This is a genomic window from Herbaspirillum sp. VT-16-41, assembly GCF_001994935.1.
GTDB classification, from domain to species: domain Bacteria; phylum Pseudomonadota; class Gammaproteobacteria; order Burkholderiales; family Burkholderiaceae_D; genus Herbaspirillum; species Herbaspirillum frisingense.
The window spans coordinates 114,450-170,515 of sequence record NZ_MUXB01000101.1; the positions used below are offsets into that span (position 1 = coordinate 114,450).

Here is a 56,066-nt window from a genome sequence, read left to right on the forward strand (position 1 = left end):
GATCTGCGAAGGCGCGGCGTGGGGCAGGGAGAGATAGTCCTCGATGGTCATCGCATCGCGGGCGGTGCGCTTGGCATAGGCGCAATCGGCGCGCATCAGGCAGACGATGGGGTCGTCGAACAGCTTGGAGAGATGCAGGTGCGGCGGCGGCTCGTCCCAGTTGGCGATGACCAGGTCCAGTTCGCCGTCCGAGAGCAGGCGCACGTAGTCGGTATCCGGGCCCAGCGCGTGGATCACGATGTGGCTGCGCGGCGATTCGCGACGCAGGCGCGCGATCACCTCGGTGAAGAAGGGCGTGTTCATGTAGTCCGGCGCAGCGATGTGGAAAGTACGCTCTTCCTCCTGCGGCACGAAGGCGGTCTTGGGCACGAACAGGCGCTCGGTCTCGTCGAGGATGCGCTTGGCCGGTTTCAGCAGGCTTTCGCCGTGCTGGGTCGGCACCATGCCACGGCCGCCGCGCACCAGCAGCGGATCACCGGTGAGCTCACGCAGCTTGCGCAGCGAAGCGGAGATCGAGGGTTGCGGCTGGTTCAGTTTCAGGGCCACGCGCGAGACATTCTTTTCGCACAGCAACAGATAGAGGATGCGGATGAGGTGGATATCGAGGTGGTCAGGCAGCCTGGACATGGGGATGTCTCCGGGGTCTTTGTTCTAGCGTGGGGCAGGTGACGGTTTTTCGTTCACTCTGATGGCACCGCATCGGGTGGGCGCCTTGTCGTTGTTATTCGTCAGGACCGGCTCGCGGCGGCGGCCTGGCGTGATGCGAGCGCAAGCGTCCCACATCCAGGGGGCATTTTTGTATATGGACTTTCGTATGTCAAATATATGTTGCCGGCCATGTTTTGCGCGGTCCCCGCGTTTATCGTTCGTGCAACCGGTCCGCGCCAGCCATTGCCAGCCTCACGAGGGCAGCGCCGCAGGACGAGGACCGAGACAACAGATGGCAGCAGCCATCGGGTCGTAGCGGCAGCACGACGGGAGACCAGCAGCGACGCCACTTCCAGGCTTCGTGCGCGTCCCGGCGCGCGGAAAGCCTTCACTCCCACTCATCCAGCAGTTTCCATGCGGCATGCATGGCGGGGGAGGGCTTTCATGGCGGCCCATTCCTGAGGCAATGCCTCGCCTGTCCGGAGTAGGTCGCGGTGGCGGACAGCAATCCTGCGTGGGGAAGACATGGAAGCACTCCTGGTTTCATATGGCATCGACTGGGCCAATCTGCTGGTTCGCTGGCTGCACCTGATCACGGGCATCGCCTGGATCGGCGCCTCTTTTTATTTCGTCTGGCTGGACAACTCCATCCGCCCGCCCAAACCGGGCAGCGACCTGGAGAAGAAGGGCGTCTCCGGCGAGCTGTGGGCAGTCCACGGTGGCGGTTTCTACAATCCGCAGAAGTATCTGGTGGCACCGGCCGAGCTGCCCCAGGAACTTCACTGGTTCAAGTGGGAAGCCTACGCCACCTGGATCACCGGCGTGGCCATGCTGTTCATCGTCTATTACTTCAATGCCTCGGCCATGATGGTGGACAAGTCGGTGGCCAATCTCTCCGGTATCGAAGCGGTGGGCGTGGGTATCGGCACGCTGGTGCTGGGCTGGATCGTCTATGACCTGCTGTGCCGCTCGCCGCTGGGCAAGCGCGAGGGCCTGCTGGGGCTGGTGATGTTCGTCTTCATCGTGGCCGTGGCCTATCTGCTCACGCACCTGCTGTCGGGACGGGCCGCCTACATCCATGTGGGTGCCATGATCGGCACCATCATGGTCGGCAATGTGCTGATGGTGATCATCCCCGGACAACGCAAGCTGGTGGAGGCGATGCAGCAGGGCCGCTCGCCCGACCCCATCCACGGTCGTCGCGGCAAGCAGCGCAGCGTGCACAACAACTACTTCACGCTGCCCATTTTGTTCATCATGATCAGCAACCACTATGCGATGACCTATACCCATGCCCATAGCTGGCTGGTGCTGGCGGCGATCATGGCGGCGGGTGTGCTGATCCGTCACTTTTTCAATCTGCGGCACAAGGGCCGGGTGTCGATCGGCTATCCCATCGCCGGGGTGGCCCTGCTGCTGGCCGTGGCGGTGGCGATCGCACCGCGTCCGGTGGCGCCGGTGGCTACCTCGGCACCCGCTGCCGCAGGCAGCGCCCCGGTTGCAGCGGCAGCGCCAGACTTCACCAGGATCCAGGCCATCATCACCCAGCGCTGCGCCAGCTGCCATTCGGACAAACCGACCCAGGCCGGCTTTGCCACGGCACCGGCGGGCATGATGCTGCAGACCCCTGAGCTGATCCACCAGCACGCGGCCAAGATCTTCCAGCGCGCCGTCCAGACCAAGGACATGCCGCTGGCCAACATGACCCAGATGACCGACGAAGAACGCGCCGACGTGGCCGCCTGGTTCCAGGCCGGCGCCAAGTAGGCCCGATCACGTCAGAAAGAAGATACGACACATGCATACCATCACCATCGACGGCTTCAACCTCAGCGCCGCGCAAGTCATCAGCGTTGCCCGCGCACCGCATCTCAAGGTCGCGCTGGCCGATTCCTCGCGCGCGGCCCTCAAGCACAGCCGCGACTACATCGAAAGCACCTGGATGCACGATGAAGCGCCCATGATGTACAGCTTCAATACCGGCGTGGGCTTGCTCAAGGACACGCGCATCAAGGTGGAACATATCGAACTGTTCCAGACCCAGTTGATCCGCGCCCACAGCGCCGGTATCGGCGAACCCTTCTCCGAGGAAGTCAGCCGCGCCACCATGCTGTTGCGTGCCAACGCGTTCGCCTCAAACTATTCCGCGCCCCGGGTGGAGGTGGTGGATCGCCTGCTGGCCTTCCTCAATGCCGGCATCCACCCCGTCATGCCGCAGAAGGGCTCGGTGGGCGCCTCCGGCGACCTGGCACCGCTGGCCTACCTGGCGGCCGCCATCGCTGGCTTCGACGAGGCTGAGGTGATGTTCCAGGGGCAGCGCATGCGGGCTCCGCAGGCCATCGAACAGGCCGGCATCGCACCGGTGAAGTTCGACCTCAAGGCCAAGGATGCCTCGGCGCTGATCAATGGCTGCACCGCCTCGCTGGCGGTAGCCATCCTGGCGGCGCACGATGCGCGCCACCTGCTGACCGATGCCTGCCTATCGCTGGGGTTGACGCTGGAGGCCATGCGCGCCGAGATGTCGGCCTTCGATCCGCGCATCCAGCAGGCGCGGCCGCATGCGGGGCAGATCAAGACGGCGGACGTGATCCGCACCCTCCTGCAGGGTTCCACCCGCACCACCCACGCAGCGCGTGCGGTGCAACTGCCGGATGAGCTGCGGCGCACCGATATCCCCTATACCTCACGCATCCAGGATGTGTATTCGCTGCGTTGCGCGCCGCAGGTGTATGGCCCGGTATTCGATGCGCTGGACTACATCGACACCATCATCGAGAAAGAAACCAATTCGGCCACCGACAACCCGCTGATCTTCAACAAGGAAGAGGGCGAAGGTTTCGAGATCATTTCCGGCGGCAACTTCCACGGCCAGTACCTGGCCCAGGCCATGGACCTGCTGGCCATGGCCATCACCGACCTGGGCAGCATCTGCGAGCGTCGCATTGCGCGGCTGATCGATCCCACGCTGTCATGGGGGCTGCCGCGCAACCTGATGAGTGGCGTGCGCGGCGTCAATACCGGCTATCCGGTGGTGCAGTGTTCGATGAGTGCGCTGGTGATGGAGAACCGCACGCTGTGCATGCCGGGCAGCGTGGACAGCATCCCCTCCAAGGGCAATAGCGAGGATCACATCTCCAACTCCACCTGGTGCGCGCGCAAGGCCCTGACGGTGGTGCAGAACACGCAGTACATCGTGGGTGTGGAAATGCTGCTGGCAGCGCAGGCGCTGACGATGACCGAAGACCTGCTCAAGGACTTCGTCCTGGGCCGTGGAACGCAGGCGGCCTACGACGAGATCCGCCGGCAGATCCCGGCCTGCCTGGAGGGGGACCGCTGGTTCCATGACGACGTGCAGGCCGCGCAGGGCTTCGTGGTCAGCGGGTCGGTGCGCGAGGCGGTGAAGGCAGCTATCGGACGTTTCGTCTGATCCCCCCCCCTGGGGGAAGAAAGCAGAAAGGCCGTCCGGTGTCATGCCGGACGGCCTTTCTGCTTAAACAATATAAAGAATTTACACTTCGGGAATTACACTTCGGCCCACTGCCGCAGCAGGTTGTGATAATGCCCGGTCAGTCCCAGCACTTCATCGGTGTCGCCGATCTGCTGGCGCAGGCTGTAGATGTTGCGGTCCAGTTCGAAGAGCATGCTGCGCTTCCAGTCGTCGCGCACCATGCTCTGGGTCCAGAAGAAGGAACAGACGCGGGCGCCGTGGGTGACCGGTTCCACACGGTGCAGGCTGGTGGAGGGATAGACGATCATGTCGCCGGCCGGCAGCTTGACCTCGTGGGTGCCGTAGGTATCGACCACCACCAGCTCGCCTCCTTCGTACTCGTCCGGGTCCGACAGGAACACCGTGGTGGAGACATCGGTGCGGATGCTGCCGGCGGCATTGGGCAGGTTGCGCACCGAGCCATCGACGTGCAGGCCGTAATGCTCGCCGCCTTCGTAGCTGTTGAACAGCGGCGGCATGGTCTTCTTGGGCAGGGCGGCGGCGAAGAACAGGGGATTCCTGCGCAGCGCCTCCAGGATGATCTCGCCCAGCTGGAAGCCCAGTGGCGAATGCTCCGGCAGTTGCCGGTTGCGCTTCACCCGTGCGCCCTGGTCGCCGACGGTGGCGCGGCCGTCGATCCAGTCGGCGCGGTCCAGTTCGGTGCGGATGTGGCGCACCTGCTCGGCGCTGAGGACTTCGGGAATGTGCAGCATCATGATGAACCTCTCCTGTCGCGAATGAAAAGGCCCCTCCACGCGGGAGGGGCCGTCAAGTCTGGCTGATCCATGAAGGACTCAGCGGGCGCCACCACTTTAGGCAAAGTGCATGGCGCCGGGGCTGAGGCAGATCAAATCATCGCCATGGGCAGGGTCAGAACTTGAAGTTGGCGGTGAGCGCCACGGCGCGTGGCGAACCCGGGGTGTAACGATAGCCGCTCTTGTTGATTGCCGCTACGTAGTCCTTGTTGAAAATATTGTAGAGATTCAACTGCAGGTCCACGTTCTTGTTCACGACATAACCGAGCATGCTGTCCACCACCCAGTAGGAATTGGCGTACTTGGGCGTGCCGACCGCGCCGTCGGTGCCGCGCAGCAGCGAGCTGACGTAGCGCGCACCGCCGCCGATGGTGAAGCCCTGCGGCAGGCGGTAGGTGGCCCAGGAGGTGAAGGCCTGCTTGGGGGTGTAGGCCAGGTTGTTTTCACCCGAAGCGGTGGTGATGGCACCGCTGTCGACCTTGGTGTCCATCCAGGTGTAGCCGGCGGCCACCGAGAGGTTGTTGGTGACGTCACCGGTCACGCCCAGTTCGATCCCCTGCACGGTCTTCTTGCCGGTCTGGAAGTAGCGACCGGAGGTGCCGTCCTGCTCGACTTCATTGCTCACTTCGGTGTGGAACACGGCGGCGGTCACGGCCAGCTTCTTGTTCAGCAGATCCCACTTGGTACCCAGCTCGCTGGTCTTGGTCTTCTGCGGCGCGTAGTTGGAATTGGCGGCGCTGTTGACCGCGCTGGAGAGCGCAAAGTTGGCGCCACCCGGCGGCTGCTGCGAAGTCGCATACAACGCGTAGATGCTGCTGTAGTCGGTCGGCTTGAAGATCGCGGCCAGTTTCCAGTTGAACAGGTTGCCCGAGGTCGACAGGTTGGTGATGGTGCCGGCGGCGTTGGAGTAATACGTGGTGCGATAGTGATCTTCGCGGATGCCGCCGTTGATCGACCACTGCTCGTTGAACTTCACGGTATCGAACAGGTAGGCCGAGATGGTATCGGTCTTGCCGTCGTTGTAGCCGGTCGGGGTGATGGTGTAGCTGCCACTGCCGAAGTTGGCGTTCGGGCTGTACAGGTTGGCCGCCGGCAGTGTGCCGCTGCTGGTGAAGGAGGTGGCATGCTGCTTTTCCTGCGTGAATTCCACGCCGCCCACCAGGGTGTGCTGCAGCGAACCGGTCTTCAGGTTGGCTGTCAGGTTGGTCTGGTTGGTGAGGATCTCATTGGACTGGTCCTTGCGGGTGGGCAGGTTGCGGGCCAGGGTCCAGGTCGACAGATTGGTCGCCGAGGGGGTGAGCAGGCCGGTCGCCCGGGTGCTGGTGGCGGTGCCGGTCGCCATGAAGGAGGTCAGGAAATAATCCTGGGTGGTCTTGGCGTAGCGGGTGGTGTTCTGCAGCTTCAGGTCCTGCGAGAAGTCATGTTCCACGCGGGCGGTGAACATGTCGGAGGTGACCTTGTCGTAGTCGTTCACGTTGCCGTAGAAGTTGCTGGAACCCACGCGCGGGGCGCTGGAGATGTACGGACGGGCCGGGTCCGGCGAGGTATAGCCGGGCAGGCCGATGGTCGGCACACCGCCGTCGGGGACGTTGTCCTGGTCGATGTGCAGGTAGTTCAGGAACACCCGGGTCGGGCCGTTCAGGCCGAAGGCCAGCGAGGGCGCGATGCCGTAGCGGTCATTCTTGACTTCGTGGCGCCCGGGGACGCCGCTGTCCTGCTTCATCAGGTTCAGGCGCAGGGCGATGCCGCGGTCTTCATCCAGGACCTTGTTCCAGTCGGCGGTACCGCGCTTCTGGTTCCAGCTGCCATAGGTGGTGGAGGCGTTGAAGAAGTTGCTCATCTCGGCCTGCTTGGTGACCAGGTTGATGGAACCGGTCGGCGAGCCGCGGCCGTTGTCGGTGCCGGCCGGACCCTTCAATACTTCCACCTGCTGGATGTTGAACATGTCGCGCGAGATCGACCCGAGGTCGCGCACGTTGTCCACGAAGATGGCGCTGGAGCTGTCGAAGCCGCGCATGTAGATGGCGTCGCCGGTGCTGGTGTTGCCGTTCTCACCGAGATAGAAGGTGCCCACGCCGGGGCTGTTGCGCAGCGCCTCGGTCAGGGTGGTGGCGCCTTGCTGGTCGATCAGTTGCTTCTTGATGACGGTCAGGGTCTGCGGGGTATCCACCAGCGGCTGGCTGTATTTGGTGGAGGAGGCCTTGTCGGCCTTGTAATCCGATTCCTGGGCGGCGGTCACTTCCACCTTGGGCAGGGTGCTGGTCTGGGCGTGGACGCCGACGGCGGGCAGCAGCAGGGCGCCGGCAACGGCGGCGGACAGGCGGGTCGAAGCGAACGCGGGCTGCGCGTGCTTGCGGCTCTTGATGTAGCTCATGGCAAGGTTCCGAGAGAAGTTGTTTTGGGTTCTCTTGGCTGGCTATGAGTCGGACGGGCGGCCGGTCGGTCAGCGGGGACCCGGCCTGCACCGCCGCAATGGCTGGCGAGTACGTGTTTTTTTGTTATCTGATATCGCTCGTTGTCTAACAACTGGATACAAGATATTTACAATTATAAAAGACACTCTAAATAAAAGTGATTCTTATTCGTAAAAATTTTATTTCGGGCGCGCCAACTCGGTATCTGTGTTGTACAAAGAACACGGACAGGATTGCTCAGCGATGGGTAGACGTCGGCAATCCGGCTTGAGAAGGCATTTCCGCCGGTCTCGGAGACGAAGAGGGAGAGGAGGGGGAGAAGGGAATGGGAGGGGGAGAGCGGTGACGACAGAACGTCGTCACCGGAAGGCTAGGGCCTTAGTTTGCTTCATTCGAAATCAATTCGAAGTGCACTACCTTGCCCCGATTCAACACGATGCCGCGGCCTAGAACTTGAAGTTGCCCGTCAGCGCGAAGGCGCGTGGGGCGCCCGGCGTGTAACGGTAGCCGCTCTTGTTGATGGAGGCGGCGTAGTCCTTGTTGAACAGGTTGGTGACGTTGAACTGCAGGTCCACCGTCTTGTTGAACACATAGCCGGCCATGGCGTCGGCCACCACATAGGCGTCGGTCCGGGTGGGTGTACCGATGGCGCCGTCACGTCCGCGCCGCAGACCACCCGAATAGCGCAGGCCGCCGCCCACCACGAAGCCCTGCGGCAGGCGCCAGTTGGCCCAGCTGGTGAAGGATTGCTGGGGCGTGTAGTTCAGGACGTTCTCGCCGCTGGCGGTGACGATCCTGCCGCTCTCGACGGTACTGTTCATGCGGCTGTAGCCGGCGGTGAGCGAGAGGTTGGGCGTCAGTTCACCGCTCACGCCCAGTTCCAGGCCCTGGTTGCGCTTCTTGCCGGTCTGAAAATAGACACCGCTGGCTTCATCCTTCTCCACCTCGTTGCTGACTTCGGTGCGGAACAGGGCGGCCGTCAGCAGCAGTTTGCGGTCCAGGATTTCCCATTTGCTGCCGACTTCGGCGGTGCGGGTCTTCTGCGGCGCGTAGTCGGGGTTGGATGCGCTGTCCTTGCTGGCGCTGAGGTTGAAATTGGCACCGCCCGGGGGCTGCTGCGACGTCGCCATCAGGGCGTAGAGGCTGCTGTTGCGGGTCGGCTTGAAGACGCCGGCCAGCTTCCAGTTCAGCAGGTTGCCGGAGGTCTTGAGCTGGGTGGGGCCATTCTGGTTGAGGTTGAAGAAGCGGGTGCGATAGTGGTCTTCGCGCAGGCCGACGGTGACGGAGAAGCGTTCATCGAACTTGACGGTGTCCAGCAGGTACAGCGAGGCGGTGTCGGTCTCGCCCTTGTTGCGGCCGCTGACGTTGATCCTGAGCTTGCTGTCGTCGAAACGCGGATCGGGCGCATACAGGTTGGCATCCGGGCGCGGGCCACCGCTGGCGGTGAAGGAAAGCGCATCCTGGCGTTCGCTGCTCAGTTCCAGTCCGCCCACCAGGGTGTGCTGCAGGGGACCGGTAGCGAGCTCGGTACTCACATGGGTCTGGTTGCTGAGGATGTGGTTGGCCTGATCACGCCGGTTGATCAGCTGGCGGCCCAGCAGCCAGGTGGAGCGGTCGTTGATCGAAGGTGTCTTCAGGCCGGTGTCGAAGCGGCTGCTCTTCGCGCCCGTGGCGAGGAAGGAACTGAGGCGATAGTCCTGGTCGGTGCGGGCATAGCGGGTGCTGTTCTGCAGCTTCAGTTGCGGTGAGAAGTCGTGCTCCACGCGCAGGGTGTACATGTCGGCGTTGACGCGGTCATAGTCGTCGACATGACCGTAGAAGTTGTGCGGATTGACCCTGGGTGCCTGGCTCAGGAAGGGGCGCGCGGGGTCGGGCGAGCTGTAGCCGGGCAGGCCGATGGTGGAGACACCGCCATCCGGGCGGTTGTTCTGTTGCATGTGGAGGTAGTTCAGGAAGATGCGGGTCGGGCCGTTCAGGCCCCAGGCCAGCGAAGGTGCGATGCCGTCGCGGCTGCTGTGGACTTCATGGCGGCCCGGTACGCCGCTGTTCTGCTTCATCACATTCAGGCGCAGCGCCAGGCCGCGGTCGTTGTCCAGCACCCGGTTCCAGTCCACCGTGGCGCGCTTCTGGTTCCAGCTGCCGTAGGTGGCCGAGGCACTTAGCGCATCGGCCAGTTCGGGCTGCTTGGTGACCAGGTTGATGGAGCCGGTCGGCGAGCCGCGCCCGTTGTCGGTGCCGGCCGGGCCTTTCAATACTTCCACCTGCTGCAGGTTGAAGACATCGCGCGAGATCGCGCCCAGGTCGCGCACGTTGTCCACGAAGATGGCGCCGGAGGCGTCGAAGCCGCGCATGTAGACCGTGTCGCCGGTGCTGGTGCTGCCGTTCTCGCCGAGGAAGAAGGTGCCCACGCCGGGCGTGTTGCGCAGGGCCTCGGTGAGCGAGGTCGCGCCCTGCTGCTCCATCAGCGGGCGTTTGATGATCTGCAGGGTTTGCGGAGTATCGACCAGCGGCTGGGTGTATTTGGGGGAGGCCGAGCGCTCGGCCTTGTAGGGCGATTCCCGCGCGGCATCGACCTGCAGGCCCGGCAACTGGCTGCCGCCGGCCTGGGCATGGGCGGCCACGGCGGGCAGCAGCAGGGCACTGGCGAGGGCGGTGCGCAGGCGGGTAGGGGTGGGATGTTTGCGACTCTTGATCAGGCTCATGTCAGGTTCCGAGAGAGGGGTTGCGAAATCTCTTGGCTGGCGATGAGGGGGCGGGCGGGGCAGGCGTCGACGCCGCTCCTGCGCGCTTGCCGACGTGTGGCTGGCGATCAGATATCAGGGATATCCGGCCGCTGGCTGGAAGACCTCACGGGTCATGGCAAGCCGGAACGGGCGAGTATAGGAAGCGGGGAGGGAAAAGGAACTCCTGCAAATTTCGATTTTTTGCAGGAGTTTTTGCGGCGGTTCTTGATCGGCGAGAGCAGATTTCCGGCGTCGAACTTCTTCAATCAGATTCGTCTGAAAGTGCGAAGGACATCCTGACGCGGCAGGGTGATCAGAAGTGGTATTCCACCCGCACCATCGGCGTCTTGGCCAGCGAGCCGGGGACAGTGGAAGGGTTGCCGAACTTGTTGCGCCAGTACTGGTATTCCAGCCCCAGGCGCAGGCTGTTCTTGCCCATGCCCAGGCGGCTGCCGAGGTCATACATCAATTGGGTATCGATGTTGAACTCGGGCGCGGTGGCACCGCCGAATTCATTCTTGCCCTTGGCCGCGATGTAGTTCAGGTAGCCTTCGAAGCCCCAGCCGGAACTACCCAGCGGGATGCCCCAGGCCAGGTTCAGCATGGGGTGCGTGTCATAGCTGTAGCGGCTGCTGATGCCCTTGGGCTGGTTGCTTTCGAACAGGGCCAGCAGGCTCACATTGAGGAAGCCCGGGACATCCATCATCAGGGTCGGGCCGATGACCCACATGCGCTTCTTGGAGGCGTAGCTGTTGTCGTTCTTGGTATTCCAGTCCAGGCCCAGGGTCAGGCCGACGCCGCGTGCCGGGCCGAAAGCCAGATCGCGGCCGCTGATCTTGCCCAGGTCCAGGGTGTGGCGGTAGGTGAGGTAGGCTTCCTGGGCATTGTCGTCCTTGCGGTCCGACATCAGCAGGTCGATATTGAGGAAGTTGGTGCCGTAGCGGTAGCCGCTGCTGTGGGTGAAGTTGAGGATGTTCTTGCTGATGTCCTGGCTGTTGTAGGGTTCGGCAAAGCGGGTGCCGTAGCGATAGCCGATGGCATTGTCGGACCAGTCGGCGGCGTGGGCGGCGCTCGCCGACAGCGCCAGGATGCTGGCCAGTGAGGTGCGCCGGGACAGGAATGGGATGGGCATGAAGTCTCCTCCAGTAAGTGGATAAAATTTTTATAGAGATAGTGTCGTCGTGAGGTACGGCACCGGCATGGATGGGCCGGCAGGCCGGCCTGGCAGGGCGCTCCTGTTGGGAGCGTTGGCATGGCGGCGGGGTGGATCGGCGCTGTGGCCTGCATCGGGTGTCTTCCCCGATTTGGCGGCGGCAGCGCGGTAAGGCATTATGTCCGCTGCATCGATGGCGGGTATAAGCGCACTCGTATAGGCATCGCCGCCCGGCGGTATATCATCGGCCGGCATCGCAATTCAAATCAGACAGGGAAAGGACAGCAACATGGGCAAACTGAGCACGCACGTGCTGGATATCACCAGGGGCAAGCCCGGCGCGGGCGTGAAGCTGGCGCTGTATGCGGTGGCGGAGGGAAGCAAGACCCTGCTCAAGCAGGCCGTCACCAACAGCGATGGCCGCTGCGACGAACCGCTGCTGGCCGGCGACGCACTCAAGGTCGGCAAGTATGAACTGGTGTTTGCGGCCGGCGATTACTTCGCGGCCCAGGGCGTGGAGCTGCCGCAACCGCGCTTTGTCGATGAGGTGGTGATCGCCTTCGGCATCGCCGATGCGACGCAGAACTATCATGTGCCGCTGGTGGTATCGCCGTGGGCGTATTCGACTTATCGCGGGAGTTGATCGGCAGAAGCCGATTCATCCATGCGGTCGATAAAAAATCCGGTCTTCGCAAGAAGCCGGATTTTTTGTTGGGCGCGTGGTTTCGAGGGAGACCAGCGCGCCGAGCGCGGAAATCAGAACTCGTTCTGCAATTTCTTGTAGCCCAGCACCAGTTCATTGTTGGTGCGCGCCACGTCTTCCGAGAATTCCGATGCCGCCACCGTCACACGGGGGATGGTGGAGAGGTCGGTTTTGGGGCCGATGCGTTCGGTGGAGGGGACGTAGAAACCCGGCGGCAGGTCGCAGCCATCGACCACGGCGTTGTGGCGCACCACGCAGCCGGCGCCGATGCTGCAATTGAAGAGCACGCTGTTGAAGCCGATGAAGGCATCGTCACCCACCGTGCAGGGGCCATGCACGATGGCGCGGTGGGCGATGGAGGTGCGCTCGCCGATGGTGACGGCTGCGCCCGACTTGGAGTGGATCACCACGCCATCCTGGATGTTGGAATGGGCGCCGATGATGATAGGCTCCATGTCGCCGTGGGCATCGACCTCGTCGGCGCGGATCACGGCGTAGGGACCGATGAAGACATTCTCATGCACGATCACCTTGCCGCACAGGATGGCGGTGTGGTCGACATAGGCGGATTCGTGGACTTGGGGCCGGTGGCCGGATGGGTTGCGGCGAAGCATGGATCGGTTTCTCCTGGGGATGCGGTGGTGCGGGGCGCCGGCGCGGCCCGGGACAGGCGGGTGCAGCGGCGCGTTCAAGCGGGGAGCGATCATACCCTGTTTGTCCCTGCCCGCCCACCCGACCAGCGGGCAGGGACTTGTCCTGCCGCATCGTAGGTAATATAATTGATAATCATTCTCAAATAATAACCAGTCCTGTCGGACCATCCCTGCGCCAAATGCAAGGGCGAACGGCCGCTGTTTGCAGACTGCGCTGATCCTGATCCTGACGCTCATGTTCATGCTCATGCTCATGCTTATGCGCCGCTTGCCCACCTACACAACATCACTCGAAAGGAATTCCTTCATGAAGCGTTTGGCGATCGTCTCCGGCCTGTTCACCTCCCTGTTGCTGGCCCTGCCGGCGGGGGCGCACCAGGTCTGGCTGCAGCAGGACGGCAAGCAGGCGAAACTGTATTTCGGCGAATTCGGCGACAACCTGCGCGAAGTCTCGCCCGGCCTGCTGGACAAGTTCGTTTCGCCCAGCGCAGTGCTGATCGGCCCGCAGGGCGACCGTACCCTGGAACTGAGCAAGGCGGCCAATGCCTTCAATCTGTCGGCCAGCGCCGGCAAGGGCGAATCCATCGTGGCCGAGGATGCCCACTACCCGGTCTTCGAGAACAAGCACGCCACCCCGCCCACCCGCACCGCCTGGACTCCGGCAGCACGTCTGGTGACTTCGCAGCAGGCCCAGGAGCCGCGCCTGGCGCTGGACATCGTCCCCACCGGCAAGCCCGGCCAGTTCAAGGTCAGCTACAAGAACGCCGCGCTGCCCAAGGCCAAGGTCGGTCTGGTGACGCCCTCGGGCTGGATGAAGGAAGCCCATTCCGATGCCGAGGGCCTGGTGCAGTTCGACCTGCCCTGGCAGGGGGTGTACGTGGCCGAAGTACACCACACCGACAAGACCGCCGGTGAACGCGACGGCAAGGCCTATGACATCGCCAGCTTCGTGACCACCCTGTCGCTGGTCCAGCCCAAGGGCCTGAAGGCCTTGCCGGCGGCACCTGCGGCCACGCCCAACAAGTAAGCCGGGCGTCCTCCTTCCATGGCAAGCATGAAACCGATTTCTTCCAGCGGCCCGACCTTGCACTATCGCCTGGCCGTGTTCTCCCGCGCCCTGGCCGCCGTCGGTGGCGGTTATGTGATCAGCACGCTCAGTACGATGGTGTTGGCGCGCCTGCTGCCGATGGCGCCGGCCGACGCGGTGATGACGGCGACCATGCTGTCCTTCGCCATCTTCACCTGCGCCGTGATCTGGGTCTTTGCAGCGCGTAGCGCCGCGCGGTCCTGGCTTGGGCTGGCGCTGCCGGCGCTGCTGCTGGCCTTGCTGGCCTGGCTGACCGGAACCGGGAGCGTGCTGCCGTGAGGGAGGGATTCCGACAATCGATGGCCTGGCTGCATACCTGGTGCGGCTTGCTGGTGTGCTGGGTGCTGCTGCTGGTGTTTGCCGGCGGTACCGCCAGCTATTACAAGGAAGAGATCAGCCTGTGGATGATGCCGGAGCTGCACGCTACCCGTTCGGCACCGGTGCCGCAGGCCCAGGCCATCGAGCATGCTGTGGCCTATCTGCAGCAGAAGGCACCGCGGGCCGAGCGCTGGTTCATCACCCTGCCGGCCGAGCGCAGCGTGGCCATGCGGGTGGGCTGGGTGGCGCCGGCTGGGGATGGCACGGGCGGTAAGGGCGCCAGCGCGCGCAGCCGCTTCAAGAGCGAGCGCATCGACGCCGCCACCGGCCAGCCGCTGGCACAGGTGCGCGACACACGCGGCGGCGAGTTCCTGTACCGCCTGCATTTCGACCTGCATTACATGCCGGTGCAATGGGCGCGCTGGATCGTCAGTATCTGTGCGCTGTTCATGCTGGTGGCCATCATCAGCGGGGTGATCACGCACAAACGCATCTTCAAGGACTTCTTCACCTTCCGCCCCCACAAGGGGCAGCGTTCCTGGCTCGATGCCCACAACGCCACGGCGGTGCTGGCGCTGCCGTTTCACTTGATGATCACCTATACCGGGTTGGTCACGCTGATGTTCATGATCATGCCCTGGGGCGTGCAAAGCGCCTACCGCGACAAGGGTGGCGAAACCGCCTTCTTCGAGACCGTGTTCCCCGGCACCGCCGGTCGCGTCAAGCCGGCCGGCGTGGCGGCGCCCCTCACCGCGCTGGCGCCGCTGGCGGCCCAGGCACAGCAACACTGGCAGGGCGCGCCACTGGCCGTGCTGGTGGTCAACAACCCGGGCGACGCCAAGGCCACCGTGGTCATCACGCGGCAGAAGATGAGCACGCTGTCCTCCCTGCAACCGGGGCTGATGTACCAGGGCGTGACAGGCGAACGACTGGCCGCCTATGGCGACGATCCCAGTGCGACCGCCGTCACCCGGGGGGCGCTGTATGGCCTGCACCTGGCGCATTTCGCCGATCCCTGGCTGCGGGCGCTGTTCTTCCTGTGCGGCCTGTCAGGCTACCTGATGGTGGCCAGCGGCGCCGTGCTGTGGGCGGTCAAGACGCGCCAGAAGGAGGCCAAGGCCATCGCCGGCGGCGCACGCGCCAGCTTCGGCCTGCGACTGGTGGAGGCGCTCAACATCGGCGCCATCGCCGGCCTGCCGATCGCCTTGGCCAGTTACTTCTGGGCCAACCGCTTGCTGCCGCTGGAATTGCACCAGCGCGCACAGATGGAAATCAACCTCTTCTTCGCTGCCTGGGCGGTGGCGGCGGTGCTGGCGCAAGTGCGTCCGGACCTGCGCATGTGGCGCCTGCAACTGGGGTTGGGCGCGGCGCTGTTCATCGGCCTTCCGCTGCTCAACGTGTTCACGACGCAATCCCACCTGGGTGTGACGCTCCTGCTGGGCCATGGTCCCTGGCCCGTGGCGGCATTTGATCTCACTGTGCTGGCGCTGGGGATTGCTCTGGCGATGGCCGAGCGGGTACTGGCGCGGCGCCAGCGCAAGCGCCAGGATGGCCTGCAGGCCGCGCCGGCCAAGTCCAGGGTCGAGCGCGACCCCGTGGAGGAAACAGCATGACAGCCTTCGGATTCCTGCTCGCGCTGGGCCTGGCCTACTGCGCCTGGAGCGCCCTGGCACTGGCCATGGACCGGCACTATGCCGAGCTGCACGGACGCGGCGCCGAGCCCGCACCGCCGGTGCGTCGTCGCCTGCGGCAACTGGGTGGGCTGGGTCTGGTGGCCAGCCTGGCGGTGACGATGCGCATGCAAGGCTGGAGCGTGGGGATGGTGGCCGGCCTGGGCGTATTGACCCTGTCTGCACTGCTGCAGGTACTGGCCTTGACCTACTGGCCCACCCGCGGGCCGGCGCTGACGCGGTTCGTCCTGTTCGGACTGCCGGTCCTGCTGCTGTTGTGGGCGATGGAAAACCTGTTGTGATGCACTGCCCGGAAAGTCGCTGCCAGTCAGGTCTGGCGCGCATTGCGCGCAGCGGGTTTGATTTGGATTAAGGGTCGGCTTGCCAAATTCAGGTCCAATCTCAACTCCTCTCTGTTGTATTTGCGGGCTGCGGCAATTTTTGCTGCAGCCCTTTTTTCTCCCCCCCTTTATTCCCGCCTTTGTTCCCGCCAGCAAGGCCGAGCAAGCCGCTTATGCAGCCTGCTCCGATGGTGGTGGCAACAAGCCCATCTCGCTGCGGAAAAGCGCCTCCATGTCACGCCGCACGCGGATGGCTTCGCGGCTGTCATCGATGCTCACATCGGCCCAGCTCAGCGTCTGCCCGGCCGCCACGGCGCGCCGCAGGACGATGCCATGCGCCAGGCCGATGGGCAGGGCCTCGTGGTTCAGCGATGCCGCCGCCGGCATCAGCTTGCCGTAGACCATGTAGCCGCCTTCGCCATCGAGTCTTTCTCCGGCCTGCAGGTCGCGCTTGGCCACGGCCACCGTATCGCCGTTGAAGCCCAGCGTGCTGCCGGTGGGCTGGCCGCGCACGGCGATGCTGGCCACCGAATAGCCCAGTTCCAGGCCAATCAGGTGATAGGGCTTGTACATGGAGGCGTAACGGCCGCTGGCATCGGTCTTCAGGCCGTACTGCGCGAAGCAGTCGCGCACGTAGTCGGTGGGGGCTTCGAAGGTGACGTAGACGCCCCAGCGCAGATCGCGCGATACCGGCCGGCCATCGCGCTCCAGCGAGGACACCACCTCCACCGTGCCGGCGTGCGGCAGCAGCCCGCCATCGGCACGCGGACGCAGCAGGGTCGGCAGGTCATCCACGCCGCAGGGCGGGAAGGCCAGGCCGCTGTCGGCCGGATGCAGGCCGCAGGCGTTGGCCACGGCCGCCATCTCCAGCGCCGACTTGGTGCCGTCGAGGAAGGAATTGAACATCTGCGCGTTGAAGTCGCCGCCGGCCACCTGTTCCTCGGAAAAGCCGTAATGGCCCCACACCGTATCGGGCGTGGACTGATGGTACTGCGGCAGGTACTTGGTCCCCTTGCCGGCACAGACCACGTCGAAACCCGAAGTACGCGCCCAATCGACCATCTCGGCGATGAGGGCCGGCTGGTCGCCGTAGGCCATGGAATAGAGGATCCCGGCTTCGGCGGCGCGCCGTGCCAGCAGCGGCCCGGCCAGGGCATCGGCTTCGACGTTGACCATGATGATGTGCTTGCGATGCGCACAGCACAGCAGGGCGTGACGGATGCCGGCGGCCGGGCTGCCGGTGGCGTCGATGATGATGTCGATCTGGGGCTGCGCGATCAAGGCTTCGGCATCGTCCTGGATGAAGGTACTGCCGTGGCGCAGCGCCTCCTCCCAGGAGCGGGCGCCATACTGTCCGGCCACCCAGCCCACCCGCTGCAGCGCTGCCTGTGCCCGCGCCGGCGAGAGATCGGCAATGCCCAGCAGATGCACGCCCGGCGTGCGCGGCACCTGGGACAGGAACATCGAACCGAACTTGCCGGCACCGATCAGGCCGACTCGCACAGGCTTGCCCTGTGCCGCCAGCGCCTTGAGTTGATGGAACATGCTTGCCACGGGTTTCTCCTAGTCACATCGGCCGGTCGGCCAGTGAAAAAAGAGTAGCATTGGGGTTTTGTCGCGTAAATGTCGAGATTTGCACACTGCTCGTGTGAAAATTCACATGCCACGCCCATCAAGAGAACCTATGCACAGCTTCGACTGGGACGATCTGCAAGCCTTTCTCGCCGTGGTACGCGCCGGCCGCCTGACGGTCGCGGCGCGCAAGCTGGGGGTGGATCATTCCACGCTGAGCCGCCGCATCGTGGCGCTGGAGCGTGCCATCGGCCAGACCCTGTTCGACCGTCGCGCCAACGGCTACGCGCTCACTGTCGAAGGCGAGCGACTGGTGCCCGATGCCGAGGCCATGGAAAACCTGGCTGTGCGCATCGGCGCCCGCCAGGATGACCCGGCCCAGGGGCTGACCGGCTCGGTGCGCATCGGCACGCCCGAGGCCTGGGGTACCTACTTCCTGGCTGCGCAACTGCAGGCGCTGGCGCAGCGGCATCCCGAGCTGGAGGTGGAGCTGGTGGCCAATCCCCGCATGTTCAGCCTGTCCCGGCGCGAGGCCGATATCGCCATCAGCATGACGCGACCGGAGCAGGGCCGGCTGATCGCACGCCGGCTCAATGATTATTCGCTGGGGGTCTACGCCAGTGCTGATTACCTGGCGCGCCACGGCCCGCTGACACAGCGGCAGCAGCTGCAGGGGCAGCGTTGGGTCGGCTATATCGAGGATCTGATGTGGTCGCCTGAACTGGACTACCTGGCCGAGATTTCACCGGCCATCCGGCCGCAGGTGCGCATCTCCAATGTCATCAGCCAGGTGCAGGCGGTAAAGGCAGGTGTCGGCATGGGCGTGCTGCCTTGCTTCCTGGCACGCCGCGAGCCGGGATTGATCCGGGTGCTGCCGCAAGAGATTGCGCTGTCCCGCTGCTATTGGCTGGTCACGCATGCGGATGCGCGCGATCTGTTGCGGGTACAGGTGGTGGCGGACTTCATCGTGGACCGGCTGGCAGCCCTGGGGGAGGAGTTCTGGGGAGCGGGGCCGGCCGAAGTGCCACCGGCCACCGCTTGAGTTGGCTTCGCGCTTCAGTTGCCGCGGGCCTTGGCGATGGTTTCGCGGGCAGCTTCCATCAGGGCGGCTGGTTCAGGGGCGTTGGATTCCAGGTAGGAGTTTTCCAGTGTCACCGAAAGATTGCTCATCTTCTCCGATAACTCCGCCAATGCCACGCTGAGCTCACACATCAGGGCCGAGATGTTTTTGGGGGACTGCGTCATGCCGTTTTCCTTTCAGATGTCGCACTGTGACTGCTGTGCGAGACCCGGGGCAGGTTCATCGCGCATGCAGGCTGGTGCGTACCAATCGATTACGTCGTGAGCTTTGGCTATTCTAAGTCAAGCCGAATGCAGGTACGACCACCGGCCTGAATAAAAGTGCGACAAATCTGCCTGCGAAGTGCAGGCTTGTTGTGCTGTGGACATGAAGCCGCGCTCAGCGTTGCTGCAACGGCATGTGAGTGCGATGACGCCTTGCCGTCGTGCGATACCGGGGCGCTGGCGCCCCAGCGGATTCAGGCGGCGAGGGCCTGCTGCAACATGATTTCCTCGACGAAATCGGCAAACGCCCTGGCCTTGGCCGAGGCCATGCGTCCGGTGGGAAACACCGCCCACAGCGCGATCTCGGGCAGCGACCAGTCCGGCAACAGACGTTGCACGCTGCCATCGGCCAGTTCAGGGGCGAACATCCAGTCGGAGACGATGGTCAGGCCGATGCCGGCCAGTACCCCGGCCCGGATCCCTTCGGCGGCGTTGAAGCGTACCCGCCCGCTCACCAATACCGACACTTCGCTGCCTTCCCGCGTGAAGGTCCAGACATTGCTCAACTGGCTGAAGACCAATGTTTCGTGGGCTGACAGGTCGGCCGGCACCCGCGGGGCGTCGATCTGCTTCAGGTAACTGGCGCTGGCCAGCACGGAACGCCGGCTGGTGGCCAGCTTGCGCGCGACCACGCCGGAGTCGGCCAGGCTGCCCATGCGCAGCGAGACATCGATGCCCTCGGCGATCAGGTCGATGGTGCGGTCGTCCAGAATCACATCGACCTCCAGCCCGGGGTGGCGTGCCAGGAAATGCGGCAGATGGGGAATCACGAACAGTCGCGCAAAGGTCGGCGCGGCAGAAATGCGCAGCCGCCCGGACAGCCCGGCACCGGCGCCCCGGGCCGCCAGTTCGGCTTCGTCGGCCTCCTGGATCGCCACGCGGGCACGCTCGTAGAAACGCAGCCCGGCCTCGGTCGGCGTGAGTCCATGGGTGGAGCGCAGCAGCAGCTTGACCTGCAGCTTGTCTTCCAGCTGCGCCACGGTCTTGGAGACGGCCGGTTGCCCCACGCCCAGTACCCGCGCCGCGCCGGAAAAGGACCCTGCCTCCACCACCCGCACAAAACTCGTCATTGCCAGCAAGCGATCCATGTCTCACCCATTCCTGTTTGGAATGAGCATTATAGCTGGCAGCTATCTGCCATTCCTGTCGATGGGGGAACAGAATGCATTCCATCGGCTGGCGCACACACCACCGGCCGCCACGCTGCAGGACCCACTCAACCCCAGCAACAGAAAACAGGAAACAGGAGCTTCATCATGACTTTGCAAGACCGACTCGACGCATTCAAGGCTGACTTCGTGGCCGGCAAGCCGCCCTACAACGTGCCACCCGCCGTGATCGCCACCATGCAACGCGCCACCGACGAACTGATCGCCTCGGGCGCGGCGCAACGAGCGCTCAAGGCCGGTGACCGCGCACCCGATTTCGTCCTGCCCGACCCCGAGGGCAAGCCAGTGTCGTCCACCGAATTGCTGGCCGAGGGGCCGCTGGTGCTGAGCTTCTATCGCGGCGTCTGGTGCCCCTACTGCAACATGGAATTGCAGGCGCTGCAGGAAGCACTGCCGGCCATGCGCGATCTGGGTGCCCGCCTGGTGGCGATCTCGCCGCAGTTGCCGGCCAACAGCCGCAAGGCATTGCGTCAGAATGCACTGGAATTCCCCATCCTGTCGGATAGCCACAATGAAGTGGCGGCCGCCTTCGGCCTGCGCTTCACCTTGCCTGACTATCTGGTGCAGCTCTATCAGTCGCTCAAGAACGACCTGCCGGCCTTCAATGGCGACCCGGGCTGGACCCTGCCGATGCCGGCGCGCTATGTGATCGGTCGTGATGGCGTCATCGTCTACGCCGAGGTCAATCCCGACTACACGCGCCGTCCCGATCCGTCGGACATGCTGCCGGCCATTCGCCAGGCGGCGCTCTGATCGGAGGATGGCGTCAGTGCCGGGCCAGCACGACCAGGCCCGGCACGGCCTGCTGCATTTCCACGCGCAGGCTTTCTTCGCGGATCAGCAGCGGATGCAGGCCGGCAGTGCGCAGGCAGCCTTCGAGGTAGGCGCGCTGGTGGCGGAAGCGACCACTGGCGTGGAGATGGTAGGGGGCCGCGTGTTCGCTGTCGGCCAGTTCCACGGTGAAGAACAGATGTCCGCCCTGACGCAGCGATTGCGCGGCGGCGCTGAAGAACGCCTCCAGTTGACCGCAGTAGATCAGCACATCGCACGCCACGATCAGGTCGTAATGGTGTGCGTGCGTGCTCATCCATTCGCTTACTTCAGCCTGTGCCAGATGGGCATAGTCGTGATGGCGGGCGGCGTGGCCCAGCATGTTGGGCGACAGGTCTATCCCTTCCAGCCGGCGCGCATAGGGTGCCAGTACCGGTGCGCACAGGCCGGTGCCACAGCCGGCGTCCAGCACGTCCAGCACCGTCTGCGGTGGTGGCAGCTCGGCCTGCAATACCGCCGCCAATACCTGCGGGCCACGATATTCCAGATGCGACACCAGGTTGCTGTCGAAATGATCGGCATAGTCGTCGAAGCGACGCACGATGTAGTCACGCGGTACCGTATCGCTGGGCAGGCCGGCATAGGCCGCATGCATGTGGGTGGCGATGGGGTGGCCGGGTTCTTCCTGCAGCCATTGGCGGCAGACCTCGGCCGCCTGTTGCGGCTGCCCCAGGAAGTAGTGGGAGATGGCCAGCAGCTCGCGTGACTTGCCTTCATGCGGCGGCAACACATAGGCCATGCACTGGTAGCGCGAACTGAGCATGCGCTCGCCGGCCTGGCCGTGCAGTTCTGCCAGCTGGTGCATGGCGGGCTGCCATTGCGGGTCGATCGCCAGGGCCCGTTCACAGGCACCGATGGCCGCCTCGTTCTTGCCCTGGGCGCGCAGGGCGGCACCCAGGTTGTTCCACAGCTGCGCGTCGTCCGGTCGCAGGGCGAGGGCGTCGTCGTAGGCCTTGGCCGCCGCTGCGAATTGCTGGCAGGCGAACAGCACATTGCCCAGGTCATTGCACCAGTCGGGATCGGGCGCGGCCAGTTCGGCCGCCTGGTGCATCAGGGCCAGACCTTCATCATGCTGGCCGCGCTGGTGCAGCAATACACCCAGGTAATGCAGCGCCGCTGCATGGTGCTCGTCGAGCTCCAGCAGCAGACGATAGTCGTCTTCGGCGTCGTCCAGGCGGCCGGCGGCGTGATGGGCGAATGCAGAAGTGAAGCTTTGTTCGACGAGGTCTTGCAGTGCGTTTGAATGGGCCAAGTGGAGCTCCTTATCGGGATAGCAGGACCGGGGCCGGGCCGGCGATGGCGGCGCTGGCGGCGCTGGCGACGCTGGAGTGCCGCAGCGGATCGGCCTCTGTGGTCGATGACGCCAGCGTGAAAGCGGCTACCGATGTGGTCAGGGCGACAGCCTGGGCGGTCAGGCCGTGGGCCGCTGCCGAGGTCTGCTCCACCAGTGCGGCGTTCTGTTGGGTGGCCTGGTCCATATCCACCAGGGTGCGGCTGACCCGGTCGATGCCTTCGGCTTGTTCGCGGGTGGCGGTGGCGATGTCATGGACGGTGCTCATCACGTGGCCGAACGACACCACGATCTGCCCGATGGCCTGGTCGGCCTGCCTGACCTGATCAGCCGCCTGGCCTACCGAACCGATCGAATCCGCGATCAGTTCCTTGACTTCGCGCGCCGCTTCGGCGCTGCGCAGTGCCAATGAGCGGACTTCTGCGGCGACCACCGCGAAACCACGCCCCTGGCTGCCTGCGCGGGCCGCTTCCACCGCCGCGTTCAGGGCCAGGATGTTGGTCTGGAAGGCGATGCCATCGATCACGCTGACAATGTCTGAAATGCGTCCTGCGCTGGCGGTGACGCGCGCCATGGCGCCGGCGATGCCGCCCATGACCTGCCCACCGCGCTGGGCGTCGTGGGCGGCGGTGGCGGCCAGGGCGTTGGTGTGTTCGGCGTTCTGTGCGTTGTTGCCGACGGCTGCCGACAACTGCCGCAGGGTGGCGGCGGTCTCTTCCAGTGCGGCGGCTTGTGCTTCGGTGCGTTGCGCCAGTTCACCATTGCCTTGCGCGATGTCGCGCGCGCCCTGATGCACATCACGGGTGGCATCGCGGATGTTGACGACGGTGGCGCCCAGGCTCTCCTGCATGCGCGCCAGCGCCGCCAGCAGCACCCCGATCTCATTGCGGGAAATGCCCTGCACCGGATGGCCGAGATTGCCGTCGGCGATGCGGTCGAAATGCTGTGCAGCCTGCCTCAGCGGCTTGAGCACCAGTCGCCCGAACAGCCACCAGCACAGGCCGGCGAGCAACAACGAGCAAGCCAGCATCGCGACGGCCAGGTAGGTGGTGGTTGCGATACGTCGCTCGGCGGCCAGGCGCAGATCGTCACGCACGGTTTCGGCCTGGGCGATCACCTCGCGCAGGGTGGCGGCGAATTCACGGTCGGCGGCTTCCGCACTGACGGTCGCAGCCGCATAGTCGTCCAGCGAGACGTCATAGAGCGCGACCTCGCGCAGGCCGAGGACCTTGGTATAGGCCTCGTAGGCCTGGTTCACGCGGACGACCTGGGCCTCGGCCATCGCCTCGGCCGGCAGTGTCCTGCGGTAGCCCTCGAAGGCCTTGCGGGCCGCCTGCAGGGCGGCCGAGGCACGCCGGGTGTAGTCGTTGGACTTGATCTGGTCATCCTTGACCAGGTTGATATAGGCGTTGTCCATGTTGATCAGGGTCGACAGGAACAGCCGCTCGGTATCGTGCAGGGGCTGGATGCGCTGGTCCGACAGCACGATCAGGGCGGTGGTGGCCTGGGCCGCCGCCCGTGCGCCTTGCCAGGCGATGCCCACTGCGATCCACAAGGCCAGGGAGAAAATACCCACCACCAGCAGCAATGCGCTGCGTAAGCTCAGTCTTGCCAGCATGTTCGGCTCCCGCGCAGTTCAACGCAGACCGAGGCGATGGTCCAGCGACCAGGTGCCGCCACCGCGTGCCACCAGCAGCAGGAGCAAGCCGGCCCAGGACAGGTGCGTCGGCCAGGCATCGGGATAGACAAAGATCTCGATGACCGCCGTCATGCCCAGCAGGGCCAGCGCGGCGCCGCGGGTGAACAGACCCAGCACCAGCAGCAGCGGGAACAGGTGTTCCGCATAGGCCGCCAGGTGCGCGGCGAGATCGGGCGGCACCAGCGGCAGCCGGTATTCCTCCTGGAACAGGACGTAGGTGCTGTCCTTGATGGTGAGCCAGCCGCTGACCTTGGTGCGGCCGGAGAGAAAGAAGATCGCCGCGATCGCCACCCGTGCCACCAGGGCCAGCAGGGTGTCGCTGATGAGACCCTGGGCGAGCCCTGCGGCGCGGTTCCAGAGCGTGGGGCGGACTTGGTCGACCGTGGTGGCCGGCAGGGCGCTGCGATGTTGCATGGTGTTCTCCGTCAATTGAAGGTGAATGCGGTAAAGGCGCCGGCCAGCAGCAGCCGGCCCAGCAGGGCGGCGACATCCAGATCAGGTTCCTGCGCCAGCGCCAGCGCGGCGGCCTGGGTGACCGGCTGGCCCTCGCGGCAGGCGTCCAGAAAGCGGCATGCCCCGTGGCTGATTGCCTGCCATTGCACCTCGGCCTGCGGCCGGGTGAAGAGTGCGGCTTCGCCCTGCCAGTCGATATCAACCGGATCGATCGCGGGGTTGGTGCGATTGGCGGACCAGATGGTGGTGACCGGATGCTGCGCATCGTGGTGCCAGCGCGTGGCGGCATGCGGTACCAGGCGCACGTCCTGGCCGGCCACCAGCGCGCTCTGCAGCGCGGCGGTCTCCACCATGGGCTGGTCAGCTGCCAGGTGGGCTTCGGTCCAGCAGCGGTCCAGCATGGCCACGCCGGGCAGGTAGGGCAGTTCATCGGCGGCGGGCAGGGCTGCCAGGAAGGCGGCAAAGCCTTCGCCATAGGCGATCAGGCTGGCCTGCCGGGGCAGGTGGTCGCGGGCGTAGGCCAAGGCGGCCGCGTGCATCCAGTCGCTGCCGACCAGCCGCTGCACGGCCGGATAGTTGGCCGCCAGGGCGTCCACGCAGCCCTTGAAGACGGTATTGCGATAGACCACGAAGGCCGGCTGCCGCAGCAGGGCGGCGACGGTGGCGTCATCGCTGTGGTCTTCCAGGAGGGCTTGCAGGAAGGCCGGGTAGTAGTGGACATCGTCCGTGGTGAGCTCGCTCATGCTGCCTGCTCCGCATCGGCCTGAGCAACGCTGGCCAGCAGATCGGCGGCCATGGCGCGCTCCTGCAGCAACTGCTCGAAGGCCGGTACATCGCCGTCGCGTTCGATCAGGGTGGGGCGCGCGCCGATGCGCGTGATCAGGTGCTGGTACAACGCCCAGACCACCGGCGCCACCGGCGCGTCGTGCGAGTCCACCAGCAGCCCGGGCAGGCTGACATCGGCACTATGGCCGGCGAGGTGGATTTCATGGATGTCGGCTGCGGGCAGTTGGTCCAGGTAGGCGCGGGCATCGATGCCGAGGTTGCAGGCGCTGACATGGACGTTGTTGACATCGATCAGCAGGGCGCAACCGGTGCGGCGGACCAGTTCCTGCAGGAACTCGGGTTCACTCCAGGCGTGCTGTTCCATGTGCAGGTAATGTGAAGGATTCTCCAGGGCGATGCGGCGCTTGAGTGCATCCTGCGTGCGGTTGATGTTGGCCGCCACGCGTGCCAGCGTGGTGCTGGTGCGGGGTACCGGCAGCAGGTCGGGCAGATAGTGACCGGCGATGCGTGACCAGGCCAGGTGCTCCGAGACCAGCACCGGTTCCACCCGGTCGATCAGATGCGCCAGTCGGCGCAGGTGATCGGGGTCGGGGGCATCGGGGCCGGCCAGGGACAACGACACACCATGCAAGGCCAGGGGATGGCGTTCGCGGATGGCCTGCAGCCAGGCCAGGCGGGGGCCGCCGTCCATCAGGTAGTTTTCCGGATGGACTTCGAACCACAGGCCTGCCTGCCCGCAGGCCAGCGCTGCATCGAAATGCTGGGGCTTCAGACCGAGTCCGGCCGAGATGGTGTGGGTGGTCATGACCGTCTCGCTTACATCGGCTTGAGCGAGCCCATGCCGTGCGGGGTCTTGATGGAGGTGCAGGTACCGGCCGGCACGTTCTTCCAGGCATTGCCCTGGTAGTCCATCTTGGCGGTGCCGGCGCAAGTGGTGCCTTCACCGGCCTTGCAGTCGTTCTGGCCGGCCATGGAGACGCCATAGCACTTCTCGACGGCGGTCTTGTTCATCGGTTGCTTGTCTTGTGCCATGGCCACGCCGGAAGCGAGGGTGGCGAGGGTCAGGGCGGCGGTGGCGACGATACGTGCGTTCATGGTGGACTCCTTGAAATTGGAAAGTGAAGAAAGTGATAGCGACCGGTGCAGTCCGCCGGCGGGGAATGCCGTGGCTGCCGATCTGATGGTTAATTCGCCGGCAGTCGGGCGCCGGTTACAGCCGTCGCAAAATTTTTCGGATAAATATTTTTTGCGCCGCCTGTAACCGGCGGCAGGGTTCAGACGAATACATAGGAGAGCGCCTGGAGCGCGTACCTGCTCGCATGATCCAGAAGGGGATGCAATGAAAACGATGGAACTGGTCAATATGCTGGCCGCCGGCACGGAAGGACAGGCCGCCGGCGGCCGACCTGTAATGCTGCGCCATGTCACGGCGCGCATGGCGGTGGCACTGGCGCTCGGCTTGCTGGGGGCGCTGCTGCTGCTGGCGGCGCTGTATGGGGTGCGTAGCGATGTGCGGCAGTTGCTGCAGGCGCCCTTGTTCTGGATGAAGGTGTCCTTCCCGCTGGCGGCCCTGCTGGCCGGACAGATGGCGGCGGCGCGGCTGGCACGACCGGGTGTGCGCATCGGCCCGGGACCGGCGGCGGCGCTGCTGCTGCCACCCCTGGTGCTGTGGCTGGCCGGCGGCAGCTGGCTGGCCCTGGCGCCGCCCTCGCAACGGCTGGAGCTCTTGCTGGGCAGCAGCTGGGAAGTCTGTTCCCTCAACGTGGCCTTGTTGTCACTTCCTACGCTGGCCACCATGCTGTGGTTCATGCGCGGTCTGGCACCCACCCGACTGCACGCGGCCGGCGCGGTCGCCGGGCTGGTGGCAGGCGCACAGGGCGTGCTAGTCTATTCACTTTATTGCGTGGAGATGGCACCGCCCTTCTGGGGTGTCTGGTATGTGCTGGGGGTGGCGCTGCCGACGCTGGCCGGTGCCTGGTCCGGTCCCTGGCTGCTCCGTTGGTGATCCGGCGGCTCTTCCATGACTGAAAGCCTATTCATGTTTGCTCATGCCGCACCGGCCTTGCCGGATGACCGGACCGTCCGACCGGGCCAGCCATTGGCCGGCAAGGAGCCCTCGCACCCCACCGAAGAACGCCTGCGCGCTTTGCTGCTGGCCGGGCTGGATGGTGACGCCGTGGCCTATCGGGATTTCCTTTCCGAACTCAGCGGGCGGCTGCGGGCCTTCCTGCGCAGGCGTCTGCAGAACATGCAGGACGAAGTCGAGGACGTGGTCCAGGAAACCCTGCTGGCGGTGCATAACGCTCGTCATACCTATCGGCCCGACCAGCCGCTGACGGCCTGGGTGCATGCCATCGCCCGCTACAAGCTGATGGATTTCCTGCGTGCCCGCTCGCGCCGGGAAGCCTTCAACGATCCGCTGGACGAAGAACACGACCTGCTGGCCACCTGCGACGACGAACCGGCCCAGGCCCGGCGCGATGTCGGTGCGCTGCTGGAGGAATTGCCCGAGAAGCAGCGCCTGCCGATCCTGCACGTGAAGCTGGAAGGCCTGTCGGTGGCCGAGACGGCGCAACTGACGGGGATGTCGGAGTCGGCCGTGAAGGTCGGTATCCACCGTGGCCTCAAGGCGCTAGCACTCAAGATCAGGGAGAAATTGCAAGCATGAAGACCGATGAACTCATTGCCATGATGGCCAGCGGCGTGGCGCCCGTGGACCGCCGGCTGCCGCTGCGGCAGATGGTGCAGGCACTGACGCTGGGCGCGGTGTTGTCGCTGCTGCTGATGCTGAAGATCTACGGCCTGCGGCCCGACCTGGGCGTGATGCTGGAAGTGCCGATGTTCTGGATCAAGCTGGCCTTCCCGAGTGCTTTGGCCGTGGGGGCCATGCTGGTGCTGCGGCGCCTGATGCGCCCGGGCCTGCGGGTGGGGGCCACCTGGGCTGGTATCGCCTTGCCCAGCCTGGCGATCTGGACCGGTGGTGCGCTGGTGCTGCTTTCCAGTCCGGCGGCGCAACGCCTGCCGCTGCTCATGGGCAGCACCTGGCGCAGCTGCCCCTTCAATATCGCGCTGCTGTCGGTGCCGCTGTTCATCGGCATCTTCTGGGCCGTGCGCGGCATGGCCCCGACCCGCCTGCGCCTGACCGGTGCGGTGGCCGGGCTGCTGGCGGGGGCCGTGGCGACCATGGTGTATTGCCTGCATTGCCCGGAGATGGAGGCGCCTTTCTGGGGCCTGTGGTATTTCCTGGGCATGCTGGTGCCGGCGTTTGCCGGTCTGTTGCTGGGACCGCGGTTGTTGCGCTGGTAGGCCGGAAAGCAAGCTGAAAAGTGATCTGAAAAACAAGCCGGAAAAACGGAGAAACCAGGAACATGCGACTGTCAGACCTGTGGCGCCGCGCCACCCCCAAGACCCCTGCACGTCACGCTGCCGACGACGCGCCCTTGCTGACCAGCCTGTTCCTGCTGGCCTGGGCAGTGGAAGCGCGTGATCCCTATACCGGCGGGCATCTGTGGCGGGTGGCGCGGTTGTCGCGGCTGCTGGCCGAAGCGGCCGGGCTGGACCCGGCGCAGGTAGCGCGCATCACCATCGGCGCTTTCCTGCATGACCTGGGCAAGATTGGCATTCCCGATGCGGTACTGGGCAAGAAATCCAAATTGGACGATACCGAATACGCGGTCATCAAGACCCACCCGGAAATCGGTCATCGCATGCTGGCCGGGCATCCCCTGGCGGCGCTGGCCGAGGATGCGGTGCTGCTGCACCATGAAACGCCGGACGGTCGGGGCTATCCCTTCGGGCGACGTGGGGAGGACATTCCGCTGGCGGCCCGCATCGTGGGCATCTGCGACGCCTTCGATGCCATGACCAGCACGCGGCCCTATCGCAGCGGCATGCCCATTGCGCGGGCCATGGAGATCATCCAGGGTGAGCTGGGCCGGCAGTTCGACGCGGCCCTGGGGACGCTGTTCATCGGCTTGCAACAGCATCCCGAGCTGGCCCATATCGTCGGTCACAGCGACGAGGGCATTCCCCTGCAGCGTTGCGTGTCCTGCGGTCCGGTGGTGGTGCGTCCGCGCCACGCGGTGGCGGGCGATACCCTGTACTGCCCGGCCTGCCATAGTGAATACACCATTGCCGCCCACGACCAGGGACTGGTCGCCACCGGCCGGCAGGATACGGCCCGTGCCCTGGCAGTGGCGCCCGACAGCGCACTGATCGGGCGGTTGGTCGGTGAAAACCTGGCGGCCATCGCCTGAGGCCGATATGAAAAAGCCCGCGCAGGGCGCGGGCTGGTGGTGAACCGTGAACCGTGAACCGTGCGCCAGGCGCCGGAGTTCAGAAGGTCTCCCAATCCCCCTCATCTTCACCGGCCGGCAGGCGCGAAGGCGACTTGCCGCCTGCCGCCTTGGACGCGGGCGCCTCGGCCTTGGCGGCTGCGGGCTTGGGTGCAGCCGCCTTCGGTGCGGCCGGCTTGGGTGAGGCCGGCTTAGGCGCGGCAGCCTTGGGGGCGGGCATTGCCGGTCGGGCTGCAGCCGGTTTGGGAGGGGTAGCCGCCGGGGCCGGCGTACTCGCCGGTGCGGCCGGACGTGCCGGCGCTGTCTGCGCCATGCGGGCATGGCTGCCGTCGATGTGGAAGCCACCCACCAGACCGGCCAGGGTCGCCGCCTGATCCTGCAGCGACTGGGCGGCCGCGGCAGCCTGTTCCACCAGCGCAGCATTCTGCTGGGTACCCTCGTCCATCTGGGTAATGGCGCGCCCCACCTCGGCGATGCCGGCGCTCTGTTCCTGGCTGGCCGAGCTGATCTCGCCCACGATATCGGTCACCCGGCGTACGCTGGCCACCACTTCGGTCATGGTGGCGCCGGCCTGTTCGACCAGCTTGCTGCCGGTATCGACCTTGGCGACCGAGTCATCGATCAAGGCCTTGATCTCCTTGGCCGCCGAGGCCGAGCGCTGGGCCAGGGAGCGCACCTCCGAAGCCACCACCGCAAAGCCGCGTCCCTGTTCGCCGGCACGGGCGGCTTCCACCGCCGCGTTCAGGGCCAGGATATTGGTCTGGAAGGCGATACCGTCGATCACCCCGATGATGTCGGCGATCTTGCGTGAACTGTCGGTGATGCCTTCCATGGTCTGCACTACCTGGCTGACCACGCTGCCGCCCTGGATGGCCACGTCCGAGGCCGATTCGGCCAACTGGTTGGCCTGGCGCGCGTTGTCGGCGTTCTGCTTGACGGTGGCCGTCAGTTGTTCCATGGCCGAGGCGGTTTCTTCCAGCGAGCCGGCCTGCTGTTCGGTGCGGCCGGACAGGTCGAGGTTGCCGCTGGCGATTTCCTGCGAGGCGGTGGCAATCGTGTCGGCCGAGGTCTTGATACTGGTGATGGTATTGAGCAGCGAATCACGCATGCTGCGCACCGCAAACAGCAGGCTGCTGCGGTCACCCGGCGCGGTCTCGATGTTGGGCGTAAGGTCACCCTGGGCGATGCGGTTGGCCACGTCGGCTGCCTTGGCCGGATCGCCGCCGATGGTACGCAGGATGCCACGGTTGATCACGATCACCAGGCCCACCAGCGCAGCAGCCACCACGGCGAACAGGATCACCATCTGCCACAGGCTGCGCATGAAGGCGGCGTTGATGTCATCCATGTAGGCGCCGGTGGTCAGGTGCCAGTCCCAGGGCTGATAGGAGATCACGAAAGAGGTCTTGGCCACCGGTTCGGCCGCGCCGACCTTGGGCCACAGATAGTGGACGAAGCCGCCATTGGGCTGGCTGCCGGCCTTGGTGATCTCGACGAACAGGTTGTTGCCGGCCGGGTCCTTGAAGTTGGTCAGGTCCTTGCCATCCAGTTCGGGCTTGATCGGGTGCATGACGATGATCTGGGCCGAGGTGGAAATCGAGAAGTAGCCATCACTGCCATAGCGCAGGCTCTTGATGGCGGCCTTGGCGCGCTTTTGTGCTTCTTCCTTGCTCATGGTGCCGCCCTCGGCCAGGGCGCCGTAGCCCTTGACCAGCGACAGCGCGGTCTGGCCGATGTTGGTCAGGTCGGCCTTGCGTTCTTCCAGACGGACCTGGCGCACCATGAAGGCGCTGAAGACGGAAATGGCCAGAAGTGCGATGAGGCTCAGTACGAGCGGCAGCCAAAGTTTCTTGCTGAAGGACAACTGGCCCATGATGTAGATCTCCCATTGGTTGGTGGAGGCTCCCCGGCATCCTTGCGCCGGAGCGATTGCATCGGGACGCTGGCCCCGGACACATCACTTTCTGTGAGCACGATAAGAACAATGACACCCTGAAACTCATCCGGACGGCGAAACCGCAGCAGCCTGGGTGACCTTGTTACTTTACCGATGGATGACAAGGGCGAAGGCGCGAACAGGAGGCGGAAGGGGGGTCACTTCATGGGCTGACGGCAGTACGCAGGCGATACCAGGCCTGGCCTATCCATTCGCGCAGGGCGTAGCTGGCCATCTGCAGGTGGCTGGCGCCGGGCAGGTAATCGGTCACGCGCGCGCGTGCCGGCACCAGGAACAGCGTGGCTGCAGCCCTGGCCTGCAGCCCGGTGCGGGCGAAGGCGCGCATGGCACGCGGCATGTGGATGCTGTCGGTGACGACGATGACGCGCTCGATACCCTCCGCCTTGAGCATGGCCGCCGAGAGGGTGGCGTTGTCGGCGGTGGTGTCGGCATGGCGCTCCTGCCAGCGCACCGGCACGCCGAAATCGCGCTGCAGCACCCGCGCCATCAGTTCGGCCTCGCTCTGCGGCGAGCCGTCCGGACTGCCCCCGGTGACCAGGATGGGCAGGCCGCTCTGGCGATGCAGGGCGGCGCCGTATTGCAGCCGCTTCATGCCGATCGGCGTGGCGTCGTCCAGCCCGCCGTATTCCGGCGCCTGGTCGATCCGGCCGGAACCGAGGATGACGATGGCCTGGGCATCCCCCACACTTGCCAGCGGCGGGTACTGGTTTTCCAGCGGGGCGATCAGGCACAGGGCGCCTATCCGGGTACTGAGCACCAGCAGGCTGGCCACCCCCAACAGCACCAGCGCCGCGCCGGCGCGCGGTGCCCGGCGCCGCCACAGCCAGCCGGCCAGGCACAGCAGCAAGGGGGAGACCGGTGGCAGCAGCAGGCTGCTGGCCACGGCCGAGAGCAGGACGGAAAAGGACATGGGCGGCACACAAAGCAGGATGAGCGCGCATTGTGCGGCATTGTGCAGCCCCGCGTCACGCATGTTGCCGTCGCTGAAAATGCACAATTTGCCTCGCGGCACGTAATCCCTGAAAATGCGGGATCGCTAAAGGGAAGGGCATGCGCCCCGGGGAACGCCGTGATACGACTCGTCTTGTTGTTGCTGGGGGCGGATTTCATCCGCCGCAATTGGCATGCATTGGCTGTGGCCGGCCTGGCCTGGGGTGCCATCGGCGTATCGCTGATGATCGATGCCCTGGACGGCGTGCTCAATTTTCCGCTGACCCTGTTCGGCTACCTGCTGTTGCTGGAGAGCCTGGTCACGCTGTGGGTGGCCAACAGCGGCATGGGGGCGCAGAAGACCCTGCGCTACGTCAAGGGGACCCTGTTCCTGCTCATTGCCATCCTGGTCATCACCCAGCACCAGGCCAGCAACATGGCGCTGGCCATGCTGTTCGGCATCGCCTTCACCATCGGCGGCTCGCTGCAGATCACCTCGGCACTGGTGGTCCGTTTCCCGCGCTGGCGCACCGCCATGCTGGGGGGACTGGTGCAGATCGTGCTGGCGATCTTCTTCTTCCAGCCCTATCCCACCCACTACAAGGGGACCGTACCCTATTGCCTGGCACTGGGCCTGATCTTCGGCGGCTGGAACATGATCTGGCTGGCGCTGCGCAGCCGCATGCTGCCGCAGCAGGCCTCGGCCGATGTGCTGGTGGAGCGCAACAGCGGTGACGACCGACCCTTCGACGCCGGGCTGCATGACGGTGCGGCGGACCTGCAGTCGCGCCTGCGTCCGTCTAGCGCGCCAGCGCCCCAGGCCGGGCCGCTGGCCCCCCTGACCGTACACGTCTGGACGCCCACCGGCAGCGCCAAGGGACCGGCGCGGCGACAGCCGGTGATCGACCGCTACATCGCCGCCGTCGACCTCAATGGCGTCATCTCCACCGGCCATGCGGCGCTGGAGATTCAGCCCGATCTCTACATCAGCCTCTATCCGGCCGAGGAAATCGACCGCTCGCCGGACCAGTTCGCGCGCCTGTTGCGGGCCACCGCCGAGAACGACGTCAAGGGACGCTACCTGACCGACTACGCCAGCGAAGCAGCGGCCTGGTGCGAATCGACCGAGAAGATCGTCTTCCGCGACTATCGCCGGGCTTCGCTGGATCGCTTCTGGCAGCACTATCGCCGTACCGAAATCTACAACCTGACCCACCGCAATTGCTCCAGCACCGTGGCCAATGCCCTGGAGGCGGCGCTGGAAGGCGTCATGGGCGGTCGCGACCGTCACTGGTTCAATGCGGTGCGGATGATGTTCACCCCCGAGATCTGGGTCGCCAGCCAGATCCGCAAACGCGCCGTGACCATGGCCTGGACCCCCGGCATGGTGCTGGACTATGCCCGCGCCCTGCGCGCCGTGGTGCACCCGCGTCCGCTGTCCTGGGCGGCCTCGCTGCAGCTGGCGCTGCGCCAGAGCCGCCGCCTGCGCCAGGGCTGGCGCGCACGGCGCCGCTATGCCGAACGTGAAAACCCGGGTTCCGGGCAATCATGAGCGCACTCGTCCCCGTGCAGGAACACTGGATCGATGCCGCCGACGGCACCCGGCTGTTCTGCCGCGACTGGCTGGTACCGGGCGCCACGGCGGCCGTGCAGATGGTGCATGGGCTGGGCGAACATGGCGGGCGCTATGCGGCGCTGGCGCAGTTGTTCAACGAGGCGGGCATGTCGGTGCGCATCTGCGACCATCGCGGTCACGGGAATTCCGGCGGCCGCCAGGGCAGCCTGATCCAGGCGGACGACCTGCTGCGCGATCTCAAGCAAAGTTTCGATGATTTCAGCCGCCGCACCCAGTGCACGCCGCTGCTGTTCGGTCACAGCATGGGCGGCCTGGTGGCAGCGCGCTTCGCCACCGGTGGCTATAGCCCGGTGCGCGCGCTGGCGCTGTCGTCCCCGGCGCTGGCGCTGGACCTGAGCGGCTGGCAAAGGCTGCTACTGAAGGTCTCTTCGGCCATCGCCCCTGGCCTGGCGCTGCCCACGGCCTTGCCGGCCAGCCGTATTTCGCACGATCCGCACCAGGTCCTGGCCTACCGCCGGGACCCGCTCAACCACGGCAAGATCGCCCCGCGCATGCTCAATTTCATGCTCGATGCGATGCATCAGGTGGCCCGCGATGCGGCCCAGTTCACCCGGCCGGTGCTGTTGCAGGTGGCCGGGGACGACGCCTTCGTCGCTCCGCGTGGCAGTCGTGCCTTCTTCGATGCCTTGCCGGGGCCGCAGAAGACCCTGCACTGGTATGGCGCCGCCTATCATGAGATTTTCAACGAGGAAGTCGGGCTGCGTGAGCAGGTCATGCACGATTTGCGTGCCTGGCTGGCGCAGTTGCCAGCCGCCGACTGAAGAGTGCGCGGGGGGGCTGACCGAGGGCGGGAAAATTAACCTGGAATTACGTCTGTAAAGCGTCGCAGCCAGCCCGATGAGGCAAGGGTGCGACGCTTTTTTGCGTTCAGGGCTGACCGCTGGGAACGTTGCTGAACTGACAGCGGCTATCGAACCCGACGAAGCCCGGCGCGCAGGCGCAGCCTTGCACGGCCAGCAGCAGGGAGGAGGCGGCTAGGAGGGAGGCGAGACGCTTCATGCTTCACTTTCGTTCCGTTGGCAAAGCTTGCGAGTGTAATGGGCTGCGAGCACTTTGCAAGTGAGGCGGCGCTGCCGCGTCGGCTGCCGGAAAGTCTCGGGGAAGCCATTTATCGACGGCGCGAAGATATCAGCAATGATGATAATGGTGCAAAACCATGCCCAAAAATGGACCTGGATGCACGGAGGAGGGGCAAAAAGAAAAAGCGGCTTGTCAGCGTTGCAACGCGACAATCACCGCTTTTCAGGACTGCTGCTTTCGTGTCTGCCAGTACCGCAATGGGCTGGCGACAACCCGGCCAGGAGGGCTGCTTACTTGACCGAAATCAGGTAGCGCGCGACCATGGCGCCGATGAGCAGGGTGTACGGGAGGATGTCGGCGACGATGTTCATGGTGAGCTCCGTGAGGAAAAATTGATCTGTTGCATTGCAATATATTCGCTTCACCGCGACGCTTCCACTTTTGAATCCCAATACCAGTTATCTCTTTCGTGAATAACTTGGTGTTTTTGCGCAACCTGAGGGGTGTCTGTTGGTATTTATCCTTATAAATCAACGGCTTAACAAATTTGATGGCCTCTCGTGGAAAAAGTCCCTGGCGCACGGTGTGTCTTCCGTACGACAGGGGCTTTGATGAAAGAGGCAGGCGCAGGCGTTGGCCTCGCGCCGCTTTGACGGCTTGTTACTTCACCAGCTGGATATTCAGTCCGCGCAATTCGGTCGTGATCTGTACCTTGTAGGCAGCGCCTTGCGCCACCTGGACCGTCAGGCGGTCCTGCGGATTGGGGCCGGCCGAGGTCAGGGTGTGGACCCGCTTGATGCTGAAGTCGTAGCTGCCCGGCTTGAGCCAGATCGACAGATGTTCGCCCCCGGTGATCTGCGCCAGGACCACGTCGTTGATCGACAGCTCCAGCATTTCGTTGTTGAGCATGCCGGCCACGCGGGTGAATTCGATCTGCGACAGGCCGGCGGCCTGTTCGGTCATGCTCTTGATATAGACGCGCGAGGCCGGGATGTCACCGGTGGCGGTACGTTGCACCGGCGATGCGCAGGCCGCCAGGGCCAGGGCGACGGTCAGGCTTGCTGCAAGGGCTTTGATCATGTTCCTCATCCTTATTGTGTGTCGTGAATGGCGTGGACTTCAGGCGCGCCGGGCAGACGATAGCATGGCGGCCTGCGGGTCCAGTTGCAGCAGATGGCGTTCGATGGCGAAGACATGGTCGTCATCGACCTCCAGCTCGCGCAGCGCCTGGGCCAGCTTGAGCAGGTATTCGCTGTTGCGGCCGCTCGGTCCGACTGCATGGGCGATCTGGCGTGCGATGTCGGATTCGCTGGCCGGGCCGGCGAAGGCCTGGTTGTCTTCGGCGGCAATGTAGATCAGCCCTTCGGTCTGCTGCCCGTCGTCGAAGAACATCGGCGTGGCCAGCCGCAGGTAGCCGTTCTTTTCGCGGTGATCCAGGTGGGCGAAGACTTCCGGCGTGATCAGGTAGGCCATGCCGGCGCAGACAGCGCCCTCCTGCGCGATGAGCGTGACCACGCGTCCCGGCGCATCGGGCGTGCCGCGGTGATCGTGCGAGCCTTGCCAGAAGCGGCGCGCCCAGCCCCTGATGTGGGCCGGCCGACGTTCCAGGTAGGGAAAGTCGGCCTTGAAGATGATGGAGCCATAACCGAACAGCCAGACACTGGCGTGGTCATCGAAATGGCTCATCTGACGGTTGAGGGCGATGGTATTAACGGACATGGGACTGGCTGCAGCGCCGCGCCAGGCGGCCGAAGCCTGCCATTATAGAGGCGAATGCGGGCGAAATCTTTCCGTGCCGACTGGTCGCGCTGTCGGCATTTGCGCATAAAATGGCGCCTGTCGGCAGCGGGCGGGGGCTCGCGCCGCGTTGACCCTGGTCCTGGTCCCGCACGGGCTGGCTGCCAGGGCGCATCTGAATCTTCAGGGGAATATCATGCGTGTCGTCGTCATGCTGCTGACGCTGGTCGTCGGTGTAGTGCTGGCCGGTTGCGAAAAGACCGATTTCGAAAAGAAGTCCGAATCCGATGCCAATGCGCGCCGGATCTTCAATTTGAAGAAGGAGTCTTCCAAGCAGTAAGAGTGCAGCAAGACGCGGGGCTGGCCACGCCCGTTTGGCGCGCACCAATGAAAACAGCAGGCGGCAGGCCTGCTGTTTTCATTTCTACAATCGGTACGGTTCTGCAGGTCAGTGGTGAGCCGCTGCGACCTTGGGTATGCGCAGCGCCTCGACGCATTCGCGCACCAGCGCCGGTCCCTGGTAGATCAGGCCGGTGTAGAGCTGGACCAGCGACGCGCCGGCCTCGATCTTGGCGCGCGCATCGGCGCCACTGAAGATGCCACCCACCCCGATGATGGGCAGGGCATCGCCCACTTCGGCCTTGAGGCCGCGGATCACCTGATTCGACAGTTCCAGCACCGGCTTGCCCGACAGGCCACCGGCCTCTTCGCCATGCGGCATGCCCTGCACGGCGTCGCGGGTGATGGTGGTGTTGGTGGCGATGACGCCATCGATCTGGTGGCGCAGCAACGCGTCGGCGACATTCTTGACCTGTTCCATGTCCATGTCCGGCGCGATCTTGAGCGCCACCGGCACGTAGCGGCCGTGGCGATCGGCCAGGCGACGCTGGGCCGACTTCAGCTGCGACAGCAGGGCGTCCAGTTCCGAGGCGCCCTGCAACTGGCGCAGGTTCTTGGTATTGGGCGACGAGATGTTGACGGTCACGTAGCTGGCATAGGGATAGACCTTTTCCAGGCAATGCACGTAATCTTCGGCCGCACGCTCGATGGGGGTGTCGGCATTCTTGCCGATGTTCAGGCCCAGCACGCCCTGGCGCTCCTGGAAGAAGCGCGAGGATTGCACATTGGCCACGAAGGCATCCACACCGCCATTGTTGAAGCCCATGCGGTTGATCACGGCATTGGCGGCCGGCAGGCGGAACATGCGCGGCAGCGGATTGCCCGGCTGCGCACGAGGCGTGACCGTGCCCACTTCGATGAAGCCGAAGCCCAGTGCCGCCAGGCCGTCGATATAGGCGCCGTCCTTGTCCAGCCCGGCCGCCATGCCCACCGGATTGGGGAACTGGATGCCCATCACGGTGCGTGGATCAGCCGCCGGACGGCGGGTGATGAAGTCGGTCAGGCTGTAGTGCGCAGCGCAGCGCAGCGCCGGCAGCACCAGGTGGTGCGCGGTTTCGGGTTCCAGGGAAAAGAGCAGCGGACGCGCGAGCGCGTAGAGGAATTTGTCGGACACGATGGAAGAGGGCGGATGGCGATGAAAAAGTGCCGCTATTCTAACGCGCCAGCCTGTCAATTCCTCGAATCAGGCGCTTTTCCAGCCCGATTTTGCCGCCCTAAGCGCGGGTTTGCGGGCTTTGCACCACATTGAGCTCAGCCTTCCAGTGGCTGCCATTGACCATCCTGCAGCGCTTCGAGCGGCTGGTAGTTGGTCTTGTAGGCCATCTTCGGGCTTTCCTTGATCCAGTAACCCAGGTAGACGTAGGGCATGTCCAACTGGCGTGCCTGTTCGATCTGCCACAGGATGTTATAGGTACCAAAGGAGGCGGAGGGCATGTCCGGATCGAAGAAGGTGTACACCGATGACAGTCCGTCACTGAGCACATCGATGATGCTGACCATGCGCAAGGTGCCATCGGCTTCGCGGAATTCGACCAGGCGGGTGTTCACTTTGCTCTGCAGCAGGAATTGCGCGTACTGGTCCCGACTGTCCTGGTCCATGCCGCCGCCGGCGTGACGGGCACACTGGTAGCGCAGGTAGAGTTCGTAATGCTCGTGGGCGTAGGTCAGGTTGGTGACCAGGGTCTGCAGGCCGCGATTGCGCTCCCAGGCACGACGCTGGCTGCGGTTGCGCTGGAAATCGGCGACCCGGATGCGCACCGGCGTGCAGGCCGTGCAGCCGTCGCAGTAAGGGCGATAGGTAAAGATGCCGCTGCGGCGAAAACCCGTCTTCACCAGTTCGGAATAGACATCCGCATTGATCAGGTGGGAGGGGGTGGCCACTTGCGAGCGGGCCTGCTGGTCATCGAGATAACTGCATGGATAGGGCGCGGTTGCATAGAACTGCAACGTGGAGAACGGCAAGTCTTTGAGATGCGTCATGTGCGTCCTGTCCTGTCTTGCGGGAAGCGGCGGCGCAGTGGCGACAGCCGGCCGGCCCCTGGAGTCAGGTTCCAATTTACACTATTTTGCCGGCTACAGTGAACAGCCGCGACCGGCTCAATCGCGTCGCGTCGCGGGGATGCCGCTTTCCAGCAGGTCCAGAGGCGCCCAGCCGCGAATCTGCGGCCACTGGATGGCCGCCCGCAGGTGGCGCAGGAAGTCGCTGCGGGCGATGGGACGTGCGCCGAGGGAGGCCAGATGTGACGTTTCCTGTTGGCAGTCGATCATGTCCACGCCGTGGCTGCGCAGGAAGAACACCAGATGCGCCAACGCCACCTTGGAGGCATCGCTTACCCGGGCAAACATCGATTCGCCATAGAACATGCGGCCAATCGATACGCCATAGGCCCCGCCGACCAGTTCGCCATTGAGCCAGACCTCGGAGGAGTGGGCGTAGCCGGCGCGGTGCAGGCCGGTGTAACCCTGCATGATCTCAGGGGAAATCCAGGTTCCCTGCTCATGTCGTCGCGGTCCTGCACAACCCTGCATCACTTGTTCGAATGCCGTGTCGAAGCTGACCTGCCACAGCCCGTCACCGTGACGGCTGCGTTCGATGCGGCGCAGGGTCTTCTTCAGGCTGTCGGAGACGACGAAGCGATCTGTATACAAGACCATGCGTGGATCGGTACTCCACCAGAGGATGGGCTGGCCTTCCGAGAACCAGGGGAAGATGCCGTGGCGATACGCCTCCAGCAGGCGTTGCGGCGACAGGTCGGCGCCCGCTGCCAGCAGGCCCGGCGGATCGGCCAGGGCGCGCGAGACATCGGGGAAGGGGGTATCGGGATCCAGCCAGGCGATCATCCGTGTGCTCCTGCGGATCAGATCATGCGGCGGCGGATGTCTTCGGTGTGCATCGTGAAGCTGCCTTCACCGCTGCGCAGCTTCTTGAGATCGGCAAAGAAGGCGCGCAGGGTGAACTCCACCGTGGGGAAGGCGATGTCCTGCCAGGGAATCTGCTCTTCTGTATAGAGGTCGACTTCCAGGCTCTCGATACCGGCCTGGTAATCCAGGTCCAGCAGGGTGGCGCGATAGAACAAGTGCACTTGGTGCACATGTGGCACGTTCACCAGCGAGAACAGTTCATGCAGCTGGATGCGGGCGCCGGCTTCCTCTTCGGTCTCGCGGCGGGCGGCGTCTTCGGTGGTTTCATCGTTTTCCATGAAACCCGCCGGCAGCGTCCAGTAACCCAGGCGTGGCTCGATGGCGCGCTTGCACAGCAGCACCTTGACCTCACCGTCCTGTTCCCAGACCGGGATCGAGCCGACGACCATCTTGGGATTCTGATAATGGATCGCCCCGCAATTGCCGCAGACGTAGCGCAGGCGCGTGTCATCGGGAGGAATCTGCTGGGATACTGTCTGACCGCATTCGGAACAGAATTTCATAGAGGCTCGGTTCTGGTGTCTGTATATATAGGTATGTATAGCGCCGGCAGCGGCATCCCGTGGCATCGGCAGCGCCCTTCGTGGCCTGCTGGAACTGCCGATGGAGGAGTGCCAATGCGGTTAGGAGTGTATCACTGTAAAAAGATTGCAGAAAATGTTTGCATTCCGATTTTACCTGCCCTATAATTGTTTTCTTCAGACGCGGGGTGGAGCAGTCTGGCAGCTCGTCGGGCTCATAACCCGAAGGTCGTAGGTTCAAATCCTGCCCCCGCAACCAAATCTCAGAAAACCGTTATCAGCCTTGGCCGATAGCGGTTTTTTGCTTTTTGGGCGGTGGGCTTACCATGTGAGCCACTTTACGCCTCAGATCAAAGTCCCTCGGTTGTACATCAATCGTTGCGGCGTCTTCTATTTCCGTCTCAAGACCAAGGAAAAAGACCGGAAGGTCAGTCTCCGCACGAAATGCCCGGTCACTGCTAATATTGTTGCCTTGCAATTAAATGCAGCCATTGAACGGGGGCGGGCAATTCAACAAACTTGATACTCCGTCGTCCCCAGTCTGGCAGGCTTAACTGATGCTCTGCAAAATGAGTTATCTTCTTAGTAATTGTTCAGTTATAAGCGGGATTATTTTCGACGCTAATTTAACCGAACTTTTTGTTTCTTGTTAACAAATCCTGCCCCGCAACCAAATAATCTAAGGCGTAAGCCTTTCGCTCTGGTCCCACCGCTTCTCCTCCTGTTCCCGACGTCGCCCTCCATTCTTGTGATTGCTATCTTCATTCTTGAGAGCTTTCCCAGGTTGCCGATAAGAAACTGAACAAGTCACTGCGAATTCATTCAATCTCCAACATGCGGTGCTAAGATCCGCCATCCATCCAGCCGCGAAGAAAGAGGGGGAACAATGACTCGCGAGCGTTCGACACTGCATATCGGATTTGGCGTAGACGAAAACTTCTTCCGTGGCGCCGGGGTCTGCATCGCTTCCATCCTGGACCATAATCCCGGCATGGATTTCGTCTTTCACGTCTTCGCCTTCGGCTGTAGCCAGGATAGTCGCGCGCGCCTGGAGCAGATGTCGCGCCAGCGCGGCGTACCCATGCTCCTGCATCTGCTAGACGATGCCGTGTTCGCGGGATATCGCCACAATCCGCGCAGCAACTATTCCAACGCCATCTTCACCCGCATCCTGATGCCGGGCGTGCTGGCGGGTATCACCGGACGCTTCCTCTATGTCGATTCGGATATCCTGTGCCGTGGTGACCTGAGCCCGCTACTGGAACTGGAGCTTGGCGAGCACGTGGCCGCGGCTGTGGCCGATGTGCATACCATTGCCCAGCGTCGGATCAAGGCCATGGGGCTGGGAGGCGGTTTCTATTTCAATTCGGGTCTACTGCTCATCGATGTTGCCAACTGGAATGCGGCTGGGATCACCGCACAAGCTATCGAACTGATCGGCAGCGGCCAGTACAGTCTCGACTATCCCGACCAGGATGCCCTGAACAAGGTGGCCGAGGGCAAGGTGCTCAAGCTGCATCCGAAATGGAATGTCATGTTCTCGCTGTTGGGAGAGTTGCGTTTTGCAAGGCGCAAGCTGAATGTGTCCGACGATGCGGTGATGCTGCATTTCGGCGGTCCGCTCAAGCCCTGGCATGGGTGGGCGCATGGGTGTGCAAGGGAGATGTTCGAGCGTCACCAGTGTGTTTCCGGCTGGGCCGATGTGCCACCTGACCGGCCCCGCACCTACAAGCAGATGCATCAATGCGCGACCTATCATCGGACCAACGGGCGCTTGCTGCAGAGCGCGTTGTGGTATGGCGCCTATCTTGGCAAGAAGACTGGTGCAATGCTCAAGGGCATGGTGGCCCCGTCATTGGCAAGCCTGCTGTTCTTGGTTGAACGCATGCTTGAGCTGGACGGATGGCGGCAGGTGCTGGTCGGGGCTTAAACCCGGGTAAGCAGGCGCCGAAGCCCGTCCGTCCTGGTGCCGCACCCCGTCTGGCAGGGGGCCAAACTGATGCATTTTGATGCACCTATAAGCCACTTTTTTGCTAGGGCAAGACTCTCTGCTGTTAATTGCTCGCCGAATTTCCCCCTGGGGGCGGTTTTCAGTGCAATTTAACAGGCAGGGGGCCAGTTTGGTTTTACTCGGTGTTTCTGAACGACAAGTCCTGCCCCGCAACCAAATACCAGAAAGCCGTTATCAGCGAAAGCCGATAGCGGTTTTTTGCTTTTCGGGCTATGTGCTTACTGAGTGAGCCACCTTTTGCCTCAGATCCAGGCCCCTCGGTTTTACGTCAATCGTTGCGGCGTCTATTACTTCCGCCTCAAAACCAAAGAAAAAATCCAAAGGTCAACCTCCGCACGAAATGTGCCGTGCCGTTGAAATCATCGAAAATGGCCCCGGAGGCAGGGCGCGGAAAAGGCGCGTTACCTGAGAGCTTGCTGTATGTAGTTCCGGGGGGCTTTTTGCGTCTACGCGCCCTGAGGATGGTATGAGTCAGTCGAGATTGCATGTCTGCAGGCCATTGGCTCGCAACCATGCGAAAATATTGCACATTAAAAATATCAAACTGTTCTCGCATGGGCTTAATTCGTGTTCTGTTGGCACTAGCGGTTGTTGGATCACACTTCAGCGCCATGAAAAATATGAGATTTGTGGGAGGGGAGGTCGCAGTTGAGGCTTTCTTCACGATTTCAGGTTTTTACATGGCGATGGTGATCGGAAAATATGACTCACTCCGAAGTTTTTGGAAAAGTCGTTATCTTCGCCTATATCCAACGTATTTTGTTTGCGCCGTTCTATCGTTCTTCCTGCTGAAAGAGGGCATTGTCTATTTCTACCAAATTTCAGCGGTACCGGTGGCGGCGGCAATCGTATTGCTATTCACAAATATCACTATTTTTTTTCAAGATGTTGTGATGTTTTTGGCAGTGCAAAACGGACATCTTGTTTTTACGAGCAACTTTTCCCAATCAAGCCCGCCACTGTATTCCTTGCTCTTCCTAGCACAAGGATGGTCACTTGGAAGCGAATTGACGTTTTATTTCTTGGCGCCTTTTCTGCTGGTGCGATCTGACCGTTGGCTTTGGATATTGGTTGGTTTTTCTTTACTGACGAAGCTCATTCTGGCTGTCGCCGGACTGAATTACGATCCATGGACTTATCGTTTTTTCCCTTCTGAGCTTGCTTTTTTCCTGTTGGGAAGCCTTTCGTATCGCATCTATAGTGCTCATCGGGTTCGTGTGTTCACTATCAGGGGGGCTTGGTGCATCTATACGTTAGTTCTACTGGCCATATGCCTGTTCCAGGCGGTTCCAATTACCTACCCAATTAAGCGATACGTTTTTTACGTCATCTTTATTCCATCTTTAGGGTTCATTTTTGATCTATTCAAACAGTCGAAATTGGACACACAGATGGGTATGCTTTCTTACCCATTGTATTGCTCTCACCCATTGGTATTGAGCTACTTCTTCCCCATTGTTCTCGGCTGGCATCCAGGCGGGACTTTCTTTTCCACATGGGCAGCTTATGGGGCAAGTATTAGCTTGGCATTGGTGGTTTATTGGCTTGTAGAGGTACCGGCTGAGCGATTTAGGCATGGGTACATTCGGAAAAGAGAAATCACTCGCGACTAAAAATAGAACGCTTCCGATTTTCTTTGCGAGGAGTTTTAGGACCATATGACTTGCTCCCCGAGATTACTAAGGTAGTGATGTAGATTTTGCCTCAGAGAAAAGCTCGCCTCCTACCCAGTTCGTGGCCCGCCTGAGGCGCATCGCGTTCATGTTAGGATTTGCCCCCAACCTTCATTCTTCACGAAAGAGAGATGTCCATGTCGGAACAGGATCCCTGGATCACCCGCGCCGAAGAGCTCAAGACGCAGATGGAAGCGCTGCTGGTGGCGCAGCTTGAGGAATATGAACAGATGACGGTCAAGCTCGAACAGTGGAAGCAGAATCCCGGCGGTTCGTGGTTGACCGAGCAGGATTACCAGCCCTGGCAGGAAGCCCTGAAGAAGCTGGAAGCGGCGCAGCGTGACTTCGATGCGCACATCAGTTCGCGTGTGAAGAAATAAGCTGACTCCTGCGCCAAGCGCAGACGGACGCCGTGACCATACCTCGTCACGGCGTTTTCGTTTCTGCCTTGGTCCGATTCAGGACTTGAGCGCATCATCTTCCCTCGCACCGCAGGTCGGGGTGGAGCGCCGTCGGCGTCGCTTGCTCCAGCGGCGGGCGCGGTCAACCACGACTTCCATGTATTGCTGGCTGGTCTCGGGTTTGAGCAGGTATTCGACGGCGCCGGCTTCGATCAGGTCAGGCATTCCGGGTGGGTAGTCGCTGTCCGGGAAGACCACGATAGGTACGGCGCGGGTCGCCCGCCCCGACTTCATGGCCAGGATGAAATCCAGACCATTGTTTTCCATCATGGCCGGGTCGAGGAAGATCATGCCCGGCAGTACGCGGTCACTTTCCCGTCGGCCGCCCGACAACAGGCGCTCGATGGCGGCGTCGGCCTCGTCATACCATTGCAGCACGCAATGGAAATTGTTGCGCCAGAGCGCAAAGCGCGCCAGCTCTACTGCTTCGCCGTTCGACTCTATCATCAGTATGATCGGCGGTTTCATGATCTCGTCCTTCTCTGCAAGTGACCCTGATCACCGTTGCTGCGCCAAGGAACGATGGTTGCCTCTGCGGGCGTTTCTCCTGGCGTCTAACTTCAACTGCAGTCTGACAAAGATGAAGGGAAACTCATATCATGATTTTCCTGATGAGGCGTCTCTGTCGCTGCGATGACATTGGCCAACCAGTGCCGCGTGGTTCCCGGTTTGTGGGAAAGCGAGGATGTTCGGGTGGCGAGCCAAGGCCGCGATTGCAGTGTAAGCTGTTCGCTTCGAGCAGCGACGCCTCACGATAGAGTCGATCAAGCCAGTCCCATGCTATGGGAGGCGCGGTGTGGCGCAAACGCCCCGGCTCCAGTGCGCAGGGCGCCGGCCCAGTGGCGGCCCGTGGTGGCACGGGGCTTGCTGCATTTCAATGGGACGCCGGAGGCCGCTTGTCCTTCCTGCAGGCAGCCCGGTGTTCCGGATTTGAACAGGCAAAACATCATCATGAACGCACCATTGAAAACAGCCGCTTCGGAACCGACGAAGCAGACGCTGGATATCCTCAAGACCCTCATCGGTTTTAATACCATCAGTCGTGAATCCAACCTGGGCCTGATCGAATGGGTCCGCGATTACCTCGAACGCCAAGGCGCCGTCACCCGCCTGACCTACGACGCCGAACGGCGCAAGGCCAACCTCTTCGCCACCATTGGCGATGCCGGGCCAGGCCGCTTCGGGACCGTCTTTTCCGGGCATACCGATGTGGTGCCGGTGAAGGGGCAGAACTGGGATACCGATCCCTTTGTGGCACACGTCGCGGATGGCAAATTGTTCGGTCGCGGCGCGTGTGACATGAAGGGTTTCATCGCCGTCTGCCTGGCACGCCTGCCCGCCATCGACCAGGGCCGCCTGCAGACGCCATTGCACTTTTCCTTCTCCTACGATGAAGAGGTGGGCTGCCTGGGGGTGCGCGAACTGCTGGCCGACCTGCAGCAGAATGACATCAAGCCCACTGGCGTGATCATTGGCGAGCCGACCATGATGCAGCCGGTCATCGCGCACAAGGGCAAGCGTTCCTACCGCTGCTGCGTGCATGGACATGCGGCGCATTCGTCCTGTCCGCATCTGGGCATCAACAGCATCGACTACGCCGCGATGATGCAGTTGAAGATTCGTGAAATCGCCCTGCGGGTGCGCAACTCCGAGGTGCAGGACTACGACTTCGATGTGCCGTATTCCTCCATCGTGACCACCCTGTCCAATGGCGGCAATGCGCCCAACATCATCCCGGACAAGGCCGAGTTCGTCTTCGAACACCGCTTCCTGCCGGGCATCGACCCGGCCGAGGTCTTCGACGAAGTGAAGCGCTATGCCGAGCAGGAAGTGCTGCCACAGATGCAGATCGAGGGCGCGCAGGGGCGTATCGAGTTCGAGACCCTGACCGCCTATCCCGGCATGAGTACGCCGGCCGATGATCCCCTGGTGACCTCGGCGTTGCGCATTCTCGGCAGCGAGCGGGCGCGCAAGGTGGGCTTCGGGACCGAAGGCGGCCTGTTCGGCCAGGCCGGGATGCCGGCGGTGATCTGCGGGCCGGGCGACATCGTCCATGCCCACAAGCCCAATGAATTCGTCACGCTGGAACAACTGGCGCGTTGCGAGAGTTTCTTCGACAACTTCATCGCTTCAGCGCATCTGGCTCCGGTCTGAACTGTCCGGCATGGTGAAAAAAAGGCGCTTGGCCCGGTGTGTGGGGCAAGCGCCTTTTTTGCGTGGCGAGCGTGCTCAGGTGGCGGTGCGCACGCGCTTGTCCAGCGAGGCGGAGAAGGCCACGGTGGCCAGACCCAGCAAGGCGAAGACCGAGCCGATCAGGGGCAGGTCGGTCAGCGGCAGGCCGGCCGAGATCGCCAGGCCACCCACCCATGCACCGGTGGCATTGCCCAGGTTGAAGGCACCCTGATTCAGGGTCGAGGCCAGATTGGGGGCACCGCGGGCGGTATCGAGCACCCGGATCTGCGCGCCCGGTACTACTGCGAAGGCGAATGCACCCCAGGCAAACATGGTGACCAGCGTGGGCCACTTGTAATGGCTGGTGAAGGAGAACAGGCCCAGCACGATGGCGATGCAGAGGAACACGGCGCACATGACCGGCATCAGTTTCCAGTCGGCCAGCTTGCCGCCGACCAGGCCGCCGACGGTGATGCCGGCGCCGAACAGCAGCAGCACCCAGCTCTCCTGTTGCGTGGTGAAGCCGGTCACGTCCAGCAGGATGTAGGCGATGTAGGTGATCACGCTGAACATGCTGATCGAGGCCAGCGTCGAGGTCAGCAGCGACAGCTGTACCCGGGTATCGATGATGGAGCGGAACTCCTGGAAGATATTGCCACCCTGCATGGGGATTTTCCTGGGCAGCATGGTCCACAGCATGATGGCGGCCAGTACGCCGATGCCGGTCACCACGCCGAAGGTGGAACGCCACCCGGCTGCGTGACCGAAGGCCGTCCCCAGCGGTACGCCCAGGATATTGGCCACGGTCAGGCCGGTGAACATCAGCGCCACTGCCTGCGCCCGCTTCTGCGGCGAAACCAGTTCGGCCGCCACCACCGAGCCGATACCGAAGAAGGCCGCGTGGCAGAAGGCCGTGACCACCCGGGCCACCATCAGGAACACATAGTTGGGGGCGACCGCGCACAGCACGTTGCCGAGGATGAACAGGCACATCAATCCCACCAGCGCCTGCTTGCGCGGCCATTTTGCCGTGAGGATGGCCAGGATGGGCGCACCGGCCGCCACGCCCAGAGCATAGCCTGACACCAGCATGCCGGCTGCGGGCGCCGATACGCCCAGGTCGCGTGCCACGTCGGGCAGCAGGCCCATGATGACGAATTCGGTGGTGCCGATGCCGAAGGCGGCAACAGCAAGGGCAAACAGGGGCCAGTTCATGCGCATTCCAGGTGGGAGAGGTGAAGAAAGGGCGCGACGTGGAGGTCGCGCAAAGCCGCCAGTTTACCGTCCTATGGGATCGCCTGCAGGACTCAGGCCGGATCGGCCGCCAGCGGACGGGCGAACCAGCTCTTCAACACCGACATCAGTGCCCCATAGGCGGGCAGGAAGAACAACAGGCTGATGGCGATCTTGAAGCCGTAATCGACCAGCGCGATTTCCACCCAGTGCGTGGCCATGAAGGGATCGCTGCTGCGCCAGAAGGCAATCGAGAAGAAGGCGACGGTATCGCTGGCATTGCCGAAGATCATCGACACCGAGGGCGCCAGCCACCAGTGGCGCGAGGCGCGCAGGCGGTTGAAGACCTGTACGTCCAGCACCTGCCCCAGCACGTAGGCCATGAAGCTGGCTGCCGCGATGCGTGCGACGAATACGTTGAAGTGCGCCAGCGCGCCGAAACCCTGCCACTGGCCCATGTAGAACAGCGCGGAGATGCCGTAGGAAATGAACAGCGCCGGCAGCATCACCGCGAAGATGATGCGACGCGCCAGGGCAGCGCCGAAGAAGCGAACCGTCAGGTCGGTGGCCAGGAAGATGAAGGGAAAGCTGAACGCACCCCAGGTGGTGTGCAGCCCGAAAATGGACACCGGCAATTGCACGAGGTAATTGCTGGAAGTGATCACCAGCAGGTGGAACAGCGAAAGCCAGGTCAGCACGGCCGCGTGGCGGCGCAAGTCGAGAGTCGTCATCAGAACCTTTTTGATGGATGGGGGTGAGGGAACCCATGGAACAGAGGCCTGGCCCTAAATTAAAACGGCTGAACCAGACACGGAAGGGGCAAGATTCTAGCATAGTGCCGCCTCTGCCCGCCGGCCTGGCCGCATGGCGGCGCGCTTGAGGTACACTTCTGCGCTTTTGGGCAGGTGCAATGAACAGCAACAAGGCAACCCTGATCGGATTGACCGCCGTCGTTCTCTGGAGCGCCATCGTCGGCCTGATCCGTGGCGTGAGCGAACATCTGGGCGCCACCGGCGGGGCGGCAGCGATCTATACGGTGGCCTCGGTGATCCTGCTGGTGTCGGTGGGTTTTCCGCGCCTGTCCAGCTTTCCACGCAAATACCTGCTGTGGGGTAGCGTGCTGTTCGTGGCCTACGAGTTATGCCTGTCACTGTCGATCGGTTACGCCCATAGCGGGCGCCAGGCCATCGAGGTGGGCATGGTCAATTATCTCTGGCCGACCTTCACCATGATTGCGGCCATCCTGTTCGGCGGGCAGCGGGCCAGCCTGCTGGTGGTGCCGGGCTTTCTTCTTTCCATGCTGGGGATCTGCTGGGTGCTGGGTGGCGACCAGGGGCTGGACGTGGCCGGCATGCTGGTCAACATCCAGGACAATCCGCTCAGTTATGGCCTGGCCTTCGCCGGCGCTGTCATCTGGGCCGCCTACTGCACCGTGACGACCCGCATGGCCGGCGGCCAGAACGGCGTGACGCCGTTTTTCATGCTGGTGGCGCTTGCCTTGTGGGGCAAGTTCCTGCTGGGCGGTCATGGCGGGGAGATGTCATTGAGCCTGCCGGCGCTGGTCTACCTGCTGCTGGCGGCGGCCGCCATGGGACTGGGCTATGCGGCGTGGAACGTCGGCATCCTGCACGGCAAGGTGACGGTGCTGGCGGGCGCGTCCTATTTCATCCCGGTGTTGTCGTCGGCCCTGTCGGCGCTGCTGTTGCAGGCACCGCTGCCGGCCTCGTTCTGGGTCGGCGCGGCGCTGGTGTGTGCCGGTTCCATCCTGTGCTGGCGGGCCACGCGCAGCCAGGCTGGTGTGGCCTAGGTCCGGATCAGAACCTGTAGCTCACGCCGATGCGGACGACCGGATACAGGTTGTAGCCATGCACCTTATCGCTGAGTTCTGCGTTTTCCGCTGCGACGTCGGTGGCCAGCCGGGCGCACAGGGCAGCGGTGGCGTTGCATCCCGAATTGCTGACCGAGGTCGAGGCATTGCCCTGGAACATGACCCCCAGATCAGCCGTCACGCCCCAGCCGCGGTTGGGCGCTGCGGCATTGCCATAGCCCAGGCCCAGGTAGGGCGCGAACTTCTTGAAATCGATGCGGCCATCCACCTGGCCGGCCTGGGCCGCCGTATAGACATTGCCGTTGATGGTGTAGATGCCGTTGGCCTTGGGCTTGCCGGTGGCGTCGATCTTGTTGCCGTTGTAGATCACACCGCCCGAGAGGCGAAAGCCGTTGTAGAAGGGGAACCAGTCCAGCAAGGCATCGAAGGTGCGCAGCTTGGCCCGGGCGTCGTAATCGACGTCATTGGTGCTGGAATTGAACGAGTAATCGAAGTAGTTGACACCGAAGCGCGCATTGAGCTGCTGGGCCAGCGGGACGCTCAGGTGAACGCCCACGCCGGTGGTGCCGACCTCGCCGCTGAGACCGAGGTTGGCGGCATGAACACTGCCCAGGCTGGCGACGCCCAGGCCGATGAGGCAAGCACAGGAAAGATGAAGACGGTGCACGAAGAATCCCCCGGGATAATGGAAAAGTGATGGTTCAGGCAGATGCAGACCTGACCATCGCAGCCTATGGTTGAGGGGGAGAGGGTGTAAAGCGCGACAGTGCCGAAAAGCAATGAAAGGGAAGCCCCGGCACACGGTCGCGTTCCCTTTATGCCACAGTGCGGGCTCGCTTCACCCGGCTTGATGTCGCTTCGTCAACCCGGCCGGCGGGCGCCATTGACGGCCAGGTAGATCGCATACAGCGAGGTCGTGGCCGTGATGAACAGGCGATTGTGCCGCGGCCCGCCGAAGCAGACATTGGAAACGACCTCCGGCACCCGGATCTTGCCCAGCAGGCATCCGTCCGGCGCGTAGCAGTGCACGCCGTCGCCGGCGCTGGTCCAGACATTGCCCAGCGCATCGACCCGGAAGCCGTCGGCCAGGCCGGGCGTGATCGTGGCGAAGACACGGCCGCCGCTGAGCTGACCATCGTCGCCGACGTTGAAGACGCGGATATGGTGCGGCCCGTCGGCGCGATGGGTGCGGCCGGTGTCGGCGATGTAGAGCCGCTTTTCATCGGGCGAGAAGGCCAGCCCGTTGGGGCGTTCGAAATCTTGGCTGACCAGCGTCAGCGCACCGCTCTGGCCGTCGATGCGATAGACGTGGCAGCCACCGATCTCGCTGTCGGCCTTGTGGCCTTCGTAATCGCTGTCGATGCCATAGGCCGGGTCGGTGAACCATATCGAACCGTCCGACCTGACCACTACGTCGTTGGGGGAATTGAGACGCTTGCCCTGCCAGTGCGAGGCCAGCACCGTGCGGCGCCCATCATGCTCGGTGCGCACCACGGCACGCGCGCCATGCAGGCAGCCTACGATGCGGCCCTCGCGGTCCAGGGTATTGCCGTTGTTGTAGTCGGAGGGCTGGCGGAACACGCCGGCCCCTGCGCCTTCCGACCAGCGCAGCAGGCGATTGTTGGGGATATCGCTCCAGATCAGTTCATCGGTGGCCGGCAGATAGACCGGGCCCTCGGTCCAGCGACTGCCCCCGTGCAGGCAGTCCAGGCGGGCGCTGGGGACGATCAGGCTGGAAAAGCGGGGATCGCAATGTTCGTAGGGGGTGGTCGGCAGGCTGGAGGGTATGGGGGAACAGGTGGGCGAAGCGGCGAGCGAAGGGGTGGTCATGGAGTCTCCTTGGTCTGAAGCCTGTCGTGATTGCAGGGCGATACTATGCTGGACAGGATGATAACCCGTGGCCATGCCGCGTCAGAAAAGGGACGGGACGGACGGCAGAAGCAGGACCTGGCTAGCCCTTTGATGCATATCAATGTAGTCCGGGTATGAAGTGACTATCCTGCAAGCTCCAGTCAATACCAGCTCGCCCGGTGGGCTCGCGGCCCAGCGCATGTGCGCGCCGCGTCAGTCCGGCGCGGCGGCCGGCCAGGAGCATCGCATGCAAGTCGCCCATCCGTCCACCCTGCATCCTTCCGCCAGTCTCGCCGGCATGAACAAGAGCGTGCTGCGCAAAATGGACCAGCGTGGCCCGCGTTATACGTCCTATCCCACGGCCGATCGTTTTTCCAACGACTTCGCCGTGACTGACTACCTGCATGCGGTCTCCGACCGTCGCAGCATGAGCGCCTGGCGCGCCTTGTCGCTCTATCTGCACATTCCGTTCTGCGACACCATCTGCTACTACTGCGCCTGCAACAAGATCGTCACCAAGAACCGCTCCAAGGCGGCGCTCTACCTGAGCTACCTCAAGCGCGAGATCAGCATGCAGGGCTCGCTGTTCTCGGGCATGAACCAGGTCGAGCAGCTGCATTTCGGGGGCGGTACGCCGACCTATCTCTCGGACGAACAGATGTCGGACCTGATGGACCACATCCGTCATTGCTTCGCTCTGGCACCTGATCACGTGGGGGAATACTCGATCGAAATCGATCCCCGTACCGTGTCGGTGGAACGCATCCACAAGCTGCGCCAGCAGGGCTTCAATCGCGTCAGCCTGGGTGTGCAGGATTTCGATCCGGAAGTGCAGCTGGCGGTGAACCGCGTGCAATCCGAAGAACAGACGCTGCAGATCATCCAGGCCGCGCGTGACGCCGGCTTCCGTTCGGTCAGCATCGATCTGATCTATGGCCTGCCCAGGCAGAACGTGATGTCGATGTCGCGCACGCTGTCCAAGGTGATCGCCGCCAGCCCCGACCGCATCGCCGTCTACAACTACGCGCACATGCCGCAGCTGTTCAAGACCCAGCGCCAGATCAAGGAAGACGAATTGCCCAGCGCCGACAGCAAGCTGGACATGCTGTCCCTGTGCATCCGCCAGCTGACGGCAGCCGGCTATGTCTACATCGGCATGGACCACTTCGCCAAGCCGACCGACGACCTGGCCATCGCCCAGCAGCAGGGGCGTCTGCACCGCAACTTCCAGGGCTATTCCACCCATTCCGAAACCGACCTGGTGGCCTGCGGCGTCTCGGCCATCAGCGCCGTTGGCGGCAGTTACAGCCAGAACGAAAAGACCCTGGACGACTACTACGCCCGTCTGGAAAACTCGACCCTGCCCATCGCCCGCGGCATCCAGCTGGGCATGGACGATGTGCTGCGTCGCCTGATCATCCAGCGCCTGATGTGCAACTTCGAGCTGTCGATCAATTCGCTGGAAATCGCCTATCCCATCGTCTTCCGCGAATACTTCGCCACCGAGATGGAAAAGCTGAAGCAGCTGGAAGAAGACGGTCTGATCAAGATCGAACCCGAGTGGATCACCGTCGAACCCAAGGGCCGCCTGCTGATCCGCAATATCTGCATGGTCTTCGACCGCTACCTGACGCAGGATCGCGAGAAGGCCGCGAGCCAGAACAAGGACGCACCACAGCGCTATTCGCAGACGGTCTGAGTGGAGTCGACGTGAACCTGCTACCGATCTTCCTGGTGGGCCTGATGGGTAGCGTCCATTGCATCGGCATGTGCGGCGGCATCGTCGGTGCGCTCAGTTCGGCAGGTCCGGGCCGGGCCGCGTCGGCGCGTACACCGGTCACGCTGTCGGCCTCCGCACTCGGCGCGGTTGAGCCCGGGGCTCTTCGCCGTGTCATTCCCATCCAAATTGCGGGCGGTAGCACTGGCACCGTCCCGGTCTTCACGCAGGACCTGGTACGTGTGTTGAGCTACAACCTCGGTCGGCTCTCCAGCTATGCGCTGGCAGGTGCCCTGGCTGGTGGCATCGCAGCCGGGCTCTTGCGGGGTGCGGACGTGCTCGGCTGGCTGGCACCGGCGCAGACGGCCGCCTATGTGATGACCAATCTCGTCCTCGTTCTGCTTGGGCTGTACCTGACCCAATGGTGGACGGGCATGACCCGCATCGAACAGCTGGGCAGCGGCCTCTGGGCGCGCCTGCGTCCGCATGCGGCACGCCTGGTGCCGGTCGATACGCCCCAGAAGGCCTTGCTGCTGGGCAGCCTGTGGGGCTGGTTGCCCTGCGGGATGGTCTACAGCGCCTTGCTCACTGCCCTGATGGCCGGTAGCGCCGTGCAGGGTGCGCTGACCATGCTGGCCTTCGGCGCCGGCACCCTGCCGGTGTTGCTGGCGGCGGGTTTGTCCGGGGCACGCCTGCGGCAACTGGCGTCACGGCCGGCAGTCCGCCGCGCGGCCGGCGTGATCGTGCTGGCATTCGGCATACTGGGCTTGCTGCGTGCCGCCGAGATCGGCGGCATGGGCATCGCCCGTGGCTGGATCGATGTGTTCTGCATCACGCCAGGACATGGAGCTTGAGTATGAACGGCAGCGATAAGGGCGACGGGAGCGGGGAGGGGAACCTGTGTTTCCACTGTGGTCAGCCGGTACCGGCCGGGGAGGCCTGGCCGCTGCAAATCGGGGGCCATACGCGCGCGATGTGCTGCGTGGGTTGCCAGAGCGTGGCCCGTCTGATCGTCGATAGCGGGTGTGAAGATTTCTACCTGCGTCGCACGGTGCCCTCGGCACGCGTCGATCCTGAACAGTTGCTGCCACCGGAACTGGCGTTGGTGGACCTGCCCCTGCAGGCGCAGCATCACGACGCCCCCGATAGCCAGGACCAGGCCGCAGAACTGGTGCTCTCCATTGATGGCCTGCGCTGTTCGGCCTGCGTCTGGTTGATCGAAAAATACCTGGCGCGTCTGCCCGGCATCCATATGGCTGAGATGAACGTCGCCAGCGCCCGTCTGCATATCCGCCGTGATCCGGCGCTGTGCCCCACCTCCGTCATCCTGCGCGGTCTGCGTGGCCTGGGCTACACCGCCTATCCCTTCGACCCCTTGCGCCAGGGCGAGCAGGCCAGGCGCGCCTCGCGTCGCCTGTTCCGGCAATTGTTCATCGCCGGACTGTCGATGATGCAGGTCATGATGTACGCCGTGCCGGTCTACATGACGCATGAAGGCATCGATCCCGACATGATGTCGCTGATGCGCTGGGCCAGCCTGTTCCTGACCATTCCTGCCGTGTTCTATTCGGCCCTGCCTTTCTTCACCGGTGCCTGGGCCGGCCTGCGTGCGCGCGCACCGGGCATGGACCTGCCGGTGGCCATCGGCATCGCCGCCGCCTTCGCTGGCAGCGCCATCGCCACCTGGCGCGGCGAGGGAGAGATCTGGTTCGACAGCGTGAGCATGTTCATCTTCCTGCTGCTGGCCAGCCGCTATCTGGAGACGGCGGCGCGGCGCCGTTCGGCCTCGGCGCTGGAGCGCATGCAGCAAGCCTTTCCGGCGTCGGCCCTGGTGCTGGGCGGCTATCCGCAACAACGCGACACCACGCTGGTGGCAGCCGCGCAACTGCAGCCCGGCGATGTCATCCTGGCCCGACCGGGCGACACCATCGCGGCCGATGCCAGCCTGATCGAAGGCGAGACCGAACTGGACCTGGCGCTGCTCTCCGGCGAGAGTCGCCCGCAGTCTTTCCAGCCTGGCCAGGAGGCCCCCGGTGGCGCCGTCAACCTGAGCCAGCCGGTGTTGCTGCGGGTAGTGCGCACTACCCGCGACAGTACCCTGGCCGCCCTCACGCGACTGGCGGAACAGGCCGGGCAGGGCAAGCCGGCATTGGCGCAGTGGGCGGACCTGGTGGCTTCGCGCTTCGTGGTCGCCCTGCTGTTGCTGGCGGCGGCGACCTTCCTTGCCTGGCATCTGATCGATCCCTCGCGCGCCTGGGCCACGGCCATTGCGGTGCTGGTGGTGTCCTGTCCCTGCGCACTGTCACTGGCCACGCCCTCGGCGCTGGCGGCGGCGACCGACCGGCTGCTGCGCGAAGGCACGCTGGTGGTGCGCGGCAATGTGCTGGAAACCCTGCAACGCGCCGATACCATCGTCTTCGACAAGACCGGCACCCTGACCCAGGGGCGGCCGCAACTCACCGCCTTCTGGAGTGAAGCGCCGCAGTCGCGGATGCTGGCGATGGCCGCCGCCATGGGGCGTGGCAGCCTGCATCCGCTGGCGCGCGCGCTGGTGCAGGAAGCGGTGGAGCAACAGGTCCGGCCGGTCGACGTCACCATGCTGGAAT

Annotated in this window: 53 protein-coding genes and 1 tRNA gene (2 of these 54 cut by a window edge); 26 read left to right on the forward strand and 28 right to left on the reverse strand. The window is 63.7% G+C overall.

The window, feature by feature from the left end:
- Positions 1–627: the 5' portion of a LysR substrate-binding domain-containing protein gene (locus BTM36_RS11435; RefSeq protein WP_077236368.1), read on the reverse strand. It extends 318 nt beyond the left edge of the window; the window shows 627 of its 945 coding nt (coding positions 1–627); the start codon lies at positions 625–627; its stop codon lies off the left edge, out of view.
- Positions 628–1,173: 546 nt separating this feature from the next.
- Between BTM36_RS11435 and BTM36_RS11440 the strand changes: the two genes are divergently transcribed.
- Both BTM36_RS11440 and hutH read left to right on the forward strand, forming a co-directional pair.
- The gene (locus BTM36_RS11440; protein WP_077236369.1) at positions 1,174–2,415 is read left to right on the forward strand and encodes a urate hydroxylase PuuD; all 1,242 of its coding nucleotides are present in this window, start codon (positions 1,174–1,176) and stop codon (positions 2,413–2,415) included.
- Between the two features lie 31 nt (positions 2,416–2,446).
- Positions 2,447–4,075, forward strand: a complete 1,629-nt coding sequence (gene hutH / locus BTM36_RS11445) for a histidine ammonia-lyase (RefSeq protein WP_077236370.1) — start codon at positions 2,447–2,449, stop codon at positions 4,073–4,075.
- Between the two features lie 95 nt (positions 4,076–4,170).
- Here the strand turns inward: hutH and BTM36_RS11450 are convergent, their stop codons facing one another.
- The 4 genes from BTM36_RS11450 to BTM36_RS11465 all read right to left on the reverse strand — a co-directional run bounded on the left by BTM36_RS11450 (position 4,171) and on the right by BTM36_RS11465 (position 11,159).
- A complete protein-coding gene (locus BTM36_RS11450) occupies positions 4,171–4,851 on the reverse strand; it encodes a Fe2+-dependent dioxygenase (protein WP_077236371.1) in 681 nt (226 codons plus the stop codon).
- Between the two features lie 154 nt (positions 4,852–5,005).
- Entirely contained in the window at positions 5,006–7,264 is a 2,259-nt protein-coding gene (locus tag BTM36_RS11455; RefSeq protein ID WP_077236372.1) for a catecholate siderophore receptor Fiu, read from the reverse strand.
- A gap of 486 nt (positions 7,265–7,750) precedes the next feature.
- Positions 7,751–10,006 (reverse strand): catecholate siderophore receptor Fiu, encoded by a 2,256-nt coding sequence (locus BTM36_RS11460; protein WP_077236373.1) that lies wholly within the window; start codon positions 10,004–10,006, stop codon positions 7,751–7,753.
- A gap of 334 nt (positions 10,007–10,340) precedes the next feature.
- A complete protein-coding gene (locus BTM36_RS11465) occupies positions 10,341–11,159 on the reverse strand; it encodes an outer envelope protein (protein ID WP_077236374.1) in 819 nt (272 codons plus the stop codon).
- A gap of 310 nt (positions 11,160–11,469) precedes the next feature.
- Between BTM36_RS11465 and uraH the strand changes: the two genes are divergently transcribed.
- On the forward strand, positions 11,470–11,823 hold the full coding sequence (gene uraH, locus BTM36_RS11470) for a hydroxyisourate hydrolase (RefSeq protein ID WP_006465218.1): 354 nt from the start codon (positions 11,470–11,472) through the stop codon (positions 11,821–11,823).
- Positions 11,824–11,936: 113 nt separating this feature from the next.
- Here the strand turns inward: uraH and BTM36_RS11475 are convergent, their stop codons facing one another.
- Complete coding sequence (locus BTM36_RS11475; protein ID WP_006465219.1) at positions 11,937–12,497, reverse strand: carbonic anhydrase; 561 nt, start codon at positions 12,495–12,497, stop codon at positions 11,937–11,939.
- 346 nt (positions 12,498–12,843) lie between these two features.
- On the opposite strand from BTM36_RS11475, the gene BTM36_RS11480 reads away from it, so the two are divergent.
- Genes BTM36_RS11480 through BTM36_RS11495 form a run of 4 tightly spaced genes read left to right on the forward strand, consistent with a single transcriptional unit; the run spans position 12,844 to position 15,913 of the window.
- Entirely contained in the window at positions 12,844–13,563 is a 720-nt protein-coding gene (locus tag BTM36_RS11480; RefSeq protein ID WP_006465580.1) for a hypothetical protein, read from the forward strand.
- Between the two features lie 27 nt (positions 13,564–13,590).
- Positions 13,591–13,902: a DUF3649 domain-containing protein gene (locus tag BTM36_RS11485; RefSeq protein WP_006465581.1), complete on the forward strand. Its 312-nt coding sequence runs from the start codon at positions 13,591–13,593 to the stop codon at positions 13,900–13,902.
- 20 nt (positions 13,903–13,922) lie between these two features.
- Complete coding sequence (locus BTM36_RS11490) at positions 13,923–15,554, forward strand: PepSY domain-containing protein (RefSeq protein ID WP_077236375.1); 1,632 nt, start codon at positions 13,923–13,925, stop codon at positions 15,552–15,554.
- Complete coding sequence (locus BTM36_RS11495; RefSeq protein WP_077236376.1) at positions 15,551–15,913, forward strand: DUF3325 domain-containing protein; 363 nt, start codon at positions 15,551–15,553, stop codon at positions 15,911–15,913. The genes BTM36_RS11490 and BTM36_RS11495 overlap by 4 nt, the downstream gene beginning before the upstream one ends.
- A gap of 210 nt (positions 15,914–16,123) precedes the next feature.
- Here the strand turns inward: BTM36_RS11495 and BTM36_RS11500 are convergent, their stop codons facing one another.
- On the reverse strand, positions 16,124–17,497 hold the full coding sequence (locus BTM36_RS11500) for an NAD(P)H-dependent oxidoreductase (protein WP_077236377.1): 1,374 nt from the start codon (positions 17,495–17,497) through the stop codon (positions 16,124–16,126).
- A 139-nt stretch (positions 17,498–17,636) separates the two neighbouring features.
- On the opposite strand from BTM36_RS11500, the gene BTM36_RS11505 reads away from it, so the two are divergent.
- Positions 17,637–18,566, forward strand: a complete 930-nt coding sequence (locus tag BTM36_RS11505; RefSeq protein WP_006465585.1) for a LysR family transcriptional regulator — start codon at positions 17,637–17,639, stop codon at positions 18,564–18,566.
- A gap of 14 nt (positions 18,567–18,580) precedes the next feature.
- On the opposite strand, the gene BTM36_RS11510 is transcribed toward BTM36_RS11505, so the two are convergent.
- Both BTM36_RS11510 and BTM36_RS11515 read right to left on the reverse strand, forming a co-directional pair.
- Positions 18,581–18,769, reverse strand: coding sequence for a hypothetical protein (locus tag BTM36_RS11510; protein WP_006465586.1), 189 nt, complete (start codon positions 18,767–18,769; stop codon positions 18,581–18,583).
- 293 nt (positions 18,770–19,062) lie between these two features.
- Positions 19,063–19,956 (reverse strand): LysR family transcriptional regulator, encoded by an 894-nt coding sequence (locus tag BTM36_RS11515; protein WP_006465587.1) that lies wholly within the window; start codon positions 19,954–19,956, stop codon positions 19,063–19,065.
- 168 nt (positions 19,957–20,124) lie between these two features.
- On the opposite strand from BTM36_RS11515, the gene BTM36_RS11520 reads away from it, so the two are divergent.
- Positions 20,125–20,790, forward strand: a complete 666-nt coding sequence (locus BTM36_RS11520) for a peroxiredoxin-like family protein (protein WP_077236378.1) — start codon at positions 20,125–20,127, stop codon at positions 20,788–20,790.
- Positions 20,791–20,803: 13 nt separating this feature from the next.
- Here BTM36_RS11520 and BTM36_RS11525 read toward each other — a convergent pair whose 3' ends face one another.
- The 6 genes from BTM36_RS11525 to BTM36_RS11550 are packed head-to-tail and all read right to left on the reverse strand — an operon-like array spanning position 20,804 to position 26,192.
- Complete coding sequence (locus BTM36_RS11525; RefSeq protein WP_077236379.1) at positions 20,804–22,120, reverse strand: tetratricopeptide repeat protein; 1,317 nt, start codon at positions 22,118–22,120, stop codon at positions 20,804–20,806.
- Positions 22,121–22,130: 10 nt separating this feature from the next.
- Positions 22,131–23,777, reverse strand: a complete 1,647-nt coding sequence (locus tag BTM36_RS11530) for a methyl-accepting chemotaxis protein (RefSeq protein WP_077236380.1) — start codon at positions 23,775–23,777, stop codon at positions 22,131–22,133.
- Between the two features lie 18 nt (positions 23,778–23,795).
- Positions 23,796–24,272, reverse strand: coding sequence for a DoxX family protein (locus BTM36_RS11535; RefSeq protein WP_006465591.1), 477 nt, complete (start codon positions 24,270–24,272; stop codon positions 23,796–23,798).
- 11 nt (positions 24,273–24,283) lie between these two features.
- Positions 24,284–25,054, reverse strand: a complete 771-nt coding sequence (locus BTM36_RS11540) for a DNA-binding domain-containing protein (RefSeq protein WP_077236381.1) — start codon at positions 25,052–25,054, stop codon at positions 24,284–24,286.
- On the reverse strand, positions 25,051–25,902 hold the full coding sequence (locus tag BTM36_RS11545; protein WP_077236382.1) for a DUF692 domain-containing protein: 852 nt from the start codon (positions 25,900–25,902) through the stop codon (positions 25,051–25,053). Before BTM36_RS11545 ends, BTM36_RS11540 begins: the two co-directional genes overlap by 4 nt.
- Before the next feature lie 11 nt (positions 25,903–25,913).
- A complete protein-coding gene (locus BTM36_RS11550) occupies positions 25,914–26,192 on the reverse strand; it encodes a DUF2282 domain-containing protein (RefSeq protein ID WP_006465594.1) in 279 nt (92 codons plus the stop codon).
- Between the two features lie 244 nt (positions 26,193–26,436).
- Here BTM36_RS11550 and BTM36_RS11555 point away from each other — a divergent pair, with 244 nt between their 5' ends.
- The 4 genes from BTM36_RS11555 (at position 26,437) to BTM36_RS11570 (ending at position 29,353) form a co-directional block, all read left to right on the forward strand.
- Positions 26,437–27,102, forward strand: coding sequence for a DUF1109 domain-containing protein (locus BTM36_RS11555; protein ID WP_234294162.1), 666 nt, complete (start codon positions 26,437–26,439; stop codon positions 27,100–27,102).
- 15 nt (positions 27,103–27,117) lie between these two features.
- On the forward strand, positions 27,118–27,765 hold the full coding sequence (locus BTM36_RS11560; protein ID WP_039877276.1) for a sigma-70 family RNA polymerase sigma factor: 648 nt from the start codon (positions 27,118–27,120) through the stop codon (positions 27,763–27,765).
- A complete protein-coding gene (locus tag BTM36_RS11565) occupies positions 27,762–28,403 on the forward strand; it encodes a DUF1109 domain-containing protein (RefSeq protein WP_077236384.1) in 642 nt (213 codons plus the stop codon). The genes BTM36_RS11560 and BTM36_RS11565 overlap by 4 nt, the downstream gene beginning before the upstream one ends.
- 62 nt (positions 28,404–28,465) lie before the next feature.
- Complete coding sequence (locus tag BTM36_RS11570; protein WP_174616842.1) at positions 28,466–29,353, forward strand: HD-GYP domain-containing protein; 888 nt, start codon at positions 28,466–28,468, stop codon at positions 29,351–29,353.
- Between the two features lie 79 nt (positions 29,354–29,432).
- Here BTM36_RS11570 and BTM36_RS11575 read toward each other — a convergent pair whose 3' ends face one another.
- A complete protein-coding gene (locus tag BTM36_RS11575; protein ID WP_077236385.1) occupies positions 29,433–31,265 on the reverse strand; it encodes a methyl-accepting chemotaxis protein in 1,833 nt (610 codons plus the stop codon).
- A 226-nt stretch (positions 31,266–31,491) separates the two neighbouring features.
- Entirely contained in the window at positions 31,492–32,259 is a 768-nt protein-coding gene (locus tag BTM36_RS11580) for a YdcF family protein (protein ID WP_077236467.1), read from the reverse strand.
- Between the two features lie 159 nt (positions 32,260–32,418).
- Here BTM36_RS11580 and BTM36_RS11585 point away from each other — a divergent pair, with 159 nt between their 5' ends.
- From BTM36_RS11585 to BTM36_RS28330, 3 genes are all read left to right on the forward strand, one after another.
- The gene (locus BTM36_RS11585) at positions 32,419–33,831 is read left to right on the forward strand and encodes an HdeD family acid-resistance protein (RefSeq protein WP_168189779.1); all 1,413 of its coding nucleotides are present in this window, start codon (positions 32,419–32,421) and stop codon (positions 33,829–33,831) included.
- The gene (locus tag BTM36_RS11590) at positions 33,828–34,676 is read left to right on the forward strand and encodes an alpha/beta hydrolase (RefSeq protein WP_077236387.1); all 849 of its coding nucleotides are present in this window, start codon (positions 33,828–33,830) and stop codon (positions 34,674–34,676) included. The genes BTM36_RS11585 and BTM36_RS11590 overlap by 4 nt, the downstream gene beginning before the upstream one ends.
- A gap of 276 nt (positions 34,677–34,952) precedes the next feature.
- Positions 34,953–35,408, forward strand: coding sequence for a hypothetical protein (locus tag BTM36_RS28330; RefSeq protein ID WP_168189777.1), 456 nt, complete (start codon positions 34,953–34,955; stop codon positions 35,406–35,408).
- A 187-nt stretch (positions 35,409–35,595) separates the two neighbouring features.
- Here the strand turns inward: BTM36_RS28330 and BTM36_RS11595 are convergent, their stop codons facing one another.
- Positions 35,596–36,015 (reverse strand): NAD-GH domain containing protein, encoded by a 420-nt coding sequence (locus BTM36_RS11595; protein WP_254426981.1) that lies wholly within the window; start codon positions 36,013–36,015, stop codon positions 35,596–35,598.
- 39 nt (positions 36,016–36,054) lie between these two features.
- A complete protein-coding gene (locus BTM36_RS11600; protein ID WP_077236389.1) occupies positions 36,055–36,654 on the reverse strand; it encodes a gamma-glutamylcyclotransferase in 600 nt (199 codons plus the stop codon).
- 214 nt (positions 36,655–36,868) lie between these two features.
- On the opposite strand from BTM36_RS11600, the gene BTM36_RS28335 reads away from it, so the two are divergent.
- The gene (locus BTM36_RS28335; protein WP_006464155.1) at positions 36,869–37,012 is read left to right on the forward strand and encodes a hypothetical protein; all 144 of its coding nucleotides are present in this window, start codon (positions 36,869–36,871) and stop codon (positions 37,010–37,012) included.
- A 108-nt stretch (positions 37,013–37,120) separates the two neighbouring features.
- On the opposite strand, the gene BTM36_RS11610 is transcribed toward BTM36_RS28335, so the two are convergent.
- The 4 genes from BTM36_RS11610 to BTM36_RS11625 form a co-directional block, all read right to left on the reverse strand.
- Positions 37,121–38,185 (reverse strand): quinone-dependent dihydroorotate dehydrogenase, encoded by a 1,065-nt coding sequence (locus BTM36_RS11610; RefSeq protein ID WP_077236391.1) that lies wholly within the window; start codon positions 38,183–38,185, stop codon positions 37,121–37,123.
- Between the two features lie 137 nt (positions 38,186–38,322).
- On the reverse strand, positions 38,323–39,051 hold the full coding sequence (locus BTM36_RS11615) for an arginyltransferase (RefSeq protein WP_077236392.1): 729 nt from the start codon (positions 39,049–39,051) through the stop codon (positions 38,323–38,325).
- 117 nt (positions 39,052–39,168) lie between these two features.
- Complete coding sequence (gene aat / locus BTM36_RS11620; protein WP_077236393.1) at positions 39,169–39,912, reverse strand: leucyl/phenylalanyl-tRNA--protein transferase; 744 nt, start codon at positions 39,910–39,912, stop codon at positions 39,169–39,171.
- 17 nt (positions 39,913–39,929) lie between these two features.
- Positions 39,930–40,496 (reverse strand): NUDIX hydrolase, encoded by a 567-nt coding sequence (locus BTM36_RS11625; protein ID WP_077236394.1) that lies wholly within the window; start codon positions 40,494–40,496, stop codon positions 39,930–39,932.
- 200 nt (positions 40,497–40,696) lie between these two features.
- Here BTM36_RS11625 and BTM36_RS11630 point away from each other — a divergent pair.
- From BTM36_RS11630 to BTM36_RS11645, 4 genes are all read left to right on the forward strand, one after another.
- Positions 40,697–40,773: transfer RNA gene (locus BTM36_RS11630), tRNA-Met, on the forward strand.
- Between the two features lie 627 nt (positions 40,774–41,400).
- Positions 41,401–42,444 carry a glycosyltransferase family 8 protein gene (locus BTM36_RS11635; RefSeq protein WP_077236395.1) on the forward strand — a complete coding sequence of 348 codons (1,044 nt, stop codon included), beginning with the start codon at positions 41,401–41,403 and terminating at the stop codon, positions 42,442–42,444.
- Positions 42,445–43,010: 566 nt separating this feature from the next.
- Positions 43,011–44,138 (forward strand): acyltransferase, encoded by a 1,128-nt coding sequence (locus tag BTM36_RS11640; RefSeq protein WP_077236396.1) that lies wholly within the window; start codon positions 43,011–43,013, stop codon positions 44,136–44,138.
- 197 nt (positions 44,139–44,335) lie between these two features.
- Entirely contained in the window at positions 44,336–44,578 is a 243-nt protein-coding gene (locus BTM36_RS11645; RefSeq protein ID WP_006464211.1) for a hypothetical protein, read from the forward strand.
- A 78-nt stretch (positions 44,579–44,656) separates the two neighbouring features.
- Here the strand turns inward: BTM36_RS11645 and BTM36_RS11650 are convergent, their stop codons facing one another.
- On the reverse strand, positions 44,657–45,127 hold the full coding sequence (locus tag BTM36_RS11650; RefSeq protein ID WP_006464212.1) for a response regulator: 471 nt from the start codon (positions 45,125–45,127) through the stop codon (positions 44,657–44,659).
- Between the two features lie 483 nt (positions 45,128–45,610).
- Between BTM36_RS11650 and argE the strand changes: the two genes are divergently transcribed.
- Positions 45,611–46,813, forward strand: a complete 1,203-nt coding sequence (gene argE, locus BTM36_RS11655) for an acetylornithine deacetylase (protein WP_077236397.1) — start codon at positions 45,611–45,613, stop codon at positions 46,811–46,813.
- A 75-nt stretch (positions 46,814–46,888) separates the two neighbouring features.
- Here the strand turns inward: argE and BTM36_RS11660 are convergent, their stop codons facing one another.
- Both BTM36_RS11660 and BTM36_RS11665 read right to left on the reverse strand, forming a co-directional pair.
- Entirely contained in the window at positions 46,889–48,046 is a 1,158-nt protein-coding gene (locus tag BTM36_RS11660; RefSeq protein ID WP_077236398.1) for an MFS transporter, read from the reverse strand.
- Positions 48,047–48,138: 92 nt separating this feature from the next.
- Positions 48,139–48,795 carry a 7-cyano-7-deazaguanine/7-aminomethyl-7-deazaguanine transporter gene (locus BTM36_RS11665; RefSeq protein ID WP_077236399.1) on the reverse strand — a complete coding sequence of 219 codons (657 nt, stop codon included), beginning with the start codon at positions 48,793–48,795 and terminating at the stop codon, positions 48,139–48,141.
- A gap of 179 nt (positions 48,796–48,974) precedes the next feature.
- On the opposite strand from BTM36_RS11665, the gene yddG reads away from it, so the two are divergent.
- On the forward strand, positions 48,975–49,871 hold the full coding sequence (gene yddG, locus BTM36_RS11670) for an aromatic amino acid DMT transporter YddG (protein ID WP_077236400.1): 897 nt from the start codon (positions 48,975–48,977) through the stop codon (positions 49,869–49,871).
- Between the two features lie 7 nt (positions 49,872–49,878).
- Here the strand turns inward: yddG and BTM36_RS11675 are convergent, their stop codons facing one another.
- Positions 49,879–50,559 (reverse strand): hypothetical protein, encoded by a 681-nt coding sequence (locus BTM36_RS11675; RefSeq protein ID WP_254426982.1) that lies wholly within the window; start codon positions 50,557–50,559, stop codon positions 49,879–49,881.
- A gap of 194 nt (positions 50,560–50,753) precedes the next feature.
- Positions 50,754–51,722: an SMP-30/gluconolactonase/LRE family protein gene (locus BTM36_RS11680; RefSeq protein ID WP_077236401.1), complete on the reverse strand. Its 969-nt coding sequence runs from the start codon at positions 51,720–51,722 to the stop codon at positions 50,754–50,756.
- Between the two features lie 268 nt (positions 51,723–51,990).
- On the opposite strand from BTM36_RS11680, the gene hemN reads away from it, so the two are divergent.
- The 3 genes in view from hemN to BTM36_RS11695 are tightly spaced (at most 11 nt apart) and all read left to right on the forward strand, a layout consistent with a single transcriptional unit that may run on beyond the window.
- On the forward strand, positions 51,991–53,442 hold the full coding sequence (gene hemN / locus BTM36_RS11685; protein WP_006464219.1) for an oxygen-independent coproporphyrinogen III oxidase: 1,452 nt from the start codon (positions 51,991–51,993) through the stop codon (positions 53,440–53,442).
- An 11-nt stretch (positions 53,443–53,453) separates the two neighbouring features.
- A complete protein-coding gene (locus BTM36_RS11690) occupies positions 53,454–54,314 on the forward strand; it encodes a sulfite exporter TauE/SafE family protein (RefSeq protein ID WP_006464220.1) in 861 nt (286 codons plus the stop codon).
- Positions 54,315–54,316: 2 nt separating this feature from the next.
- Positions 54,317–56,066, forward strand: partial view of a heavy metal translocating P-type ATPase gene (locus tag BTM36_RS11695; protein WP_077236402.1) — the 5' portion only. Its footprint extends 791 nt past the window's final position; only the first 1,750 of its 2,541 coding nucleotides appear in the window; the start codon lies at positions 54,317–54,319; its stop codon lies beyond the right edge, outside the window.

Bases quoted from the DNA above. Each gene is read 5' to 3' on its own strand.
- hemN (WP_006464219.1), top strand. From the start codon at position 51,991: ATGCAAGTCGCCCATCCGTCCACCCTGCATCCTTCCGCCAGTCTCGCC.
- BTM36_RS11495 (WP_077236376.1), top strand. From the start codon at position 15,551: ATGACAGCCTTCGGATTCCTGCTCGCGCTGGGCCTGGCCTACTGCGCC.
- BTM36_RS11625 (WP_077236394.1), bottom strand. From the start codon at position 40,496: ATGAAATTCTGTTCCGAATGCGGTCAGACAGTATCCCAGCAGATTCCT.
- BTM36_RS11450 (WP_077236371.1), bottom strand. From the start codon at position 4,851: ATGATGCTGCACATTCCCGAAGTCCTCAGCGCCGAGCAGGTGCGCCAC.
- BTM36_RS11595 (WP_254426981.1), bottom strand. From the start codon at position 36,015: ATGATCAAAGCCCTTGCAGCAAGCCTGACCGTCGCCCTGGCCCTGGCG.
- BTM36_RS11660 (WP_077236398.1), bottom strand. From the start codon at position 48,046: ATGAACTGGCCCCTGTTTGCCCTTGCTGTTGCCGCCTTCGGCATCGGC.
- BTM36_RS11455 (WP_077236372.1), bottom strand. From the start codon at position 7,264: ATGAGCTACATCAAGAGCCGCAAGCACGCGCAGCCCGCGTTCGCTTCG.
- BTM36_RS11560 (WP_039877276.1), top strand. From the start codon at position 27,118: ATGACTGAAAGCCTATTCATGTTTGCTCATGCCGCACCGGCCTTGCCG.
- BTM36_RS11505 (WP_006465585.1), top strand. From the start codon at position 17,637: ATGCACAGCTTCGACTGGGACGATCTGCAAGCCTTTCTCGCCGTGGTA.
- BTM36_RS11545 (WP_077236382.1), bottom strand. From the start codon at position 25,902: ATGACCACCCACACCATCTCGGCCGGACTCGGTCTGAAGCCCCAGCAT.
- BTM36_RS11650 (WP_006464212.1), bottom strand. From the start codon at position 45,127: ATGAAACCGCCGATCATACTGATGATAGAGTCGAACGGCGAAGCAGTA.
- hutH (WP_077236370.1), top strand. From the start codon at position 2,447: ATGCATACCATCACCATCGACGGCTTCAACCTCAGCGCCGCGCAAGTC.
- BTM36_RS11540 (WP_077236381.1), bottom strand. From the start codon at position 25,054: ATGAGCGAGCTCACCACGGACGATGTCCACTACTACCCGGCCTTCCTG.
- BTM36_RS11530 (WP_077236380.1), bottom strand. From the start codon at position 23,777: ATGCTGGCAAGACTGAGCTTACGCAGCGCATTGCTGCTGGTGGTGGGT.
- BTM36_RS11480 (WP_006465580.1), top strand. From the start codon at position 12,844: ATGAAGCGTTTGGCGATCGTCTCCGGCCTGTTCACCTCCCTGTTGCTG.
- BTM36_RS11600 (WP_077236389.1), bottom strand. From the start codon at position 36,654: ATGTCCGTTAATACCATCGCCCTCAACCGTCAGATGAGCCATTTCGAT.
- aat (WP_077236393.1), bottom strand. From the start codon at position 39,912: ATGATCGCCTGGCTGGATCCCGATACCCCCTTCCCCGATGTCTCGCGC.
- BTM36_RS11635 (WP_077236395.1), top strand. From the start codon at position 41,401: ATGACTCGCGAGCGTTCGACACTGCATATCGGATTTGGCGTAGACGAA.
- BTM36_RS11440 (WP_077236369.1), top strand. From the start codon at position 1,174: ATGGAAGCACTCCTGGTTTCATATGGCATCGACTGGGCCAATCTGCTG.
- BTM36_RS11520 (WP_077236378.1), top strand. From the start codon at position 20,125: ATGACTTTGCAAGACCGACTCGACGCATTCAAGGCTGACTTCGTGGCC.
- BTM36_RS11615 (WP_077236392.1), bottom strand. From the start codon at position 39,051: ATGACGCATCTCAAAGACTTGCCGTTCTCCACGTTGCAGTTCTATGCA.
- BTM36_RS11535 (WP_006465591.1), bottom strand. From the start codon at position 24,272: ATGCAACATCGCAGCGCCCTGCCGGCCACCACGGTCGACCAAGTCCGC.
- BTM36_RS11580 (WP_077236467.1), bottom strand. From the start codon at position 32,259: ATGTCCTTTTCCGTCCTGCTCTCGGCCGTGGCCAGCAGCCTGCTGCTG.
- BTM36_RS11490 (WP_077236375.1), top strand. From the start codon at position 13,923: ATGGCCTGGCTGCATACCTGGTGCGGCTTGCTGGTGTGCTGGGTGCTG.
- yddG (WP_077236400.1), top strand. From the start codon at position 48,975: ATGAACAGCAACAAGGCAACCCTGATCGGATTGACCGCCGTCGTTCTC.
- BTM36_RS11570 (WP_174616842.1), top strand. From the start codon at position 28,466: ATGCGACTGTCAGACCTGTGGCGCCGCGCCACCCCCAAGACCCCTGCA.
- BTM36_RS11460 (WP_077236373.1), bottom strand. From the start codon at position 10,006: ATGAGCCTGATCAAGAGTCGCAAACATCCCACCCCTACCCGCCTGCGC.
- BTM36_RS11565 (WP_077236384.1), top strand. From the start codon at position 27,762: ATGAAGACCGATGAACTCATTGCCATGATGGCCAGCGGCGTGGCGCCC.
- BTM36_RS11555 (WP_234294162.1), top strand. From the start codon at position 26,437: ATGAAAACGATGGAACTGGTCAATATGCTGGCCGCCGGCACGGAAGGA.
- BTM36_RS11665 (WP_077236399.1), bottom strand. From the start codon at position 48,795: ATGACGACTCTCGACTTGCGCCGCCACGCGGCCGTGCTGACCTGGCTT.
- argE (WP_077236397.1), top strand. From the start codon at position 45,611: ATGAACGCACCATTGAAAACAGCCGCTTCGGAACCGACGAAGCAGACG.
- BTM36_RS11590 (WP_077236387.1), top strand. From the start codon at position 33,828: ATGAGCGCACTCGTCCCCGTGCAGGAACACTGGATCGATGCCGCCGAC.
- BTM36_RS11465 (WP_077236374.1), bottom strand. From the start codon at position 11,159: ATGCCCATCCCATTCCTGTCCCGGCGCACCTCACTGGCCAGCATCCTG.
- BTM36_RS11645 (WP_006464211.1), top strand. From the start codon at position 44,336: ATGTCGGAACAGGATCCCTGGATCACCCGCGCCGAAGAGCTCAAGACG.
- uraH (WP_006465218.1), top strand. From the start codon at position 11,470: ATGGGCAAACTGAGCACGCACGTGCTGGATATCACCAGGGGCAAGCCC.
- BTM36_RS11640 (WP_077236396.1), top strand. From the start codon at position 43,011: ATGTCTGCAGGCCATTGGCTCGCAACCATGCGAAAATATTGCACATTA.
- BTM36_RS11475 (WP_006465219.1), bottom strand. From the start codon at position 12,497: ATGCTTCGCCGCAACCCATCCGGCCACCGGCCCCAAGTCCACGAATCC.
- BTM36_RS28330 (WP_168189777.1), top strand. From the start codon at position 34,953: ATGGGCTGCGAGCACTTTGCAAGTGAGGCGGCGCTGCCGCGTCGGCTG.
- BTM36_RS11680 (WP_077236401.1), bottom strand. From the start codon at position 51,722: ATGACCACCCCTTCGCTCGCCGCTTCGCCCACCTGTTCCCCCATACCC.
- BTM36_RS28335 (WP_006464155.1), top strand. From the start codon at position 36,869: ATGCGTGTCGTCGTCATGCTGCTGACGCTGGTCGTCGGTGTAGTGCTG.
- BTM36_RS11515 (WP_006465587.1), bottom strand. From the start codon at position 19,956: ATGGATCGCTTGCTGGCAATGACGAGTTTTGTGCGGGTGGTGGAGGCA.
- BTM36_RS11575 (WP_077236385.1), bottom strand. From the start codon at position 31,265: ATGGGCCAGTTGTCCTTCAGCAAGAAACTTTGGCTGCCGCTCGTACTG.
- BTM36_RS11500 (WP_077236377.1), bottom strand. From the start codon at position 17,497: ATGTTCCATCAACTCAAGGCGCTGGCGGCACAGGGCAAGCCTGTGCGA.
- BTM36_RS11485 (WP_006465581.1), top strand. From the start codon at position 13,591: ATGAAACCGATTTCTTCCAGCGGCCCGACCTTGCACTATCGCCTGGCC.
- BTM36_RS11510 (WP_006465586.1), bottom strand. From the start codon at position 18,769: ATGACGCAGTCCCCCAAAAACATCTCGGCCCTGATGTGTGAGCTCAGC.
- BTM36_RS11550 (WP_006465594.1), bottom strand. From the start codon at position 26,192: ATGAACGCACGTATCGTCGCCACCGCCGCCCTGACCCTCGCCACCCTC.